Genomic DNA, 54709 nt, shown 5'->3' with positions numbered 1-54709 from the left:
ATGGTGTCGCGGATGGATTCCTCACCGGCCAGCAGCATCACCATGCGATCAAGACCAAAGGCCAGGCCGCCGTGCGGCGGGGCGCCCATGTCGAGCGCTTCCATCAGGAAGCCGAACTGCTGATTGGCTTCCTCCAGGGGGAGGCCAACGGTTTGGAGCACCTGGCGCTGCAGGGCGGAATCGTGGATGCGCAGGGAGCCGCCGCCCAGCTCCAGGCCGTTGAGCACCAGGTCGTAGGCCTGGGCGCGGGCGCCCGGCAGGGTGTCGGCCCAGGCGGATGGGTCGTTGCCCAGGTCGTCTGTGTTGGGGGCGCAGAAGGGGTGGTGCAGCGCCTCGTAGCGGTTCTCGTCGGCGTTGAACTCAAACATCGGGAAATCCACCACCCAGAGGAAGTTCCAGCTGTCGTTCTCGCTGTCGGGCTTCACCATGCCCAGCTCGCGGGCCAGGTATTGGCGCACCCGATCGAGGGCCTTGTTCACCGTGGCGGTGTCGCCGGCGCCGAACAGGATCAGGGTGCCGGGCTCGGCGCCGGTGCGCTGCAGCAGCTCGGCTTTCTTCTCCTCGGAGAGGTTGTCTTTGATGGCGCCGATCGTGTCGATCTCGCCGCCCTCGCGCACGCGGATGAAGGCCAGGCCGCCGGCACCGGCTTTCTGGGCCTCGCTGAACACATCGCCGCCGGGCTTGATCCGCACGTTGCTCACGGCGTCATTGCCGCCGGGCACGGCAATGCACTTCACCGAACCGCCGGCGGCCACGGCGCCACTGAACACCTTGAAGCCCATGTCGGCCACCAGGTCGCTCACGTTGGTGAGCTCCATGCCGTAGCGGGTGTCGGGGCGGTCGGTGCCGTAGCGCTCCATGGCGTCATGCCAGGTGAGGCGCGGGAAGGGGCGGGGCAGCTCCACGCCCTTCACGGTTTTCCAGATGGAAGCGATCAGGGATTCGTTGAGCTCGAGGATCTGCTCCTGGTCCATGAAGCTCATTTCCATGTCCAGCTGGGTGAATTCCGGCTGGCGATCGGCGCGCAGGTCTTCGTCGCGGAAGCAGCGGGCCACTTGGTAGTAGCGCTCGATGCCGCCCACCATCAGCAGCTGCTTGAACAGCTGGGGCGATTGGGGCAGGGCGAACCATTCACCGCCGCAGACACGGGAGGGCACCAGGTAGTCGCGGGCGCCCTCGGGGGTGGAGCGGGTCAGCACCGGCGTTTCCACCTCGATGAAGCCCTGGTCTTCGAGGAAACGGCGGGCGGCCTGGATGGTCTGGGCGCGCAGGCGCAGGTTGCCGTTCATGCGCTCGCGACGCAGATCCAGGTAGCGGTGGCGCAGCCGCAGCTCCTCGCGGGTGTTCTCCTCGTCGTGCACCGAGACCGGGAAGGGCAGATTCCCCTTGACGGAATTGAGCACCGAGATGGTGGCGGCCAGCACCTCCACCGCGCCCGTGGCCAGCTTCTCGTTGAGCGATTCACCGGGCCGGGCGCGCACGGTGCCCGCCACCTGGATCACGGTTTCGTTGCGCAGGTGCTCGGCCACCGCGAAGGCATCGGCTCCCAGGTCGGGGTCCACCGTGATCTGCACGGTGCCGCTGCGGTCGCGCAGGTCGATGAAGATCACGCCGCCGTGATCGCGGCGCCGGTCCACCCAGCCGCAGAGCTGCAGGTAGCGCCCCTGCGAGTGGTGTAACTCAGGAGGTCCTGTGACCCTTTCAGGAGGGTGATCAGGAGCAGTCAGGGGATGACTGCTTGGGAGCTGATTGCGCAGCTCCATCGTTCCACTATGAACCCTGATCGCTGAATGTGCAACTCAGCGATCGAGGGGATTCGTGTAGATCGAGGAAGGAGTTGGTGCGTTTCAGCTCATGGCTACTGCCGCCCGCTTGGCCGGATCACCATCGGTGGGCTTCAACATTTCCTCGAGCTCGGGGATTTTGGCCATGGTGGCCTCGGAGAAGAAGCGGCGGCGCTCCAGCTGCCATTCCTCCTGCTGCTCCAGCAGCTGACTGCCCACCAACCGCACGATCGCGGCGTCATTGGGGAAGATGCCGACCACGTTGGTGCGGCGTTTGATCTCTGAGGTGGGTGCCTTTTATTGGACAGTTCCGGCCCCTGACATCGTTAACCCAGGACGGGTGGAACATGGTTCGGCCTCAGTGTAGACCGCGTGGGGAGTTTTGCCTCCAAGGGAACTGTGAGGTCTTACATGGCAATACCGCCACAGGAAGCGGGCCAGGCTGATTTCAGCGTCCCAGCCATCGCTGTATGCCCGTAGGTAGACCTCCTCGTACTTGACAGTCCTCCACAGCCGTTCAACAAGGATGTTGTCGTAGCACCGCTTTCTGCCGGACCAGCTGATCTGGATCCGCTCCCCTTTGAGTCTGGCCACAAAGTCAGCGGACGTGAACTGACAGCCTTGATCGGAGTGGAAGATCCCCCCAGTGTCAGCAAAGAAGTCCGCTCGGTTTGACCCGTCCACCTGGGGGCCCAACCGACGACTATGCAACCGCCCTATGACGCCGCTCTGCGGCAAGCCGTCCGCCTGCGGATGAGCCCTCCGAACCTTGAGAGCGTGGCTGAGATCGCCCGCGACACCGGGATCACGGCGCAGACCATCTACAACTGGCGGAGCCAGTGGCAGAAGCAGGGCCAGCTGGTGCCTGCCACGAACCGGCCGCCGGAGCAGTGGAGCGCTGCCGACAAGCTGGCAGCCGTGATCCAGGCCGCAGGACTGAACGGAAGCGAGCTCGGGTCGTTCTGCAGGGAGCGGGGGCTGTACCCCAAGCAGGTTGCCCGTTGGCGCCAGGCCGCCGAGGATGCCAATGGCCCCAGCGCGCCGAGCATGGCTGATCAGCGGGAACTGCAACGCAAGAATCAGGAACTGGTCCGGCGGAATCGCCAGCTGGAGCGTGAATTGCAGAAGAAAGAAAAAGCACTGACAGAAGCGGCGACGTTGTTGATGCTCTCAAAAAAGTTCAACCAGATCTTTCAACCGGACGAGGATCCTTGATTCCGTCTGGCGATCGCGGTGCGATCGTCGCGCTTCTACAGGAAGGCATCAGTCGTGGCCTTTCGGCCAAGGCCATTGCTGATCTTTTCGGCCTGGCGACACGCACGCTGAGGCGATGGGGCTTGATGATTCGGACCCAGGGATTCAGCTGCGATCAACGCAAGGGAGCGTCCAGGCATGTCATGCATCGTTTCAGCGAGGAGGAGCGCCAACAGGTGTTGTCCACTGTCAACGATCCACGCTTTGCCGATCTCACGCCTGGTCAGATCGTGGCGATCCTTGCCGAGGAGGGAGTCTACGTGGGATCGGAGTCAACGATTTACCGCATCATGCGCCAGGAAGGCCTGTTAAATCATCGCGGCAGGAGCCGCCCACCGCGGGAGCCAAGAGAGCCACCCGTGCTGGAGGCAACGGGCATCCATCAAGTGCTGGCCTGGGATATCACCCTGTTGCCGGGGCCTGTGAAGGGTCAATTCTACTACCTTTATATGGTGATGGATGTGTGGAGCCGGCGCATCCTTGGCGTTGAGGTGCACGATCGTGAATGCGGCGAACTGGCCAAGCACTTCTTTGATCGTGTCTGCCGTGATGAAGGGATCAGCTCGGGGTCGACCACGATCCTGCACGCCGATAACGGAGCACCCATGCGCTCCTACACCTTGGCCGCCAAGCTGGCCGAGCTCGGCATCTCCCTGTCATTCTCGCGGCCGCGGGTGAGCAATGACAACGCCTACGTTGAGTCATGGTTCCGAACCATGAAATATCACCAGAGCTATCCAGTGCGTCGTTTCCGGGATCTTCTCTCAGTGCGTGCCTGGGTCGATGGTTTTGTTGACTGGTACAACGCTGAGCATCGTCACAGCGGCATCAAGTATGTGACGCCCAATCAACGTCACTACGGAGAAGCTGACGCGATCTGCAGAGTCCGTCAGCAGACCTATGAGCAGGCGCGTGCGCAACATCCACGCCGCTGGGCCAGGCCACCTCGCGATTGGGCTCAGCCAACAGTCGTGCGGGTCAACCATCCCAGACCGCAGGACACTGTCGCTGCTTGAAGATCAGAAACCCAGGCCCCAGGGGGTTGTGGTTGGACCGCCCGCAAGAGGCGGGCCGGCCTCAGCCTCCGACCGGGGGCCGGCCGCTCAAGCCTGCGCTCCTGATCAACGCGCGATGACGATCAACATCCGATCTCGAAGCCCATGATCCTCCATCCGGAGTAGGCTTTCTGAGGTACTCAGATCAGTACCCTGAGCGGACATCTTTGCTGATAGGCGCCGATCTCTGGCCTACGGCCGCCTCCCAAGGCCATCTCCAGGGCCTCCAGACAGAACTTCGTGTCAAGGCTGTTGGAGAGCCTCCAGCTGAGCACATGCCTGGAATGGAGATCCATGATCGCCACCAGATAGAGGAACCCTTTCTGCAGAGGGATGTAGGTGATGTCGGTCGCCCAGACCTGATCCACCGACGTGACCTGCGTGAGGTCCACCAGGCAGGGGAACCGCACGGACGGATCACCTGGAACCGTCGTCCGGGGCTTCTGGTAGATCGCCCGTAATCCCATGCGCCGCATGAGGTTTCGCACTCGATCTCGGCTGATCGGGATACCATCTTGGGCCAGATAGTCCACCATCCGGCGGCTGCCGCTGCAGGGATCCTCCAGGTAGAGAGCATCGATCCTGGCCATGATCCGCAGCGTCGATACACGGACCGGTGTCGGCCGGTAGTACAGCGTGGATCGAGGCAGCCCCAGCAGCGCACACTGCCTGCTGATGCTGAGCTCGGGGTGGTCGTGATCGACCAGCTTGCGCAGTTCACGGGCATCAGAGCAGTTGAGACTTTTTTTTGAGCCACTCCAGCTCCATCTGCAGCCGTCCGATCTGCTGGAACAGCTCCGCCTCCTTGGCCTGCCCCTCCTCCTTGTCCTTGGTCTTCTTGCCTCGGGTGAAGAGCTCGCTGGCACCGTCCAGGAGCTGCCGCTTCCACTGGCTCACCTGGATCGGGTGGATGGCGTGGTCGGCGGCGATCTCCTGGATCGTCTTGCGGCCACTGATCGCCTCCATGGCGACCCTGGCCTTGAACTCGGGGCTGTGGGCGCGGCGCTTGCTCATCGGTGGGAGCCCCTTTCAGGGGCGGTACCCCGCCTCAGAGGTTAACGATGGGGCCTGTCCAGAAAAGCCAGACCACCTCACTCCTTGTTGAGGCGCTCGAGCGGGTTGGTGCTCCAGATCTTGCGCCAGTGCTCCTGGGGGAAGTGCAGGAAGGCCAGCACGTCGTCCCGGGCGTCTTCCATCACGGGCACGGCGCCGGGGAACTGCTTGCGCAGCATCTCGGTGACCTGCTGCCAGTGGGCTCTGACCTGCTCAGGCTTCTGGATCACGAACACCGCTTTCATCGCCGCCGCCACCATGTCCTGGCCAACCTTTGGGACATGACTCAGGAGGTTGCGCAGGAAGTGCACTCGGCACCGCTGCCAGCTGCTGCCCTGGAACATGCGCTTGATCGCGGCTGTCAGCCCCAGGTGGGCATCCGAAATCACCAGCCGCGTGCCAGTCAGGCCACGCTCTTTGAGTGAGCCCAGGAACTGGCGCCAGAAGCCCTCGGCTTCGCTGTCGCCCACGGCGATTCCCAGTACCTCGCGGTAGCCGAGGGCATTGATCCCGATCGCCACCACCACCGCCCGGGAGACCACCTGCATGTTGCGGCCCAGACGGCCGTGAAGGTAGGTCGCGTCGAGGTAGACGTAGGGGAAGCTGGCATGCTCCAGTGGCCGGCCCAGAAAGGCTTTGACCTGCTCATCAAGGCCCTGGCAGATGCGACTCACTTCCGATTTGGAGATGCCGCAAAGTCGCCGCCCAGAGCCTCCACCAGGGCGTCGACTTTGCGGGTGGAGATGCCGCCGGTGTAGGCCTCCATCACCACGGCGTAGAGGGCCTTGTCGATCCGCCGTCGGGGCGCCAGCCAGTCGGGCAAGAAGCTGCCCTGCCTCAGCTTTGGGATGGCCAGGGTCAGGTCGCCCACCTGGGTGGTGAGCAGTCGCCTGCGGTAGCCGTTGCGGTGCGTAGAGCGCTGATCGGGGCAACGCTCGTGGAGTTGGGCTCCGGTGAGCGCGGAAACCTCGGCCTCCAGCAGGTCCTGAAAGCCCCGACGCACGATCTCCGGGATCAACGCGCCAGCGGTGGTGCCCTCCATGAGCTGTCTCAGCTCGGAGGCGCCACTATGGGAAAGGGTCATGGTCTGTGTTCGGTTTGGTGGTAGTGCTCCGAACAGGGTCACAGACCGGCCCACCCATTGCCATAACAGAGAACTGAGGGAGGCGAGCCGTCAGTCCCGGCTACGCCGGGACTGCTCCTCCTGAGTTACACCACTCCACGGGACGCTGCTGAGCTGCACGTCCTGGCCGGCGTGGTCGGCACGCAGGTCGCCGCACCCGTGGCTGCGCATGGTGAAGTTGCTGGGGAATCGCGGATTTTCCCATGGGGCCTGGTCTCCGCTGACCAGGGCATCAGGCCGGGACATCAGGCCGCTGCATCAGCTCGTGGCTCACCATCAGTGACGGTGGTGCTGGTTCCAGACGATCCCGGAAAACGGCTGGGATGATCGGCGCAGACACGAGCCTGTCGATGGCCAAGCGGCCGGGACCTCTCCACCCATGGCTGCCCCCGGGAGAACTGGCGCCGATCGGCGTCAGCCTGCTGGCCACGCTGGTCAGCACCTTTTCCGTGATCGGCATCTTGTTTGTGCTGCTGGATCTGCAGCCGCAGCTCGGCATCACCACAGCTCAGGTCAACCTGCTGCGTTGCACAGCGATCGCCAGCGGCCTGCTGATCGTCTTCTGTGCCAGCACGCTCTGCCGCTTGCTTGGCGCGAAACGCTGCCTGGCTGCCGGCCTTGCCCTCTGGATTGCAGGCTGCTTGCTGCTGGCAGGCCATGCGGGCCTGGTCACGCTCGCCATCGGGCTGGTTCTGATGGGCTGTGCCGACGGCTGCGTGCGGGTTTCTTCTTTCGCCATGCTCTGCGGTGGCGCCGCTGATGCGCAGCAGATTTCTGTGCTCGTCGCGGCCAACACGCTGGCCAACAGCCTGGCCTTTGTGGCCTCGCCGATCCTCAACAGCTGGATCCTGGTGCGGACCGAGAACAGTGCTGTCGTGATCGGCGGGCTGTGGGGAGGTCTGTTCCTGCTGACGCTGCTGCTGCTGCAGGTTTTCGTCCGCCCCGACAGACGCGAAGCGGCTGCCCAGCACGCCCAGGTCCAGGCCAGTGACTGGATCGTCCTGCTGGCTGCAGGAGGCTGCGCGTCCCTGATCAGCACGCTGCCGATCATCCACGCGTTCCAGCCGACCTGGGTGCCTGCCGGCATGGCTCTGATCATCGCCCTGATGATGCTCACGGCCATGTCCCTGCGGCGATCAGGCTCGATCGCCGGCGGATTCAGATTTCTGATCAACCCAAGAATTGGTCTGCTGCTTCTGGCTCTGGCGGCACTATTCTCAATTGACTACCGATACTGCGCCGATCGCTTTCTGGCGATTCGCTATCAGCTTGATCTCGCCAGTATCTCAGCCTGGATGACCCTGGCCAGCCTGGCGGGAATTGCCAGCTCCTTTGTGTTCGCTGCTGTCAGTTCCCGGATCGGCATGGCCAGGAGCGTTGGACTGGGCCTGCTGGGCTGTCTGATCTTGCCGATCACCTTCGTGATGGCTCCATCCCAGGTGCCCATCCTGGTGATTGCCTCAGCGACGGCATCCTTCTCGTTCTTTCTCACGTTCGTGAGGGTGGGGCTCGCCTCCACGATCACAGCCATGACCGATAAGCCATTGCTGGCCAATCTGGAAGCGGTGCGTCACGTTCTGGCCACCTCTGCCTGGTCGTTGGGTTCAGCTCTGGCGGTGAATGTGCTGCTCGGCACCTTCCGCAGCACGCTTGAGCAGCAGCTCAAGACCCTGCCCTTATCTGACGCGGTGATCCAAACCATCTCCCGACTTGTGGCCAGCGGCCATGGTCGTGAGGTGCTGGAGGGCCAGTACGGCATCTCCAGGCAGCTGCTGATGACAGTCATCGGCAGGAATGCCACTCCCACGATTGAGGCGATCATGAGTGTGCTGCATGGGATGGGCTGGCTGATCCTGCTGATGCTGGTTCTGGTCACGGTTCTGATCGCTTTATCACGCCGGGTCACCGTGCCGATGCTGCGCCCATGAGGTGATGCGTTCCTGCCACGGGATCCTGTCCGCGATGCAGTGGCGGTAGCGTGGCCGCGGTGTCAGCGGGGACCATGGTTTACCCCATTCCCACCGTCGGCGCCTTGGTCACAGGGCCATGCCTGCGTGTGCTGATTGTGCGCACGCTCAAGTGGCGCGGAAGCTGGGGCGTGCCCGGCGGAAAGGTGGAATGGGGTGAAACCCTCGACAGCGCACTGCGGCGTGAATTGCGGGAGGAGGTTGGCCTGGAGCTGGCGTCCGTGCAGTTCGCCCTGCTGCAGGAAGCCGTGGAAGATGCACAATTCCACCGTCCTGTGCACTTCATGTTGATCAACTACTACGCCTTCAGCGCCACAACCGCCGTCAGCCCTAATCACGAGATCGCCGAATGGGCCTGGGTATCCCCACAGCAGGCGCTCGATTATCCGCTCAACAGCTTCACGCGCCGATTAATCCAAAGCTATCTGGACGCGGACATGTCTGATCACTACGCGGTGATGGCTGAACAGGTCATGTCGGATCAGGTCACGACAGATCAGCTCGTGTCAGATCAGGTCACGTCAGATCAGATAACCGCCTGAGACCTTGATGTTGCTTCCGGTGATGTAGCCGCTGGCCGGATCGGCCAGGAACAGCACCGCCCGCGCCACCTCCTCGGTTCTGCCGTAGCGGCCGGCCGGGATTCGTTCGAGCGGCGGCTTGCGCTCCGAGTTCTCCAGGGTGCCGGGTGAAACGCCGTTGACCGTGATGCCGTACGGAGCCTCCGTGACGGCCAGTGTGCGGCTGAGCTGCAGCACGCCGGTCTTGCCGATCTTGTAGGGGGTGACCATCGGCACCGCCATCAGCGCATCGGCGTCGACATCAATCAGGTTGACGATGCGGCCGTACCCCTGGTGGCGCATCCATGGCAGGGCGGCACGGCAGGCGTGGTAAGTGATGTGGAGGGTGTCGTCGATGCTGCGATGCCAGTCGGCCACATCCATCTCCCCCAGCGGCTTCCAGACGATGCCGGCCGCGTTGTTCACCAGGATGTCGAGCCGCCCCAGCCGCTCCACCGCTGTGGCGAAGGCGGTTGCGGTGGCTTCAGCATCCGCCAGATCAGCCGCCAGGGCCAGGCCGCGCCGCCCCAGCCGCTCCACCTGCTCCACCGCCTCACGGGCCTCGGCTTCGCTGTGCCGGTAATGGACCACCACATCGGCGCCAGCGCCCGCCAGGGCCAGGGCGATCGCCCGGCCGGTGCGGCGCCCGCCACCGGTGACCAGGGCCACCCGGCCGTGCAGGGGCAGGTCGCTCATGGCGTCGCCGCCGTCAGCAGTGCCTGGATCATGTCGGGATGGTGGGTGCGGATCCAGTCGGCGCCGGCGAAGAGCACATTCGAGGCGAACAGGATGCGCGCCAGCCGCTCGGGCTTGCGGGCGGCGTAGAGCAGGATCGGGCAGCCCAGCTTGCGCAGCACATCCAGGTTCCAGAGCACGCTGTTCTGCAGCTGGATCTTGCCGACATCGTCGGTGGCGGGGTGGATGATGCCGAGGTTGGGATCGATGATCACCTCACCCACGCCGGCGGCCCGGGCCTGCTCCACCCGCGGGTCGAGGTGATCGAGCAGCCCCTGCAACCGGTAGGGCACCGGAGTGGCAGTGCGCATGCGGTAGGCGTCGCCATAGGGCATGTAGGTGAGCATCAATGAGGCGCCGGCTGCCGCCACCGCCGCCAGGGCCGAGGGCTCGATGTCTGCGCCGGTGAAATTGATGGCGGTGGCGCCGGCCTCCAGGGCGACGCGCACCGTCTGCGAACTCCAGGTGTCCACCGACACCCGATAGCCCTCCTGCAGCAGCCGGCCCAGGGCGGGCAGCAGCCGCCGCTGTTCTTCGGCGTCGTCGATCATCGCCGCCGTCGGCGTGATCGAGCGGGCACCCAGATCGAGCACGGCGCAGCCCTGGCTGTGCAACCAGGCGGCCCGTTGCAGGAGCTGCTCCGTGCCCGCCACCACCGAGTCGCTCACCATCGATTCCGGCGAGAGGTTGATCACGCCGAGCAGGGTGCGGGGATGGGGCGTGCTCATCAAGGCGAAGCTGGGGGGCTCAGGCGCCAGCATGGTCGGCCCGGTCGGCCCGGTCGGCCGCCACCGCCGCTGCCAGCCTCGACAGGACCTCGGGCCTGCGCTGGCTCACCTCATCCCAGGTGGGAGTGAGCCGGGAGAGCTGATCCTCCTGCACGAAACTCCGCCCGGCCTCCAGCAGGCAGGCGGCGAAGAAGGAGACGGCGCGGGTCTCCTCGCCGCGATCGAGCCGCAGGCCGTTGAGGGCGGCGTCGGCGGCGTGGGAATCGAGCAGATCCAGCACGATCCGCTGATAGGCGGTCGCGAGACTGCGCACGAGCGCCAGATCGAGCACCTGGCCCTGGGCCGCCAGCCCGCGGAACAGCCCCAGGGCGATGTCGCGGCCCATCCGCCCGAGGCCACTGCCGCCACCGCCGTGATCGGTCTCGTGATCGGCCTTGTGATCGGTTTCGGGCGGAAACGGCTGATGCTTGTGGTCGTAGGCCTCGGCGATGTCCACCTGGCAGAGCTGGCGGGTGGAGTGATCGCGGAACATCTCGGTGAGCACGCCGATTTCCATTCCCCAGTCGCTGGGCAGATGCAGACGCCGTGCCGCGCTCCACCGCATGGCGCACTCGCCGGCGAGCGGGTAGCGGAAGCTGTCGAGAAACTCCAGGTAGCGGCTGGGGGGCAGGCAGCGCCGCAGGGCCCGCAGCAGGGGGGTGACGAACAGGCGGCTGACCCGCCCATACATCACCCCAGCGCTGATCCGCGGGTAGTAGGCCTTGGCGAACACGAAACCGCTGTCGGGATGCAGCAGCGGATAGACGAGCCGGGCCAGCATCCGCGGCGTGAAGCTCACCACATCGCAATCGTGCAGGGCCACCACCTCGGCCCGCCCGAGGGCCTGGACCAGGCCCAGGCAGAGCCAGATGTTGTGGCCCTTGCCCCGTTCCGCCGGCGCCAGCTGCTGATGCCCCAGGTCTTTGATCAGTGCGGTGACCCGGGGGCCATCGTTCCAGATCAGGTGGTGCGGCTGGGGCAGCTGGCTGAACAGGGCGAGGGCCTCGCGGAATCCAGCGGCATCGGCCCGATCGAGGCCGATCACGATCTCGTTCAGCCAGGGAATGGTGGCCAGCTGGCGCACGAACGGCTCCAGGGCCGGACCCCGCAGCTCGGCGTGCAGACAGGGCAGCACCAGGGTGAGCGGCAGGCGCTGCGCCTGCTCCGCCACCGCAGCCGCCAGAGAGGCCTCGCTGCGTCCCCCCAGGTCGTGGAGGGTGGTGACGATGCCGTTCTGGAAGAAGTCGCTCATCAGCTCTGCAGCGCCAGCCGCTCCAGGCCGCCGTCGTCCGGCAGCTGCCGGGCCAGGGCCGCCACGTTGAGGCCCGTCAGCGGATCGATCCAGTCGGGCGCGATCTCCGCCAGCGGCACCAGAACGAAGGCTCTCTCCCGCATGCGCGGATGGGGGAGCTGCAGGCGCTCGCCATCCAGGCGCAGGTCGCTGAGCAGGATCAGGTCGAGGTCGAGGGTGCGCGGCCCCCAACGCTCGGCCCGCACCCGCCCGAATCGGGTCTCCGTTTCCAGCAGCCGATCGAGCAGCGCCTCCGGCGACAGGAGCACCTCCAGCACGGCGCAGCCGTTGAGATAGTCGGGTTGCGGCGGCCCCACCGGTGCGCTGCGGTACCAGGCGGAGCGACGCAGCAGGCGGATGCCGGGGCTGGCATCCAGCTCCACCAGGGCGCCCTCCAGGGTGGCGCGGCAGTCGCCCAGGTTGCTGCCCAGGGCGATGGCGGCCTGCCGTGGTGGATCGGCCCGCTCCGTCCAGGCCACCCTCAACCCCGCCGAAGAAACGGCCGCCGTACCACCAGCGCTGGCTCCTCGCGCCCGCGGATCTCCACCGCCAGCTCCGTGCCGAGGCGGGCGGAGCCAACCGGCACCGACGCCAGGGCGATCGCCTTGCCCAGCGTGGGCGACCAGCTGCCGCTGGTGATCTCCCCCACCGGCTCGCCGTTACACAGCACCGGGTAGCCGTGGCGGGCGATGGCACGCCCCTGCAGCTCCAGGCCCACCAGCCGCCGCCCAACGCCTTCCGCTGTCTGCCGCTCCAGGGCCTGCCGCCCGATGAAGGGCTTGGGCATCTCCAGGTGCACCAGCCAGCCGAGGCCGGCCTCCAGGGGTGTGGTGGTTGCATCCATGTCGTTGCCGTAGAGGTGCATGGCCGCCTCCAGGCGCAGGGTGTCGCGGGCCCCGAGGCCGCAGGGCTCCACCCCCTCGGCCAGCAGCTGTTGCCAGAGGGCGAGGCCGGCCTGGCGATCCAGCAGCAGTTCGAAGCCGTCTTCGCCGGTGTAGCCGGTGCGGGCCACGAACACGGGGGCGCCGGCGGCCGCTCCGGTGGCGGCGCCGGACAGCAGGATCTGCCGATGGCCGAAGCGGGGCAGGCCGGAGAGATCGGCGCCGCTGAGGGCCTCCAGCCGCGCCGGTGCCTCCGGGCCCTGGAGGGCCAGCAGCACCCCGTCGCCCTTGCGGTCGGCGAGAGTCACCCCCTGCGGCTCGAGGTGGCGGCGCAGCCAGGCGGTGTCGGCGTCGATGCAGGCGGCATTGATCACCAGCACCAGCTCGCCCCTGCTGCCGCCCTCGCCGGCCACCTGGCCGCAGTCGTAGGCAATCAGATCATCGAGGATGCCGCCCGCCTCGTTGAGCAGCACGGTGTAACAGGCTTCGCCGGGGCCGATGCGAAACAGATCGGTCGGCACCAGGGTCTGGAGCGCGTCTTTCACCCCGTCGCCCCGCAGGGTGAGCACCCCCATGTGGGAGATGTCGAACAGGCCGCAGCGCTGGCGCACGGCCGTGTGCTCCTGCACCAGTCCGCCGAACTGCACAGCCATCTCCCAGCCGGCGAAGGCCACCATCCGCCCCCCGGCGTCGCGGGCAGCTTCGAACAGGGGCGTGCGTTGCAACGGATCGGTGGCGGGGGCGGCCATGGAGGGAGTGCAGCGTTGGCCGGATCCTATGGAGAGCAGTTGCTGGAGAGCAGCCGCGGTCTTCCCCAGGGAGATGTCTGCTTCGATGCTGTACGGATCGACCTCCTGCAGGGTTGACTTGCTGAAGGAAAGTGGAGGATTCGGGCTGTTTGCCTGGCGATCCTTCCGTGACCTCTTTACCTTGGGCCCCTTGATGGGTTTCCGATGGGTCAGCGTTCCAGCTGCCGCAGCTGTCGCCACTGCACGCCTCCCCGTGGCGATGAGATGGGCTGGTGCAAGCTGCGTCGCCTGTCCATCCATCCCGATCTGTCCGGAGACCTCTGGTGCCATCACTGGACAGCCCGTCCACCCCGGTTGCCCGGCATGGGCCCTGAGGGCGCAGGTTCGTCCGGCATGGCGACACGCTTCAGCCATGTCCCCAGCCGCCAGCTCTGTCTGTCCATGGAGCCTGACGAGTCCCAGAGGCTGGAAGCCTGAAGCTGGGCAGACTGCAGCCTCCGAAAGCCCTGATCGGCCCGTTCAAGATCTTTGCTTGGTGTTCTCCGCTGCCGTTGTGGCGCCTGCGGATGTAGGAATGTAATCATCAGAACCTTTCAACCAGGAGGTGACCAGATTGGTCACGACACCCGCTGCTCCCTCTCCGATCGCCCTGATGGCAGATCAGGTCGATTGCGAGATCTTCACCTTCCCCACCGGGGCCCACATCTTTACGCGCGGTCGGATGGCCGATGCGATTTATGCCGTGCGCCGCGGCATCGTGGAGCTGGTGGACGAGCAGGGGAATCGGCTCTGCTACAGGCCTGGTGAGCTGTTCAGTTACCAGGAGATCATGTGGCGACAGATTGCCTTCCGTAACGATGCCATCGCGCGCACCCCGGTGGAAGTGCTGCGTCTGGAGCGGCTCCGCTTCCTCAACCTGCTGCATAACCACCCCACCCTGGCGGTGATGCTCCTGGGTCAGCAGCACGATCGCCTGCGGGAGCAGCGCACCAGCGGCACCTGTTGCTACTGACTCCAGCGGGCTGCGATCAGTGGCCGGCTGTCCGGCCCAGCAGCAACAGCAGGCTGCGGCACACCTTGGCGGCCAGCACGCTGCTCACCCCGCTGGGATCGAGCTGGGGGGCCAGCTCCACCACATCCGCTGCCACCAGGTTGTGGTGGCGGAGTTCGTCCACCAGGGCGGCGAAGTCGCTCCAGAGGAAGCCGCCGGGTTCGGGAGTGCCGGTACCGGCCATCACGGCGGGATCGAACCAGTCCAGATCCACGGTGAGATAGAGGGGGCGGCCGCGCAGCGGGTGCAGTGCTGCGGCCATCCGCTCGATCGCCACCAGCCGGCCGCTCTGGTGCAGCTCGCTGAATTCATCGCGGGTGCCGCTGCGGATGGCGATCTGCAGCAGCTGCTGGCTGGGCAACACTTCCAGGCAGCGGCGCATGGCACAGGCATGGCTGTGCTGGCTGCCGAGCCAGCTGTGGCGCAGATCGGCATGGGCATCGAGCTGCACCAGCACCAGATCCGGCTGGTGGGCCGCCACGGCGCCCACGGCACCGGAACTGATCGAGTGCTCGCCGCCCAGCATCAGGGGCCGCAGGCCGAGGCTCAGCAGGTGTTCCGTACCCCGCCGCACCGCGGCCACCACCGGTTCCGGGGCCCCGAAGGGGATCTCCAGGGCCCCGAAGTCGGCGAAGGCCAGATCATCCAGATCCAGGTCCAACTGGGGGCAGTAGGTCTCGAGGCCGCTGCTCACCTCGCGGATCGCCGCAGGCCCGAAACGGGTGCCGGGGCGGAAGGAGGTGGTGCCGTCGTAGGGCACGCCGAACAACCCCACGCGGCAGCCGGCGGGATCGCGGCGGCTGGCCATGTAGATGGCGCCATCGGTGTCAAACAAATCCGTGACAAAGAGGCTTTTCATGCGTTCAGGGCGCGCTCGATGCCTGCGGGGATGGCGTCGAAGGCCCCACGTTGCCAGCGGGGCGACCAGATCTCACAGCCCTCGCCGATGGCCGCGGCGCGCGCCGGATCCGACTCCAGATAGCGGCGGCCATCGAGGGCGGCGAAGGTCCAGCTCCACCAGCCGCTCGGATACATCGGCACCCAGCCGTACATCGGATCGGCGTGGCCGAACACCTCGCGAAGCAGGCCCACGGTGTCGAGGTGCACCTGCCGGAAGGCCTCGGGGGATTCGCTCTGGGTGGCGAACACGCCGCCGGGTTTGAGGATGCGGCGGCAGTGCTCGAAGAAGGCCCGATTGAACAGGCCCTCGGCCGGGCCGGCGGGATCGGAGCCATCCACGATCACCACGTCGTAGCTGGCCGGCGGCGCGTTGGCGGCCCAGGCGATGCCATCGCCCACGGTGAGGTGGAAGCGGGGGTCGCTCCAGCAGCCGCCTCCGATCGAGGGCAGGTACTGCTGGCTCCACTCCACCACCAGCCCGTCGATTTCCACCATGTCGAGGTGCTGCACGCCGGTGTGGCGGAGGCACTCGCGGGCGGTGCCGCCATCGCCGCCGCCGATCACCAGCACCCGCTCGATCGACGCGGCGCCGCACAGGGCCGGATGCACGATCGCCTCGTGGTAGTGCCGCTCCTGCCGCTCGGCGGTCATCCAGCAGCCATCCAGCAGCAGGCCCTTGCCATAGCGCTCGCTCTCGATGATCGTCACCAGCTGGTAGGGCGACTGCTCTTCTGCGAGTACACGGCCGGCCAGGCCGTAGCGCACGCCATCAAAGATCTCGTCGATCCAGGTTTTGGGGTTCGCCATGGGGTGGGGCCGCCCGGAGTGAATCTCCGTACGGTTACACAGCATCCATGTTTCACCTCGCTGTCTCTGGCAGGTGTCCTGTCATCCTGAACACATGCCAGGCCAACAGCCCAGTGGTGATCTGCGCGTCACGGCGGCGGTGCTGATCCCGGCGGCGGACCTGAGCTGGCGCTTCTCCCGCTCCTCCGGGCCCGGTGGTCAGAACGTGAATACCACCGATTCACGCGTGGAGCTGGTGTTCCCCCTGGCCACGTCCGCTGCCGTGCCGCCTCTGCAGAAGGCCCGCGCCCTGCGTCGTCTGGAGGGGCGCCTGGTGGAGGGGGCGGTGGTGATCACGGCCTCTGAGCACCGTTCCCAGTGGCAGAACCGGGTGGCGGCGCGGCAGCGTCTGGTGGAGCTGCTGCAGCAGGCCATGGCGCCGCCGCCGCCGCCGCGGCGTGCCACGCGGCCCAGCCGCGGCTCGGTGGAGCGGCGCCTGGCCGCCAAGAAGCAGCGCGGTGCCCTCAAGGGCCAACGCCGGCAGCGCTTGCCGGAGGAGTGAACTGCAGTCCGGAGCTGAGGCCGCAGCGCACCCCTCAGCCTTGGCGGCCGGCATCGGAGTCTGAAGCGGAGTTGGCCGTGAGGTCTGCCGCGGCTTCAGCTCGGATCTCGGCCTTGGCCTGCCGCCATAGGCCCTCCAGCTCCTGCAGGCTCCGCCCCCGCAGATCACCGCCCAGGGCTGCCTCCACCCGGGAGAAGCGATCGAGGAAGCGGTGGTTGGTGCCGGCCAGGCCTTCCTCCGGGTCGATGCCGCACCAGCGGGCCACATTCACCAGGGTGAACAGCACGTCTCCCAGTTCTTCCTGGGCATGGGTCCGATCGCCGCTGTTGCGGGCCTCCTCCACCGCCTCCTTGAGCTCGTCAAGCTCTTCGTGCACTTTGGTCCAGACGCCGTGCAGGTCGTCCCATTCGAAGCCGGCCACGGCGGCCTTCTTCGAAATCGTCATGGCGCCGGCCAGGGCGGGGAGGCCACGCACCTTGGCGGCCAGGCGATCACTCAGGGGGCTGGCCGAGGTGGTGGCCGCTTCCTGGGCCTTGATCGCCTCCCAGGTGCGCGTCACGGCGGCGCTGTCGCCGCCTGATCCCCGGTTGCCGGCGGCAGGGTCGGCCGGTGGTTCGAACACGTGGGGGTGGCGGCGCACCAGCTTGGCGCTGATGCCCCGGGCGATCCCCGCCAGATCAAAGCGCTCCGCTTCGCTGGCGATGCGGGCGTGCAGCACCACCTGCAGCAGCAGATCCCCCAGTTCCTCCTCCAGATGCCGGTCGTCGCCGTGGCGGATGGCATCCGCCACCTCATGGGCCTCCTCGAGCACGTAGGGCACCAGGGAGGCGTGGGTCTGCTCCAGATCCCAGGGGCAGCCGTGCTCCGGATCCCGCAGCTGATCCACCACCGCGATCAGCTCCGCCAGGGCGGCCAGGCTGTCGCTCGGGTCAGGGGCGGCGCCGGAGCCCGGCGGGCACGACAGGGGATCGGGGCGCATCACGAGGGGGCGGGGAGGTCCGCCCAAACCCTCTCATCTCCTGCGGCGCAGGATCCGTGGCAGGCGCGGGATCGGGTCGCCGTCCTGCAGAAGATGCAGCCAGCTGCTCGCCTCCAGGCCGATCAGGGCGGTGAGCAGCAGGGGCCGTTGGTCGTGCCAGAGCCGCGCAGAGGCCTGCAGCAGGCTGGCCGGCGCTGGACTGCCGAGCGGCTGCAGCAGCAGGCTCAGCAGCAGGATCCAGGCCGCCAGGTAGAGCAGCCGCCCGCCGGTGCCGATCAGGGGGCTGTGGGAGATCAGGGAACGGTGCGACAGACCCCGCCGGTAGGGCCACCACAACCAGCGCAGCAGGCCCCAGCGGCGGGTGGCATTGGAGCGGGTGTCCAGATCCGGCGACAGCCACAGCCCGCCCACCAGGAACGCCAGGCTGGCCGTTGCCACACCCATGATTCCCAGCAGCGGCCACCACAGCAACCCGAAGGGCAGGCTCAGCAGGCAGGTGGTGCGGTCGTGGTCGGTGCCGCTGGCCATGAACCGGTCGTGTTCCCGTCGGTGTGCCGGTTGCTCAGTGTGCAGGCTGTTCAGGCCTGGGACAGTTCTTCCGGGGCGCGGCCCCGCGGCAGCACGTTGAACCGCTGGCGCACCTGCTCGAGAGGGGCGGCGAAGTGGTCCCAGGGATCGATGCCGGCCAACAGGTCCACGCTCACGTGGGAGCCGTGCTCGAGGCCCGCGAAGATCCGATCCACATCGAGCTGGCCGCGCCCGGCCGGCACAAAGGGCGAGGCGCCGATGCCGAGCTCGAATTCCGCCAGGGCGAACATCAGCAGATAGAAGGGGTCCACCTTCTCGAAGCCCGCCTGGAAGCCGAGCACCGCGCCCTCCTCGGCGGGGGTGGTGCCATAGCCCCCCAGCACGTGGCAGCAGTCGTGGTGCATCACCGGCGGTGGTGGCCCGCCGTGCTCACCGGGGAACTGGAAGCCGTTGCGGTCGATGAAGTTGGCGTAGGCCAGCCCGAAACTGCCTTCCGGGTAGCTCCGCAGCTGCCGGTAGCGCTCGGCCATGGCCCGATCCTCCTGGCCGAGCAGCACCCGGGCGCTGGCCAGGGCGGCGGATAGCCCCTCCTGGCGCCACATGGCCTTGAAGGCCTGGGGGATGAAGCCGCGCCGGGCCACATCGAGGCGCACCAGCCAGGCCTGGTGCTCCATCACCTGCTGGAAGGTGCGTACCGGGCCCGGATCCACGTTCAGACACTGGGCGGAGCGCTCCAGCAGGTCCAGCTGCTGCTGTGTGGGCGTGCCATCGAACAGGGCCACCAGGGTCATGCCCCGCAGGATGCGCTCGCGCCACTGGGGATCCGGATTCACGCCATTCACCCGGGCGGCCAGGGCTTCTGGATCGATGTCCGGCAGGGTCTCCAGTGCCAGATCGAGGTGCAGGAGGTGATCGCGAACGCCCCGGATCGCGGCCATGGCCTTGGCCGATGGTGTGCCGCGCAGGCGGGCCATGGTCATCAGGGCGGCCAGCCCGGCCTTCCCGATCGCCTGACGCTGGTCGTCCGGCAGGGTGGCCTGAACGTCGATCACCATGGCGGAGTCTTCATGGGGGCCAGCCTGAGTTCACGGATCGAGGGCTCAGTGGACAAGCGCTCAATAGCAGAGATCAATATTGCCGGAGCTGTGCTGCTGCTGCTGCACGCAGGTGTCGACGCTCTCCCGATCGATCTGGTCCTCGCCGCTCGGTCCGCTGGTGAGCCAGGAGCCGACCAGGAAGAGGAGCAACAGCAGGCCGGCGAACCCGATCACCACACTGGCCCGCCGGAAGGTGAACCAGGCCTGCTCGAGACGGACTTTCCTCTCCAGCGCACGGATGCGGGTCTTGCGCTTGGCGTCCTCTCCCTTCACATCCTCTGCCCGGCTGGCCAGAGGCCCATCCTCTCACCGGCGGCAGGCGAACCGGCAGCAGGCACAATGGAGAGACGCGCGATTAGCTCAGCGGTAGAGCGCCTGCCTTACAAGCAGGATGTCGCTGGTTCGAACCCGGCATCGCGCATCTCAATTCTTCAGTCCTGAACAGGGATTAGCCGGAATGGCCCGATCCGCTTAATGGGGCTTGATACTGCTTGAAACAGCTTCTGTGCGCACGGCTGTGCGCACATGCGCAAGGCGCAGAAGGCAGGCACTCATGGCGAGCAGCCAGGAGCCCTTCGCTCCGAAAGAGATGTTCAGGTTTCGAGGGGCAGAGCCATGGCTCGTGTCCAATGGTCCATAACGGTCCCCCTGTGGCCTTACAGGCCAGAAAGTGGCGTTTGCTTGCCAAGTTTCGCGATGCTGGACGCCTCTTTGTGCGTCACAAGACTCGAGCGGCGTCCGACCAGAGCGCTGAGCCGCCGCCGGCCTGCCGATGCTGGGCTGGGCGGCCCGCTCGGCGGGCTAGTGCGCCGACCTGATGACTGCTGCTGGTGAGAGCGATCTCCGCCGTGCAGAGGCCATTCGCCTGCTTACGCAAGAGCAGAAGCAGGCGGAGCGACTGAAGGGTCTGTAGGAAGGGGGACGCCACCCGGGGATCTGACCGGGGCAGCGAGGCCATCGAGGTAGAGCCTCCAGAACCTCTGCCGATGGGCTTCGCTGTCTCCACCAGGAAGCCAGGACGGGGGAAGCGTTCTACCCAGTCCTCAGGATCTGGAGCGGTGAGCGAGACACCCAGCAGCTCGGCCAGCTCGGAGCTGGTGAGCCAGGCGCTTAACCACCAGAAGCGGATCAGGCGATGCAGGGGGAGCCTGGGGCCTCGATGGTTCGGTCAGTTGCGACAGCTCTTGGAGCTGGAGCTCAACCTGGGCAAGATCGAGTCCAGAGACGCCAAGGACCGGGCGGCATTCGGATCCCTTCAGACAGCTAAGCGGGACTGCGTTGAGACAGATGAGGCGAGATTGAGGTTGAACCTATGCACCTACCGCATAGAGGCACTCGGTAGATCCTGCAGTCCTTCTCAGACCTCTGCACGCCTCTCCCGTCTGCGTCATGCTTTCTAGGCCTGCTCATGTTTCGGCAGCACATCGGCATGGCCCCGCCAACCATCTATGACCTCTGTTGCCCCCGCGCCGAGTTCCTCGCGCTACACAGGCTTCGATCCTGTGAAGACCGCGGCTCCTGCCGCGTCAGACTTCGAAGCCCTGGAGAACCTGCGCCGCCTGGCACTGGCTGAGCAGGTGCCAGCGCCCAAGCAGCTGGAACTGGTGCTTGCTGAGCTGGCCGAAGCACCCTGAACTGTGGAGGAACAGCCATGACCACAGCCCCCACCTACGCCATCAGCGAAACCCAGCTGCAGCAGATGGCTGCCGAGATCCGCCAGGAGATCCCGGGGGCAGAGGTGCGGCTGTTCGGCTCCCGCGCCCGGGGTGATGCAGGTTCCGACTCCGATGTGGACCTGTTGATCACCGCCAGCGACAGCTGGCTGGCTCAGCACAACCGCTTCGACACCCTGGGCAGGCTGTGGCGCAAGCTCAGTCACCACCGCATTCCCGTGGACCTGTTGCTGTATTCCCAGAGCCAGGTGGAAGAGCGGCGTCAATGGCTCAGCCATGTGATCGCTCGCGCTTATCGCGAGGGAAGGCTGCTGCATGGCCAACCCTGACGCCGAGGCCATGCTGCGGATCGCCCGCCGCGATCTGAAGGCGGCTGAGGTCCTTCAGGACACCTCCATTGCCGAAGCGAACTGGGGCTTCCAGATCCAACAGGCCGTGGAGAAAGCGCTCAAGGCATGGCTTCTCAGCCTTGGAGATGACCCGCCCTTCATCCACAACCTCACCTCCCTGTTCGGTCGGCTTGCCGATGCAGGTGAGTCTGTAGAGGGATTCCTGCCGCTGGAGGCCTTCACGGCCTTCGCTGTGCAGTTCCGCTACGACGCCGAACCCGAGTCCATGGAACTCGATCGCCAGCTCTGGCACCAACAAGCCGTGGCGCTTGTGGACCATGTGGCTGAGGTCGTTCGCTCCACGCCATGACCGGCCTGAAGGATCACGGCTGGCAGGACAGCTTCACGAGCTCCCAGGACAACCTCCTGGAGGGGTTCTACCGCCCGGTGCTGCAGGAGGCCGTGCGCTACTGGCGAATCACCGGCTACTTCTCCAGCCGCTCCCTGCTGCAGGTCCTTGATGGAGTGGAACAACTCGTGCTGGCCTCCCCCGATGGCCGCGGCCGTGGCCAGATGCGCCTGATCACAGGCTTCTTCATGAGCTCGGCCGATCTTCAGGCCCTGGCCACAGGCCTGAGCCCTTCCCACCTGCTGGAGCAACAGCTCACCAAGCAGTTCCCATTCAAGGGCGTGACCCCAGGCGACGGCAGCGTTACCGATCTGGCCGCTGAGCTGCTCGCCTGGCTGGTGCAGAAGGGGCATCTGGAGATTCGCGTTGGCCTGCCCTCGCAGGAAGGTCAGATCAGCAGTGATGGGGCGATCTTCCACGCCAAGGAAGGGGTCGTGGAAGATCGCCATGGGGATCGGCTGGCCTTCACCGGCAGCATCAATGAGACCCCGAATGGCTGGAGCACCAACTACGAAACCTTTGATGTGTTCTGCAGCTGGAGCGGTGACCAGCGCCGCGTGGATGCCAAGGAGCGCCACTTCCTGCGGCTCTGGCAGAACAAGGATCACGACGCCACCCTTTCTTACCTGGCCAGCCTCTGCCGGAGCAGTGTTGAGGCCTTCCCCGAGTTGGCCAACAGACCCTTGTTCCCCCGTGCCATGGCCGAGGCCGCCTGTCTTGGGGAAGAAGGAACGGATCTGAGCCGCCAAGGGTTTGAGCGGGCACTGGCTGGATAGGGTGGTTGCCGCCGATGGCGGCACCGATCGAGCCAGCGCTCTGGTGACCAGCGCCAAATTCAGCGAGACCGCCCAGCGCCACAACTTCGAGGCTGGCTGGCTCGTGAGGGATCCGTGGAGGGCCAGCACGGTCAGCGACCACTTCAGACGCCTGGTGGCCAATCGGTTGTTCGTAGCGCTCTAGCTGAGACCATCCCCCGATGCCCAGAGGAAATCTGCAACGGCGCCATCCGGTGTGCTGCATCCACCAGACCTTCAGAACGGACAGGCCGCACCGCCCCAGGGACTCGGTTACATCGTGATCGTCCGAGCGCTCCCACCGGTACGTTGCTACCAACCCGGCGGCCGCATCCCCAGTTCCTGCGATTCGTGATCGCCCTTCTCCCTACCACTGCCGCACCAGAAGCCGCGGGGAGCCGCGCCAAGCTCTGGGGGCTGGCTCTGGTGATGGTCGGGATCTTTCTGCTGGATCTGCTGCTGCCGAGCAGCGTTCCGCTGCTTACGTTCTATTTCTTCGTGGTGGTGCTCTCGGCGAGCATCGCAGCGCCTCGCCAGATGCTCCCGTTGATCGTCGGGGCCTATGTCCTGGCGATCGCCTCCGCCCACACGAGGGGAGAGCCCTTCTCCATCGATTTCGCCTCCCGGCTGCTGGGGCTCAGCGCCGTCACCGCCGCGGCGGTGTGGCTCTCCGACCAGCGCACCCGCGAGCTGGAGCAGCGCCACCGCGAGGAGCAGATCCTCAGGCTCACCTTTGATGCCGCCCCCGCTGGGGTGGCCCTTTCGGACGCCGATGGTCGGCTGATCCGCCTGAACAGAGCCCTCTGCGAGATGCTCGGCCTCGATCCAGAGCGCCCGCTCGCCATCCACTGGCGTGATGTCACCCACTCCGATGACATCGCCAGGGAGGAGCAGCTGCTGCAGGAGATCCAGGCCAACCGGCGCGACAGCTATCGGATCCGCAAGCGCTACCTGCGCAGCGATGTCAGCATCCGCTGGATGGACGTCAGCGTGTCCTGCGTGCGCCGGCCCGATGGACGGGTGGACTTCTTCATCGGCCAGGCCATCGACATCACCGATCAGATCCATGCCCAGCAGGACCTGGTGCGATCCGAGGAACGGTTCCGTCTCCTTTCGGAGAACGCCGCCGACGTGGTGATCCAGATCGCCCCCAATGGCACCCTGCGCTGGGTGTCGCCCTCACTCACCGCCGTGCTGGGCTGGCGGCCCGAGGAGTGGATCGGGCATCGCGGCACCGACTTCCTCGAACACCGCGGGTCAGCGAAGCAGTACCAGGCGAATCTTGAGCGTCTGCGGGCCGGAAAAACGGTCGTGGCCCGCGATCGTGTGCGTGCCAAGGATGGGCACTGGCACTGGGCCGAGACCCACGCCAGTGCCTTCCGAGACGCCAAGGGTCGGATGGATGGCTTTATTGCCTCCTTCCGCCTCATCGACACGGAGGTCGCCAAGGAACAGGAGTTGCTGCGCCGCGCCGGCACCGACAGCCTCACCGCTCTGTTCAACCGGGAGGAGATGTTCCGGCAGATTGAGCGCCTCATGGCTCGCCACCAGCGCCGGGGCGAGAAGCTGGCAGTGCTCTTCTGCGACCTGGACCGGTTCAAGAACGTGAACGACATCCATGGCCACCAGGCCGGCGATGCCGTGCTGCAGGAGATCGGGATCCGGGTGCGCTCCTGTCTGCGATCCACCGATCTTGCCGCCCGCATCGGCGGCGATGAGCTGATGGTGGTGCTCACTGACCTCCATGGCCCCGAGGATGCCAAGGCCATTGCCGAGAAGCTGCGGCTTGCAGCCCATGTGCCCGTACCGACGCAGGCGGGCGACCTGCAGGTGAGCATCAGCGTGGGTGTGGCCGTGGCGCAGCCGGATGAGTCGCTCGATGCCTTGATCGCCCGCGCTGACGCCGCCATGTATGCGGCCAAGGAGCAGGGCCGTGATCGGGTGGTGATGATTGCAGCCTCACCGCAGCAGAGACGAGAGTCCTGAGGAGCCTGAGCCAAGGTGAGCGCGCAGCCCTTCGCTTGATCAGGCCATGCCAGCGAGAACGGCAGCAGACCTCGGTCTGCTCTCCGGCTCTGAACCCGACGCGGAGATCAGCCGGTGGGCCTCCGCTGAATGCGCCTGGGGCCCAGCCTCAGTACCGCGGAGCCGAGCCACGGAGACGGGACGCAGGTGCCCGTGCGCACGGGAGGACACCCGCTGCACAGGCTGTACGCACAGATCTACGCACAGATGCCCAGAAATGGCCTCAGATCCCTTGCCGCAACTAGAGAAAGCGCCTGCCTTAAAAGCAGGATGTCGCTGGTTCGAACCCGGCATCGCGCATCTCAGTCACCGCTTGAAAAATCTTCCAAAGCCCTTCCTGCAAACGGTTTCCGCGTTGGGCTTGCTTGCGCACCGATTTCCTCCCTCGCACAGCGGGTAGTCCCGCCGAGCATCGGATCATCGGCCTCTTCTCAGGTGATTGACAGCGACCGCATCCTGGAACCGGGGTTATCCCGATGTCTGACTGGCTGCGACCCTGGCGCGTGGAGATTCGTGAGACAGGGCGTTGCGGTGCCATTGCCTATCACGAGCCGACAGGGAGTCTGACGTTTTACTCTGAGCTGGGCAGCAGCGACAGCGTCGCTCTGATTTGGGGGGAGTCTGCTGACCACTGGCACGCATGCCACCCCTGGGCTGCCGATCGCCGCCGTGACATCCTGAAGCGTGTCGCGGAGGAAGTCGTGCGCCAGAAGGCACCGAACTGCCCCGCGGACATTCAGGAGCCTCAGGAATTGATCCATATCCGGGAGCTGGATTAGGTAGCAGGAACTGCGCTCTTGATCAGGTTTTTCGGACGCGCGCTGCACCCGCAGTTGATTTGTGCTCAGGCGTACCCTTGTTGAAATGAATAACCCTGAGGTAAGTGGCGTGGTTGGTGGGGCATTGGATCAAGCTTCTTTCGCTTCAAGTTCTCTCTACTGGCCGGTTTGCCATCCGCCCTTTTCCAGAGAGGCCTCGGCGCCTATCAGCAAAGATGTCCGCTCAGGGTACTGATCTGAGTACCTCAGAAAGCCTACTCCGGATGGAGGATCATGGGCTTCGAGATCGGATGTTGATCGTCATCGCGCGTTGATCAGGAGCGCAGGCTTGAGCGGCCGGCCCCCGGTCGGAGGCTGAGGCCGGCCCGCCTCTTGCGGGCGGTCCAACCACAACCCCCTGGGGCCTGGGTTTCTGATCTTCAAGCAGCGACAGTGTCCTGCGGTCTGGGATGGTTGACCCGCACGACTGTTGGCTGAGCCCAATCGCGAGGTGGCCTGGCCCAGCGGCGTGGATGTTGCGCACGCGCCTGCTCATAGGTCTGCTGACGGACTCTGCAGATCGCGTCAGCTTCTCCGTAGTGACGTTGATTGGGCGTCACATACTTGATGCCGCTGTGACGATGCTCAGCGTTGTACCAGTCAACAAAACCATCGACCCAGGCACGCACTGAGAGAAGATCCCGGAAACGACGCACTGGATAGCTCTGGTGATATTTCATGGTTCGGAACCATGACTCAACGTAGGCGTTGTCATTGCTCACCCGCGGCCGCGAGAATGACAGGGAGATGCCGAGCTCGGCCAGCTTGGCGGCCAAGGTGTAGGAGCGCATGGGTGCTCCGTTATCGGCGTGCAGGATCGTGGTCGACCCCGAGCTGATCCCTTCATCACGGCAGACACGATCAAAGAAGTGCTTGGCCAGTTCGCCGCATTCACGATCGTGCACCTCAACACCAAGGATGCGCCGGCTCCACACATCCATCACCATATAAAGGTAGTAGAACTGACCCTTCACAGGCCCCGGCAACAGGGTGATATCCCAGGCCAGCACTTGATGGATGCCCGTTGCCTCCAGCACGGGTGGCTCTCTTGGCTCCCGCGGTGGGCGGCTCCTGCCGCGATGATTTAACAGGCCTTCCTGGCGCATGATGCGGTAAATCGTTGACTCCGATCCCACGTAGACTCCCTCCTCGGCAAGGATCGCCACGATCTGACCAGGCGTGAGATCGGCAAAGCGTGGATCGTTGACAGTGGACAACACCTGTTGGCGCTCCTCCTCGCTGAAACGATGCATGACATGCCTGGACGCTCCCTTGCGTTGATCGCAGCTGAATCCCTGGGTCCGAATCATCAAGCCCCATCGCCTCAGCGTGCGTGTCGCCAGGCCGAAAAGATCAGCAATGGCCTTGGCCGAAAGGCCACGACTGATGCCTTCCTGTAGAAGCGCGACGATCGCACCGCGATCGCCAGACGGAATCAAGGATCCTCGTCCGGTTGAAAGATCTGGTTGAACTTTTTTGAGAGCATCAACAACGTCGCCGCTTCTGTCAGTGCTTTTTCTTTCTTCTGCAATTCACGCTCCAGCTGGCGATTCCGCCGGACCAGTTCCTGATTCTTGCGTTGCAGTTCCCGCTGATCAGCCATGCTCGGCGCGCTGGGGCCATTGGCATCCTCGGCGGCCTGGCGCCAACGGGCAACCTGCTTGGGGTACAGCCCCCGCTCCCTGCAGAACGACCCGAGCTCGCTTCCGTTCAGTCCTGCGGCCTGGATCACGGCTGCCAGCTTGTCGGCAGCGCTCCACTGCTCCGGCGGCCGGTTCGTGGCAGGCACCAGCTGGCCCTGCTTCTGCCACTGGCTCCGCCAGTTGTAGATGGTCTGCGCCGTGATCCCGGTGTCGCGGGCGATCTCAGCCACGCTCTCAAGGTTCGGAGGGCTCATCCGCAGGCGGACGGCTTCCCGCAGAGCGGCGTCATAGGGCGGTTGCATAGTCGTCGGTTGGGCCCCCAGGTGGACGGGTCAAACCGAGCGGACTTCTTCCTAAGAAACACCAACGGCCAACAGGGATCTCGGCTGACTGACCACACCTCAAGCAGAGGCAACAAGTTGAAAACCAAGGGCAATGGCGCGTCGCTGGAGACCACGAATCTGACGATCCCTTGATTCCTCCTGATATGCGGCAGCACCGGGATCCTGATATACCAAACCATCACGGAGCGTCTTGTAGTAAAGAATGGCAAGCTTTCGGGCAGTAGCAATTAATGCTTTACTCTTTCCGGCACGTGCTGCCAGACGACGTTGAAAAGCACCCAGTGCAGTATTCGTTCTTCCCAGCGGTACGGCAGCCATCCAAAAGGCACTACCTGCTCGCGTAGTGCCCTGTCGTGTTCGTGAAGAAAGTACCTTTCCCCCTGAGATCCTGTTCTGAGGACTGAGTCCCAGCCATGACACAAAATGCTGGGCACTGGGCCAGCGCTTCATGTCCAACCCACACTCACTAATGAGCGTGAGAACTGTTGTTGGTCCTAATCCCGGAAGCCTTAGAAGATTGTGGCCTGACAAGGCTTGAATTAGGTGGGTTGGGTTAAATGCAAAGCCATGTCCGCATATCTTCCAATCCCCAGGTTGACTGCCTGGATCTTGATAGTCCGAGCCGGCAAGCTCTGTCATCAATGATTGTGCCGCAAGCTCGCAGGCCCTGATCTTCTCTGAATAGGTGTCAAAGAGCTCAACTGCGATCTTCAAAGAGAACAAGTGATCGTCTTGGTAGTTCCCCTCAAGAGCAGCCGCAATTGTTGCCGCGCTCTCCTTGCAGCGTCTGTCTCGGAGAGAAGCGAGTCTTTCGGGGTCCCTCTCACCTGAAAGTATGGCATCGATGATTCGCCTACCGGTTAGTCCGCTGATATCTCTGACAACATGATGAAGCTGAAGATTCATAAGCATCAGCGCCTTCTGGATGTGTTGCTGATGAGACGAGCGGTATCGAACAAGTTGATCACGCTGCCGCAGATATGAGCGTAGTTCTGTGATTTTTTGGTCTGGACGAAAGCTTGCTCTCACCAGGCCGTAGCTGTGGAGCTGCTGAAGCCATTGTGCATCGTTGATATCCGTCTTGCGGCCCGGAACATTCTTGGCGTGCCTGGCATTAACAAGAAAGACGTCAATGCCTTTGCCAGAGAGAATCTCGTAAAGCGGAACCCAGTAGATTCCAGTGGACTCCATGGCAATGGTGCTAATTCCAACTGCCAGCAGCCATTCGGCGAGTGCGATTAGATCCTTTGTGAAGCTTGAAAACTTGCGGACGGGATTCGGATCAAGCTCGACAGGAACAGCAACAACGTGGAATCTACTGCCGACATCAATTCCAGCGGAACGAGGGTTAATGACTTTCAGACGAGCTCGGCGCTTGCCTGCTGAAATTGGTTCTCCCATGGCTTAAGGACTCACTAGGTGATCGGGAGGGCATCAGGCAGGATTCGCGCACTAAAATCAGCAAATTCCTAATCGGGATCGGCCGACTAACTCATTGGTCAGTCGAGCCGTCGCCAGGGCAGGGAGCGCAATTCGAATCCCAGGCCACGTTTGCTTTCGGGGTCAGGCCTCCAAAGATGTCATCGGCCATGGCCCGATGTCCTCATGACCAGAGTGGCAAGGGCGCTCTGGCTTGGCCGTGGGTGTTTCGGGCGCGAGGGCGTACGCGCGTACTGGTTCGTTTGCTGACACTGGGGGCCCAATGCCATTCGAAATGGCTTGGCAGGTGCCCCAAAGCCTTTGCAGAACTGCGACGCGTAGTCGTCCTCCAGCTTATCCCAGGGAATGAGCTCAGCAAGCTTGATCCAGCGATTGTCACCAGAGAGTTTGCCGCCAAACGGCAAGAAGAAATCCTCAAACGAGAGCTGATGACGATGCTCGCGCCGATACATGCGGAAAACTCTGGACTGCTTTTCGGCGATATCGAGCCGAATTGGGCACATTCTACAGTTGAAATCTGCTCGGATCCACTGCGGCGCAGCCGCTTTGCCCCTTCTCAGGAGGCCCGAAATAGGGCCTCCTGAGAAAGTAAGAACCAGCCCTAGGTCAGCAAAGTGGGGAGGCCCCGCCCTAACACTGAGTGTTGCTCAGGCTGCAGCCGGTTGATTGCTCAGGAGCCGCTCCTCGCCTCTTCGGATGGATTCAGTGCCGATCAGTAGCTGAAACAAGAAGGCAAAAAGGACCAAAAGAAGCCCCAGCAGCTTCTCGAGGTTCATCACCAGTACAGCCAATGCAATGGCTGATCCTTGGGTGGCAGCGAGCTTCTCACGAATCAAACCCAATCCAAATCGCCGCTTCCCCTGTCCGATTTTGCCTTCTACCGCGTTACGTTGCCGTTGATCATCAAGAAACTGTCTCTTCTCTTCTGCCACAAGCTCAGGATCGCTCTTGGGCCGACCAAGGCGAGGTCCACTCAGGCGAATCCCATGACGCTGACAGAAAGCGCGGTTCGCTCGAGTCCGATAGATCTGATCGGCACAGATCACTTCTGGATAATGACCATGACGACGGCGATAGGCTCTTGCTTGAGCCTTTAGATCTTGTATCCGTTCAGGGGCCGTGACGCAGCCGCGCAGCATTCACCGCCCTTGATCGCTGATCACCAAGCGACCACAGACACCACGATCGATGACGGCCGGCTCAGGGATTCGGCAACAGCGATGGCATCTCACCGCCGCGATGATGGGCGATCAAGGCCTGCTCCAGGAACTGCCAGATATCACGGCCCTGTTGCCGCAGGCTGGTGGTGACCGTGAGCAACCTGCTGCGGCAGATTGCACCCTGGCGGGATTGGACGCCATGGCTGATCTTGCGCTGAATCACCGAATGGCGCAGGGCACGCTCGGCTGCGTTGTTGGTGGGCTCGATCCCTTCAATCTCCAGGAAGGTCCAGAGGCCATCGCTCACTTGCAGCAACTGATGGCAGGTACGCACCGTCTTGGCCCACGGCGTTCGCTCGCCGCGCTGGCAGCCCAGCTCCACAACCCGCTGCAGCGTGCCCACAAACGCCTGGCGGATCGGCCGACAGCCCTGCTGCAACGTGGACCAGTCGATCGTTCCGTCTTTGTAGCGGTGCCACTGGGCAAACAGCTGCTGCTGCAGGCCCAGCAGCTCCGCTCCAATCTCACCGCTGGCGCCCTGACGGTCAGCGATGGCAGTGAGATCGCGGATCACGTGCGCCCAGCACAGCTGGCGCTGCTCCAGCGGGAGATGGTTGTAGGCGGAGAAGCGGTCGCTCACCACAATTCCGCCAAAGGCATTCCCGAGCAGGTCGATCGCGGCGGCAGCCGAGCGGCTCAGGCTCTGCAAGAACACTGTCACCCCCATGGCGGTCACCATGACCCACTCCCAGCCGCGCCGGCCATCGGGGTTGCCCCCATCGGCATTACCGGTGGGGGCACCGGTTTCATCGACATAGACCACCGACTGCTGACGGGCAAACGCAAGGGCCTCCTGCATGGGCTGCTCCAGTGCTGCACTCAAGCGCTGGCGGATAGTGGCCATCGCTCCCCGGCTGATCTGTACCCCCAGCAGCTGATCCAGCAGCGCCTGGGTCTTGCTGAAACTCAACGGGAAGGCACTACCCAGCAGACCCACCAGAGCACTGAGCCGGGGACCGTAATGGCTTACTTCCACCTCCGCCGGTAACGAGGCACAGGTGCTGGTGGTACAGCAGGGGCAGACCAGGCGGTGCAGCCGGTGCTCGATCACCAGAGGCGTGATCGGTGGAATCTCGATCACCTGGTGCCTCAAGGGCTCGGGATCCTGACCCTGTAGCAACGTGCCGCAGCGGCGGCAGGCCTGGGGGTGGTGCTCGACCACCTCATCCACCCGCTCGATCGGCAGCAGCTCCGGCCCAGATCCGGGATGGCCCGGCTGGCCGCCGCGCTTGCGGCCACTGCCCTTGCGTCGTTCGGGCGGCTTAAACCCCTGGCCATCACTGGAGGGAGGCTTGGAAGAATTGCGGGAGCTGCGGCCGATCCGCTCGCGCAGATGGGCCAGTTCGGTCGCCAGGGCGGTGAGCTGGATGCGGAGCTGCTCGATCTCCTGTTGCTGCCTCTGGCACTGACTGACCAGCTCAAGAAATCCAGCCTTCACTCCCACCGGGGTGGCGGCCCAATCGGCTTCTGAAATCCCGGCCGGTGGGGTGGTCATCGCAAGGAGTCTCTTACTGAGATGCAACCAGGAATCAAGCCACCGTCAAGGGTTCAGCAAGCCCGATGTTCGTTGCGAGCTGTCCCGACTCCTGAACGGGTACTAGATCTTCTCCTTCGTTGTAGGGGTCGTAGCTCAAGCGGTCTAGGTAGGTGAATCCATCACCCGTAACTAAAATTGAGATCTTGGCTCCGAATTCGACATTACATCTGGCTTTGCCACGAACTATGGGCCTGATGTGAGCTTGGAAGAGGCTCACGATCCAATTGGGGATGCTTCTGCTGTCTGAGTGGTAGAGAATCTTCTGCTGGCGAATCAGCTCGCTGACCACCAAGAGTTTGTGATACCAGTGTCTTCCTGCGGCCAAAAGGCAGGCTGAGGTGGTCTGGCTTTTCTGGACAGGCCCCATCGTTAACCTCTGAGGCGGGGTACCGCCCCTGAAAGGGGCTCCCACCGATGAGCAAGCGCCGCACCCACAGCCCCGAGTTCAAGGCCAGGGTCGCCATGGAGGCGATCAGTGGCCGCAAGACGATCCAGGAGATCGCCGCCGACCACGCCATCCACCCGATCCAGGTGAGCCAGTGGAAGCGGCAGCTCCTGGACGGTGCCAGCGAGCTCTTCACCCGAGGCAAGAAGACCAAGGACAAGGAGGAGGGGCAGGCCAAGGAGGCGGAGCTGTTCCAGCAGATCGGACGGCTGCAGATGGAGCTGGAGTGGCTCAAAAAAAAGTCTCAACTGCTCTGATGCCCGTGAACTGCGCAAGCTGGTCGATCACGACCACCCCGAGCTCAGCATCAGCAGGCAGTGTGCGCTGCTGGGGCTGCCTCGATCCACGCTGTACTACCGGCCGACACCGGTCCGTGTATCGACGCTGCGGATCATGGCCAGGATCGATGCTCTCTACCTGGAGGATCCCTGCAGCGGCAGCCGCCGGATGGTGGACTATCTGGCCCAAGATGGTATCCCGATCAGCCGAGATCGAGTGCGAAACCTCATGCGGCGCATGGGATTACGGGCGATCTACCAGAAGCCCCGGACGACGGTTCCAGGTGATCCGTCCGTGCGGTTCCCCTGCCTGGTGGACCTCACGCAGGTCACGTCGGTGGATCAGGTCTGGGCGACCGACATCACCTACATCCCTCTGCAGAAAGGGTTCCTCTATCTGGTGGCGATCATGGATCTCCATTCCAGGCATGTGCTCAGCTGGAGGCTCTCCAACAGCCTTGACACGAAGTTCTGTCTGGAGGCCCTGGAGATGGCCTTGGGAGGCGGCCGTAGGCCAGAGATCTTCCACTCCGATCAAGGCTGTCAGTTCACGTCCGCTGACTTTGTGGCCAGACTCAAAGGGGAGCGGATCCAGATCAGCTGGTCCGGCAGAAAGCGGTGCTACGACAACATCCTTGTTGAACGGCTGTGGAGGACTGTCAAGTACGAGGAGGTCTACCTACGGGCATACAGCGATGGCTGGGACGCTGAAATCAGCCTGGCCCGCTTCCTGTGGCGGTATTGCCATGTAAGACCTCACAGTTCCCTTGGAGGCAAAACTCCCCACGCGGTCTACACTGAGGCCGAACCATGTTCCACCCGTCCTGGGTTAACGATGTCAGGGGCCGGAACTGTCCAATAAAAGGCACCCACCTCAGGCACCGCAAGCGATCAGGGCATCAATACTGCCAAGATTCCGTTGAAGATGGCCGAGCTGCTGCTTAATCGCTCTTCGAATCTTGCTGATGCGAGGGCGCTTCTTCTTTGCCACTGCCAAAAACTGCTGACGGGCTTTCTTTCGATGCGTACGTGGCTTCTGGCCAAACGCCTCTCTGATCGGCGGATGCATCGCATCAATCAGTTTTTCTGTAACTTCTCTGGCTTCATTGAGCAGAGATAAATCAGTCGGATAGCGGATGTCAACCGGTGCGCATGTGGCGTCAATCAAGAGTGTGCCTTGGTTGGCCGATGGCATAGACGTGTGATCATTGCTGCCATGCCCCGTGGAAGAACCGCCACCTTTGTCTGCACCTTGATCATCGTCGGCATCTGCGGCCTGGATCACATTCAGCCCATGGCGCACGATCCGTTCGTTGCAGTCGTTGATCACTGACTCCGGCAGGCGCTTCCGGAAATAGACCATCATCGATGGATCGAACGGTGCTGAGAACTGGAACGCTTCTAATCCAATGAAGAATTGCAGGTACGGATTTTCCTTGAGTTGCTCAACCAGCTCCTCGTCTGTGATCGCCATGCGAGCTTTGATGATCAGGGCACCCAATGCCATTCGAAATGGCTTGGCAGGTGCCCCAAAGCCTTTGCAGAACTGCGACGCGTCCCCCAGTGTCAGCAAAGAAGTCCGCTCGGTTTGACCCGTCCACCTGGGGGCCCAACCGACGACTATGCAACCGCCCTATGACGCCGCTCTGCGGGAAGCCGTCCGCCTGCGGATGAGCCCTCCGAACCTTGAGAGCGTGGCTGAGATCGCCCGCGACACCGGGATCACGGCGCAGACCATCTACAACTGGCGGAGCCAGTGGCAGAAGCAGGGCCAGCTGGTGCCTGCCACGAACCGGCCGCCGGAGCAGTGGAGCGCTGCCGACAAGCTGGCAGCCGTGATCCAGGCCGCAGGACTGAACGGAAGCGAGCTCGGGTCGTTCTGCAGGGAGCGGGGGCTGTACCCCAAGCAGGTTGCCCGTTGGCGCCAGGCCGCCGAGGATGCCAATGGCCCCAGCGCGCCGAGCATGGCTGATCAGCGGGAACTGCAACGCAAGAATCAGGAACTGGTCCGGCGGAATCGCCAGCTGGAGCGTGAATTGCAGAAGAAAGAAAAAGCACTGACAGAAGCGGCGACGTTGTTGATGCTCTCAAAAAAGTTCAACCAGATCTTTCAACCGGACGAGGATCCTTGATTCCGTCTGGCGATCGCGGTGCGATCGTCGCGCTTCTACAGGAAGGCATCAGTCGTGGCCTTTCGGCCAAGGCCATTGCTGATCTTTTCGGCCTGGCGACACGCACGCTGAGGCGATGGGGCTTGATGATTCGGACCCAGGGATTCAGCTGCGATCAACGCAAGGGAGCGTCCAGGCATGTCATGCATCGTTTCAGCGAGGAGGAGCGCCAACAGGTGTTGTCCACTGTCAACGATCCACGCTTTGCCGATCTCACGCCTGGTCAGATCGTGGCGATCCTTGCCGAGGAGGGAGTCTACGTGGGATCGGAGTCAACGATTTACCGCATCATGCGCCAGGAAGGCCTGTTAAATCATCGCGGCAGGAGCCGCCCACCGCGGGAGCCAAGAGAGCCACCCGTGCTGGAGGCAACGGGCATCCATCAAGTGCTGGCCTGGGATATCACCCTGTTGCCGGGGCCTGTGAAGGGTCAGTTCTACTACCTTTATATGGTGATGGATGTGTGGAGCCGGCGCATCCTTGGTGTTGAGGTGCACGATCGTGAATGCGGCGAACTGGCCAAGCACTTCTTTGATCGTGTCTGCCGTGATGAAGGGATCAGCTCGGGGTCGACCACGATCCTGCACGCCGATAACGGAGCACCCATGCGCTCCTACACCTTGGCCGCCAAGCTGGCCGAGCTCGGCATCTCCCTGTCATTCTCGCGGCCGCGGGTGAGCAATGACAACGCCTACGTTGAGTCATGGTTCCGAACCATGAAATATCACCAGAGCTATCCAGTGCGTCGTTTCCGGGATCTTCTCTCAGTGCGTGCCTGGGTCGATGGTTTTGTTGACTGGTACAACGCTGAGCATCGTCACAGCGGCATCAAGTATGTGACGCCCAATCAACGTCACTACGGAGAAGCTGACGCGATCTGCAGAGTCCGTCAGCAGACCTATGAGCAGGCGCGTGCGCAACATCCACGCCGCTGGGCCAGGCCACCTCGCGATTGGGCTCAGCCAACAGTCGTGCGGGTCAACCATCCCAGACCGCAGGACACTGTCGCTGCTTGAAGATCAGAAACCCAGGCCCCAGGGGGTTGTGGTTGGACCGCCCGCAAGAGGCGGGCCGGCCTCAGCCTCCGACCGGGGGCCGGCCGCTCAAGCCTGCGCTCCTGATCAACGCGCGATGACGATCAACATCCGATCTCGAAGCCCATGATCCTCCATCCGGAGTAGGCTTTCTGAGGTACTCAGATCAGTACCCTGAGCGGACATCTTTGCTGATAGGCGCCGATGTAGGTGATGTCGGTCGCCCAGACCTGATCCACCGACGTGACCTGCGTGAGGTCCACCAGGCAGGGGAACCGCACGGACGGATCACCTGGAACCGTCGTCCGGGGCTTCTGGTAGATCGCCCGTAATCCCATGCGCCGCATGAGGTTTCGCACTCGATCTCGGCTGATCGGGATACCATCTTGGGCCAGATAGTCCACCATCCGGCGGCTGCCGCTGCAGGGATCCTCCAGGTAGAGAGCATCGATCCTGGCCATGATCCGCAGCGTCGATACACGGACCGGTGTCGGCCGGTAGTACAGCGTGGATCGAGGCAGCCCCAGCAGCGCACACTGCCTGCTGATGCTGAGCTCGGGGTGGTCGTGATCGACCAGCTTGCGCAGTTCACGGGCATCAGAGCAGTTGAGACTTTTTTTTGAGCCACTCCAGCTCCATCTGCAGCCGTCCGATCTGCTGGAACAGCTCCGCCTCCTTGGCCTGCCCCTCCTCCTTGTCCTTGGTCTTCTTGCCTCGGGTGAAGAGCTCGCTGGCACCGTCCAGGAGCTGCCGCTTCCACTGGCTCACCTGGATCGGGTGGATGGCGTGGTCGGCGGCGATCTCCTGGATCGTCTTGCGGCCACTGATCGCCTCCATGGCGACCCTGGCCTTGAACTCGGGGCTGTGGGTGCGGCGCTTGCTCATCGGTGGGAGCCCCTTTCAGGGGCGGTACCCCGCCTCAGAGGTTAACGATGGGGCCTGTCCAGAAAAGCCAGACCACCTCACATCCGATCTCGAAGCCCATGATCCTCCATCCGGAGTAGGCTTTCTGAGGTACTCAGATCAGTACCCTGAGCGGACATCTTTGCTGATAGGCGCCGCGTAGTCGTCCTCCAGCTCATCCCAGGGAATGAGCTCAGCAAGCTTGATCCAGCGATTGTCACCAGAGAGTTTGCCGCCAAACGGCAAGAAGAAATCCTCAAACGAGAGCTGATGACGATGCTCGCGCCGATACATGTGGAAAACTCTGGACTGCTTTTCGGCGATATCGAGCCGAATTGAGCACATTCTACAGTTGAAATCTGCTCGGATCCACTGCGGCGCAGCCGCTTTGCTCTTTCTCAGGAAGCCCTAATTATTCTAGACACATTTAGTCCAGGCCCCCTGCGTCAGGAAAGAAGTCCGCTCGGTCTGACCCATCCACTAGGGGGCCAAACCGAGGACCATGAAACCGATTTATGACCAGGCCGTGCGGGCTGAGATCCGCAATCGCATGAGCCCGCCCAACCGAGAGAGCGTGGCCGAGATCGCTCGCTCCACCGGCATCACTACCCAGACCCTCTACAACTGGCGCAGTCAGTGGCAGAAAGAGGGCCAGCTGGTGCCGGCCACCAGCAAGCCGCCGGAGCAGTGGGGCGCATCCGACAAACTGGCCGCCGTGATCCAGGCCGCAGGCCTCAGCGGCCCCGATCTCGGCGCTTACTGCCGTGAGCGGGGCCTCTACCCCAAACAGCTTGCCCGCTGGCGCCAGGCCGCTGAGGATGCCAATGGCCCCAGCGCGCCGACCATGACCGACCACAGGGATCTACAGCGCAAAAACCAGGAGCAGGCACGCCAGATCCGGCGCCTTGAACGTGAGTTGCAGAAGAAGGAAAAAGCTCTTTCGGAGGCGGCAACATTGCTGATGCTGTCAAAAAAGCTCGATCAGCTTTGGCTGCAAGAAGAGGAGTCCTGATTCCGTCAGAGCAGAGAAATAAAGCCATGGACTTTCTCCATGAAGGCCTCAATGCAGGAGCTTCCATCAAGGCTGTTGCTGATCTGATCGGCATCTGTTCACGCACTCTGCGGCGCTGGGGGCTTGATATCAGCGGCCAGGGATTCAGTGTGGACCGCCGCAAGGGTGCCCCACGTGAAGTGGCTCACAGATTCACGGCAAAAGAGCGGCAGCGGGTGATTGACTCCGTCAATGATCCGCGCTTTGCCGATCTTGCGCCTGCTCAGATCGTGGCCATTCTTGCTGAGGAGAGAATGTATGTGGGTTCAGAGTCGACGATCTATCGCATCATGCGGCAGGAAGGCCTGCTGAATCATCGTGGCAGGGCCCGCTCTCCCCGCGAGCCAAGACCAGTCCCGGTGCTGGAGGCAACAGGAGTTTACCAAGTGCTGGCCTGGGATATCACCCTGTTGCCCGGCCATGTCAAGGGTCAATTCTACTACCTCTACATGGTGATGGATGTGTGGAGCCGCCGCATCCTTGGAGTGGAAGTGCATGAGCGCGAATGCAGCGTGCTCGCCAGCGCATTCTTTGATCGCGTCTGCCGCGATGAAGGAATCAACAAGGAGACTGCTGCGGTCCTGCACTCGGACAATGGCGCCCCCATGCGCTCATTCGCCTTGGCGGCCAAGATGGCGGAGCTGGGTGTTTCGCTCTCGTTCTCCAGGCCGCGCGTCAGCAACGACAACGCCTACGCTGAATCATGGTTCCGTACCATGAAGTACCACCAGAGTTATCCGCTACGGCGCTTCCGGGAACTGCTCTCGGTAAAAGCCTGGGTGGATGGCTTTGTCGAGTGGTACAACGCTGAGCACCGGCACAGCGGCATCAAGTACGTGACGCCCAATCAGCGGCACTACGGCCAGGTCGATGGGATCTGTGCCATCCGGCAGAAGACCTACGAAGAAGCTCGGCAGAAGAATCCGCAGCGCTGGAGTCGTCACATCCGTGACTGGAGCCAGCCACAGGTTGTGAGCATCAACCATCCCCGTCCGCAGCAACCTATCGCTACTTGACCCTCAACAATCCAGGCCCCCGTGGCTGTCCGATGGCGCCCCTCGGTGGGCGCCATCGGACACAGCCGCGAACAGGGGCCGGACGCCCCAACCCCGACCAAAGACAGCCATCGATGACAACGACACCCCGGCCACGGCGACCCTGAACCTCAACCCGCAGTACACTCAAGTTCGGTGCTCAGCTCAGCACCCCGAGCGGACAACTTCCCTGATAGGTCCCGGAAGCTCGCTGCCACCCAAGGATCAGCCATTGCATTGGCTGTACTGGTAATGAACCTCGAGAAGCTGCTGGGGCTTCTTTTGGTTCTTTTTGCCTTCTTGTTTCAGCTACTGAGGGACTCCTGAAAAATCCAGATCCATTGCGCCGCAGCTGGTCTCAAGCATGAGAAACCGCTAAAGTGGCCGTGAATCAGGCAATCCGTGATTGCCTTTACTCCTGATCGTTCCATATGTACCGGAGGCACAATAACGGTCAGATCTCAATCAAGGAGTTCCACCTGCCATTTGGCGGCACACTTGATCCCGAGAATCGCTGGGTTCAACTGGAGGGGCTGATCCCATGGGATGAGCTGGAAGAAACCTATGCCCCTCAATTCAGCGCCACAATTGGCGCTCCAGCCAAATCAGTGAGAATGGCCTTTGGTGCTCTCTACATCAAACAGAAGTTAGGGCTCACCGACGAAGAGACAGTCCATCAGATCAGAGAGAACGCCTATATTCAGTTCTTTCTCGGCTTTGCGGGCTACACAGCTAAGGCACCGTTTGATGCCTCGATGATGGTGCACTTTCGCAAGCGTTTTTCTGACGAGGATCTGCGCCGTATCAACGAGCTGGTGGTGCAGCGCGGCAAAGAGATCCTTCTGGAAGCACTTGCTCAGGCAGCAGACGATGACGACCATGATGATCGTGATTCCAGTGGAGGAGGCGCTCAGCTAGAACTTGATGCGTTGATCAAGCCTGCTGACTGGCCAGAAGGAAAGAATTGGGGCACTCTCACGATTGATGCCAGTTGCACTCCAGCCGACATCACCTATCCCAGAGACCTCAAGCTCCTCAACGAGGCTCGCACAACGACCGAGCGAGTCATTGATGATCTGTGCAGTCAGTCATCGGGATTCAGGAGACATCGACCTCGCTACGACCGTGGCCTTGCTCGTGCTCATTTCCTGAGAGTGGCGAAGCAAAAACGACCACGTCGCCGCAAAGTGAAGGCTGCCATTAAACATCAGCTTGGCTATGTGCGGCAGAATCTCAAGGCCATTGATGCTCTGATCGGCTGCGGGGCAAGGCTTTCCGAGCTTAAGAGGCATTGGTGGCAGAAGTTGTTGGCCTGCAGCGAGTTGGAGCGGCAACAGGGCCTTCTGCTCGCCTCTCAGACCAACAGCATTCCAGACCGCCTGGTGAATCTTGTGCAGACCCATATCCGCCCAATGGTGCGAGGCAAAGCACGTGCTGCGGTGGAGTTTGGAGCCAAAATCAGTGTTTCGGTTCAAAACGGCTTTCCGTTCTTGCACCGCATAAGCTGGAACCCCTACAACGAAGGAGAAGACCTTATCGCTCAGGCGGAAAAATACAAGCTGGATACAGGATCTTACCCAGAGCGAATCTGCGCCGACCGGATTTATATCACGGCCAAGAATAGGCATTTCTGCACGAGGAACGGTATTCGCCTCTCCGGCAAGCGATTGGGTCGCCCGCCCAAGGATCCTGATGTCACCACTGCACACAAGCACCAGCTCCGATCTGATCAAGCTCGACGCAATGAAGTGGAAGGCGTCTTTGGCTCTGGAAAGCGCAAGTATTCCCTGGATCTGATCATGGCTCGTCTACCAGCTGGTGCCGAATCCTCCATCTCGATGGCCTTTGTCGTGATGTGCGCGGAAAAGGTCTTGAGGCTGCTGCGCCTCTTTTTTGTCCTTCTTTTTGGGTGGATCTACAGCTTTTTTATGGCCTGGTCAGCGATCAGAGCGCCTGAGGGCATCTGCAAGCCATGCTTTTGAGATCTGGCCGACTTGATGTCACCGCGCTTGCCAGCCTGATTAACGCGAAGCAAACGGACGAATCCGGCGCCGATGGGCCGAGAATCTTTTTCAGGAGTCCCTACTGATCGGCACTGAATCCATGCGAAGAGGCGAGGAGCGGCTCCTGAGCAATCAACCGGCTGCAGCCTGAGCAACACTCAGTGTTAGGGCGGGGCCTCCCCACTTTGCTGACCTGGGGCTGGTTCTTACTTTCTTAGGAGGCCCTACTTCCTCAGGAGACTCTCAGTAAAATACCAGCGACAAATTATACGATGATTTTCTAATGATCCCTTTGTGAAGTCCTGCTGCAGATAATTCCGTGATCCACGTGTCCTCGGCAATCGCAAGGATGCTTCCTGTGGATCTTAAGGTCTGCAGATTGTTGCGAATGAATAAATCGGCGGTCCTGAATCCAAATGGATTAAACATGTAGACGAATGACGGCTGCGCGATCAGCTTATGACTGCGCGCGTCGTCGACGAAAAATGTGATCGGAATCTGCTCCTGGCGCAGGGTCGAAAACTGCAGCAAATTCTTTCTTGAGGTGCTGATGAGTTCCTCCGAGAAATCAAAGCCGCTATAGGTTTTGAACCTGTAGTTTTCTGCGAAGTAGATTGTCGATATTCCGCTGCCGCAGCCAACGTCAAGAAGGCGGAAGTAAAAGGGATTGAATTTAGGTGGTGTCATGTCTATCAGCCTGTCGATATTTCTTAACCATCCGATCTGAAAATGCTGCGAATCGCTGACATCCATTCCCTCGATGTTCAGTCTTGCCAAGTCTCTTTCGTCTCGATGAAGATTGTATCGATTGATCCATTGATCATTGTAGTATTGATTGGCTTCTTTTCTCCACTGGAATTCAGGATCATTCCACCTTGGTGTAAACTTAAGGCCAGGATGGCAGCTGGGCTCCATGGCGGTCACGGAAGCAACTTGTTGAGATTCTATCTCTTGGCTGATTCCGATTTCACAGGAATCATGCAGGGGAGGCAAGGCCTTGAGGCTTTGCATGGTCGAAACTTGTGATTGATTGGACCGGAGACAGGAGGCCATACTTATGGGTTTTTACCCTTGCTCTTTTCGTGGCGCCCGTGTCTCCAGGCGTACTGATTGGACAACTCATCCTGACGCTTCAAACTCGGATGAATCAACTCGGCCACTACGGCTCTGAATCGTTGTCAGTACTCGCTCAAGGGTTTGAGGAATCAAAGGAGGCGCAACCCCCTCGCGCCTTGCTTGAAACGAAGAACCCCGTGGCAGGAAGCGAGGCTGACAGGGCGTTGGGTTGTTGACGGCAGCTCTCCAGCTGATTCAGCGACCCTCCATGTCTTGAAGGTGAAGGGTGGAGACGTTCTCCCTGTGATGTTGATGTGCGTTTTGATGTCTGGTGGCAAAGTCTGTGTCAGAGATAGTTTTCAGTGGTTGAAGTTCGCACATCCTTCAATGATTGCGTTCGCTCAGAATATCCACCTTCCATCTGCTTCGTCAGAGGCTTCTCTGCATTGTCGATGCGCTGGCTTGGATCAGGCAGGCGCCAGCCGGCCTGAGCGAACGACTCTGAAGCAGACCTGGTGATTTTGACGTATGGGCACTGATAACAGTATCCTGTATTGATCAGGATCTCTGGCCAAAGCAAATGAGTAAGCTCAAGTATTTTGGTCACCTGGGAGATGATATTGATGACCCGCTGGAATATTTTCAGGAGCAAAATTATATTATCTGCAGAGGAGCCACTGATCTGGATAAAATTGATCAAGTGTTTAGCATCTATAATGACACTGTGGTTGATTCGGATAGTAATTACCTGCGGCAATCGGGCCTTTGGGAGCGGCATGCCAAGACTGGAGTTGGGGGAGTTGCTAATTGTCTGTTGAATTGCCACAGTTATGAAGAGGGTGATAATGGCATGCTTTCTAGTGCAATTCTTTCTCTTCTGGGCTCTTCGAGCGTTCAGAAATCATTGTCTCAAATTAGTGGCAAGAACAATATCTTCAAGCTTTTTCAGACTATGCTTTTTGATCACGCTACCACTCCCCCTCATCAAGACTGGATTTATCTTGATTCCCGGCCTAACGGTCACCTGATAGCTGCTTGGGTTGCGCTTGAGGATACGCACCTTGAAGGAATCAGATTTTATGTCTACCCGGGTACTCATCTTATGGCTCCTCGGAGTGGCTATCTTGATCGGCAACATCATGCCATGTACGATGGCTTTCTGGCTGAAATTCGCACTTACCTAGAGTCGCGGGATCCACAGATTTATGCCCCTCCTCTTAAGAAAGGAGATATTTTCTTTTGGGGTTCGCGAATTATTCATGGATCAACGCCGGGGCCAGACCGCAGCCTTAGAAGGCGTTCAATAGCAGCACACTTTGTTCCGGATGGCTTCGGCTTTGGCAATCTGCGGGAAGACTTTTCGTTGAGATTCAAGGAAAGGCATGGTTTGGTTTATGCTGACTATGCGTTGGATGGCGAATTTCGGCAAAACAATCCTGCAGTGCTGGCCTCGGGAGTCGCCAAGGGAAAGGCCGCCTTTGATTTGAGGTCCTTCCTGAAGCTTCCATGGTAGTTGATCTTCCGGTTTCGGGCTTTGCATTCATAGCTCTGGAGTGCACAGCGTCAGGTTCAAGCGGGCCGGGCACGTGACTTGTGCCTCCCCTGGGTTGAAGCATCCAATCCTGAACTGCTGGTCATGATGCATGCGGTATTTTTTTGAGCGGCTGCTTGCCGTGGCTGACCGATTCTGGAGATCTGAGCCTGTGAGCCTCCTGGAGGCTTCAGTTATCAAGGCAGGGCACGCGATCGCAGCCTGCTTGTTCTGCGTCTTTTCCTGGAATCGGGGACGCTGAGGTGATTAAGCTGCAGGATGATGATCCCTTGCTCTCTCGCCATGGAAGCCCGTTGGAATGATGCCGTCATCGCCAGTAGTGACGACATCGTCAAGTTGGAGGGCAATGCCTACTTCCCGGCTGAGTCGCTGAATGCTGTCCATTTCCGTCCCTCGTCGCACCGCAGCATCTGTGGGTGGAAGGGAGAAGCGCATTACTACGACGTGGTGGTCGGCGACCAGGTGAATGCGAACGCCGCCTGGTTTTATCCCGACCCCAAGAGTGCCGCCGCTGAAATCCGTGGCCGGGTTGCGTTCTGGAAGGGCGTATCGGTGAGCTGAGGAGCTCGGCGCCACCAGATCCCTTCACGTGGGAAGCACCGCATCGCGAGGCAGGCGAGTTGGTGCTTGGTCACAACAGCCAGCCTGGTCTCAGCAGCAACACCAGGGCCAGGGCCACCATCACAACTCCGCTGATCAGCTTGAGCAGCCGGCCGGTTCGTTCGGTGAGTTTGTTGCTGCTCAGGGCCACGACGGCCAGCCCCACCATGAGGCTGTCGTCGGCGATGTAGCCCAGGATGTAGAGCCCCAGATAACCGTAGTGGGCTGCGGCGGGAAGGTTCTGCTGGGCGAGCACGGCGGTGTAGAGCGCCGGAAGCCCGGCGGTGCAGAGCAGTTCCACCAGATTCACGACCACCGCCAGAGCCGCGACCGCCGCCAGGGCCGGCAGCAGGGACTGGTTCTGAATCACCCCGCGCATGCGGGCGTAGAGCCCCGGTTTGGCGGAGGCCGGAATCGAGAGGGTGAACTCCGGACCCTCACGCCGGATTTCCAGCAGGTTCACCATCCCCACCACCAAGGCCAGCCCCGCCAGCGTCAGCCGCAGCCAGGTACTCCAGCCCACCAGCAGGAACACATTCAGCCAGGCGGCCATGAAGGCGAAATACACCGCGCCGCTCACCAGCACGAAGGTGCCGGCCACCAGGGCCATGCGGCGCCGGTCGTGCCAGTGCACAAGCAGGGAGAGCAGGAACAGCAGCACCCACATGGCGCAGGGGTTGAAGCCATCCAGCAGGCCCATGGCGAGGGTGAACAGCGGCAGCCCCAGCCGGCCCACATCCAGCTCCCCGAAGGGGCCCAGCCGCAGGGGGTCCAGCCTGGGCTGGTCGCGGCTCACCAGGGCCAGCAGCTCCTGGCCACGGCCTTGCGGGCTGTCGAACCCCACCAGCACCTGGCCGTCGATCACAAAGGTGGGAACCCCCGGCGTCTGGACCCCCGCCTGCTGGGAGTACCGGGTCAGATCGGCGAGCGCCGCCGGATCGGTGTCGATCGATCGGATCCGCACCACCAGCTCCGGGCGCTGCCGCTGCAGGGCCGGCAGAAAGGCCTTGGCCTGGGCGCAGTGGGGGCAGCCGGGCCGAACGAAGACCTGCAGTTCCGGGCTCCCATTGCTGGAAGGTGCCGAGCTCCTGTCCAGGGACAACGCAGGGCCCGTGAGGCTGCCCATGGCCAGCAGCAGGCCGAGCAGCCCCAGCAGCCAGAGCTGCAGTTGCCGTTTCGTACCCGTTCAGGAGTCGGGACAGCTCGCAACGAACATCGGGCTTGCTGAACCCTTGACGGTGGCTTGATTCCTGGTTGCATCTCAGTAAGAGACTCCTTGCGATGACCACCCCACCGGCCGGGATTTCAGAAGCCGATTGGGCCGCCACCCCGGTGGGAGTGAAGGCTGGATTTCTTGAGCTGGTCAGTCAGTGCCAGAGGCAGCAACAGGAGATCGAGCAGCTCCGCATCCAGCTCACCGCCCTGGCGACCGAACTGGCCCATCTGCGCGAGCGGATCGGCCGCAGCTCCCGAAATTCTTCCAAGCCTCCCTCCAGTGATGGCCAGGGGTTTAAGCCGCCCGAACGACGCAAGGGCAGTGGCCGCAAGCGCGGCGGCCAGCCGGGCCATCCCGGATCTGGGCCGGAGCTGCTGCCGATCGAGCGGGTGGATGAGGTGGTCGAGCACCACCCCCAGGCCTGCCGCCGCTGCGGCACGTTGCTACAGGGTCAGGATCCCGAGCCCTTGAGGCACCAGGTGATCGAGATTCCACCGATCACGCCTCTGGTGATCGAGCACCGGCTGCACCGCCTGGTCTGCCCCTGCTGTACCACCAGCACCTGTGCCTCGTTACCGGCGGAGGTGGAAGTAAGCCATTACGGTCCCCGGCTCAGTGCTCTGGTGGGTCTGCTGGGTAGTGCCTTCCCGTTGAGTTTCAGCAAGACCCAGGCGCTGCTGGATCAGCTGCTGGGGGTACAGATCAGCCGGGGAGCGATGGCCACTATCCGCCAGCGCTTGAGTGCAGCACTGGAGCAGCCCATGCAGGAGGCCCTTGCGTTTGCCCGTCAGCAGTCGGTGGTCTATGTCGATGAAACCGGTGCCCCCACCGGTAATGCCGATGGGGGCAACCCCGATGGCCGGCGCGGCTGGGAGTGGGTCATGGTGACCGCCATGGGGGTGACAGTGTTCTTGCAGAGCCTGAGCCGCTCGGCTGCCGCCGCGATCGACCTGCTCGGGAATGCCTTTGGCGGAATTGTGGTGAGCGACCGCTTCTCCGCCTACAACCATCTCCCGCTGGAGCAGCGCCAGCTGTGCTGGGCGCACGTGATCCGCGATCTCACTGCCATCGCTGACCGTCAGGGCGCCAGCGGTGAGATTGGAGCGGAGCTGCTGGGCCTGCAGCAGCAGCTGTTTGCCCAGTGGCACCGCTACAAAGACGGAACGATCGACTGGTCCACGTTGCAGCAGGGCTGTCGGCCGATCCGCCAGGCGTTTGTGGGCACGCTGCAGCGGGTTGTGGAGCTGGGCTGCCAGCGCGGCGAGCGAACGCCGTGGGCCAAGACGGTGCGTACCTGCCATCAGTTGCTGCAAGTGAGCGATGGCCTCTGGACCTTCCTGGAGATTGAAGGGATCGAGCCCACCAACAACGCAGCCGAGCGTGCCCTGCGCCATTCGGTGATTCAGCGCAAGATCAGCCATGGCGTCCAATCCCGCCAGGGTGCGATCTGCCGCAGCAGGCTGCTCACGGTCACCACCAGCCTGCGGCAACAGGGCCGTGATATCTGGCAGTTCCTGGAGCAGGCCTTGATCGCCCATCATCGCGGCGGTGAGATGCCATCGCTGTTGCCGAATCCCTGAGCCGGCCGTCATCGATCGTGGTGTCTGTGGTTGCTCGTTGATCAACGATCAGGGGTGGAATGCTGCGCTGCTGCGTCACGGCCCCTGAACGGATACGCCGTTTCAGACGCAGGGCCATGGTTCAGACGAAAGGCCATGGTCTGGTGATAGGCCATGCTCAGCCGAAAGGCCATCGCAGGGCTCTTCGCTCAGAAGCCGAACAGTGGCGTGGCCCGGAAGATCACGGGGTCTTCGCTGTTCGGAGCGACCGGACCGATCGGGTAGGGCGGTGCGGAGAAAAATTCCAGGGTGATGGGCGGCTCCAGGAAGCCGGCGAAGAACACGTTCGCGAACGTGCCATCACGCAGAGAAAATTGAAATCCGGCACTGGTGAGTTGCGCCCTCTCCCTGTCGTCATCGTTCTGCCGGATCCGGTTGTCGCCGTTGTAGGGCTCGCCGGTGATCGGATCGATGTTGCCGGGAATGGCCTTCCCCGCCGGCCACAGTCCATCAATCCGGACGCGGTTGCGACTGCCCTGGATCCGCTGGATGGCGTAGAAGTCTTGGGAGTCGGGATCAATGTCGCTCAGGAACTGGCCGCTCGCCCGGATCGTCCGGCCCGTGTCGCTGTCGATGCCCACATAATTCCAGCTCCAGAGGATGGAGTTGAACAGGTTGCTGGTGAGGGCATCGGGAGCGGACATGGCTGGATCACACGCAGGATTGGCTGGAGGGCCCAGGCCACAGATCAGGGGTTAGGAGTTTGCTGAAAAACCCGGCCATCTCTGCGAGAATGGGCCAGCTGTCCAGCCCAGATGCGAGGTCAACGGGAGCGCAGCGGCTCCCTGTTCTCCTACGTGTCGATTGAGGATCGGATCCCGGCCGGCCATCCGCTGCGGCGGATCCGCAAGCTGGCCGATCAGGCCCTCGATCGCCTCAATCCCACCTTCTGTGATCTGTACGCCGCAGAAGGCCGGCCATCAGTGCCGCCGGAGCAACTGCTGCTGGCCTCGTTGCTGCAGGCGTTCTACGGCATCCGCTCGGAGCGGTTGCTGCTCGAGCAGCTCCACTACAACCTGCTGTTCCGCTGGTTTGTGGGGCTGAGCCCAGATGATCCGATCTGGCATCCCACCACATTCACAAAAAACCGGGAGCGGCTGCTGAACGAGCAGGTGATGGGGAAGTTCCTGGAGAAGCTGATGGGTGCTCCGGAGGTCAAGCCGCTGCTCAGTGACGAGCACTTCTCCGTCGATGGCACCTTGCTGCAGGCCTGGGCCTCCCATGCCTCACTGGAGCGGATCGATGGGCAGGACGATCCGCCGCCACCGCCGTCAGGCCCTGGCGAGGGTTTTGGCGCTCCAAAGCCCGGCAAGAAGCGAGCGAAAGGGGATTTCCGAGGCATCAAGCTCAGCAACAAGACCCACCGCTCCGGCAGTGATCCCGACGCCTTGCTGGCCCGGAAATCCAACGCCCACCCGGCTCAACCGAGCTACCGGGGTCATGTGCTCATGGACAACCGCCATGCCCTGATCGTCGATTGCAAGGTCACGCAAGCCACGGGCACCGGGGAGCGGGATGCCGCCAAAGCCATGGCCGCGGATCGTCCCGGTGCCCACCAGAAAACCATCGGTGCCGACAAGCACTACGACACCAGGGGCTTTGTCGCCGAGATGCGCCGCATCGGCGTGACGCCGCACGTGGTGCAGAACACCGCCCGATCTGGTGGTTCCGCCATCGATGGCCGCACCACCCGCCACGTGGGCTACGCCAAGTCGATCCATGCCCGCCGCGGCATCGAGAAGGTGTTTGGCTGGATCAAACAGTGGGGAGGTCTGCGCCAGTTCAAGCTGCGCGGCACCGAGAAGGTGAGTGCGGTGTTCGGCCTGAATGTGATCGCCTACAACCTGATCCGCCTGGGCAACCTGCTCAAACCGGCGATGGCGGCGGCGTGAACAGGTGGTTGCCCAGAAGTGTGCCCAGACGGCAGTGATCAGGGAGCCCCAAAGGGGCAAAACACACCAAAAGGGGAGCTCTGAGCCGCTGAAACTCTGAAAACCAGACCGAAATGAGCTGCACCAGCTCTCAGGAGGGAAAAACGCTGCTTCTCAGGCGGTTTTTCCGCAAACTCTTAGGGATCAAGGGCAATGGATCGCCACCGACAGTGCCACCCTTGATGAACGCTACGGCGGGATCAGGGCACAGTGGCGGCAGCGGTGCTGAGCTTCCGGCATTGGCATGGTTGAAACCCGTGAGGCCTGCCACTGCGTTCGCGATGCCCCATTCCCGCAGGACGCGACAGAACTGGCCGCTCGCAGGCCGCCTGGGGCGGAGCCGGGTTTCCCTGATCCGGCTTGGCGCGAGCCTGGTTGGGGTGCTGCTGCTGGCGACGCTGTGGTCAACGCCGATCACCGGCCGCGACCTGAGCTTTCCCCTGCAGGCCGGCCAGTCCTACCCCGGCGCCGCCCAGCGGCTGGCGGCGGCGGGTTGGCGGCGGGTGCCGGCTCCGGCGGCGGCCGAGGGCTGCCTGCCGGACGACCGGCGCTGCCGCGACCATCCCGAGGCCTGGGGTTGTTCCAGCACGGGGCAGGGCTTCTGCCGCTTTCTCTGGGTGAATGCCGCCGGGCACTACCTGGCCGTGATCACCGCCGGCGGGGATGCCAGCAGCGGTGATCCGGGCCTGGTGCAGCAGTGGTTCCTCACCGACCCGCCCTGACTTCACACCGTCAGGAGCCTGGCCCCCTCACACCGTGGCCATGTGGCGCATCAGGTCGAGGCACTTGCAGGAATAGCCCCACTCGTTGTCGTACCAGCTCACCAGCTTCACGAAGGTATCGGTGAGGGGGATGCCGGCCTTGGCATCGAAGATCGACGTGCACGACTGCCCCAGGAAATCCGTGGACACCACCTCATCCTCCGTGTAGCCGAGGATGCCGGCCAGCTCCCCTTCCGAGGCGGCCTTCACGGCCGCTTTGATGCTGTCGTAGCTGGCGGGTCGCTCCAGGTTCACGGTGAGGTCCACCACCGACACGTTCGGGGTGGGCACCCGGAAGGCCATGCCGGTGAGCTTGCCGTTCAAGGCCGGGATCACCCGGCCCACCGCCTTGGCGGCACCGGTGGAGGAGGGAATGATGTTCTGGCCGGCGCCGCGGCCGCCCCGCCAGTCCTTCACCGAGGGGCCATCTACCGTTTTCTGGGTGGCGGTGGTGGCGTGCACCGTGGTCATCAACCCGGCGGCGATGCCGAAGTTGTCGTGGATCACCTTGGCCAGGGGCGCCAGGCAGTTGGTGGTGCAGGAGGCGTTCGACACGATCTCCTGGCCCGCGTAGGTGGTGTGGTTCACCCCCATCACGAACATCGGCGTGTCGTCTTTCGACGGGGCAGACAGCACCACCCGCCTGGCGCCGGCGCGTAGGTGGGCGCGGGCGGCCTCATCGGTGAGGAAGAAGCCGGTGGATTCGAGCACGTAGTCGGCACCCACCTCGCTCCAGCGCAGGTTGGCGGGATCGCGCTCGGCGGTGATGCGGATCGCCTTGCCATCCACCACCAGCTGGCCGTTCTGTACCTCCACCGATCCGCCGAAGCGGCCGTGGGTGGAGTCGTAACGAAGCATGTAGGCGATGTAGTTCACATCGATCAGGTCGTTGATCGCCACCACCTCCACGTCATCGAGCTGGCAGGCGCGGCGAAACACCAGACGCCCGATCCTGCCGAAGCCGTTGATGCCGATCCTGATGGCCATGAGCGTTCGTCCCTTCCCTGGGATGCATGCCGTTTCACCCTATGCAGCGGCCGGGAGGTTGTCTTGCTCCTCCGTTGCCTGCTTGGATCGACCGTGTCTTTCGATCCACCGCTCTGGTTCGATCGCCGCCAGGCGGGGCTGGCGTTGGCGGAGCGTTTTGGCCTGGCATCGCCCTGCCAGCCAGCCAGCCTGCTGCTGGCATTGCCTCGCGGCGGTGTCCCCGTGGCGGCGGCGATGGCGGACCGGCTCCAGTTGCCTCTCCGCACCTGGTCGGTGCGCAAGGTGGCGGATCCGGCCGATCCGGAGGTGGCGATCGGCGCCGTCGCGGCCGGCCCTGTGGCTGCGTCTGGGATGGCGGGCCGTGGGATGACAGGCCGTGGGATGACAGGCGGTGGGATGGCAGCCGCTGGGGTGGTGGTGTGGCGCGATGGCGTCGAGGCCAGCGGCCAGGCTGCCGCCGCCCGCCAGCTGGGTTGGCTGCAGGAGCAGGAGCGGGAGCTGGCCCGGCGCCAGCGGCTGTTCGGCGATCCGGAGCCCGGAGCGTTGCGGGGCCGCCACCTGATCGTGGTGGACGACGGCATCGCCACCGGCATGACCGTGCAGGCGGCCCTGCGTTCGTTGCGCCAGCTGCAGCCGGCTTCCCTCACCCTGGCGGTTCCAGTGGTGGACCGGGCCGTGGCGATCGATCTGAAGCGTCAGCTCGATCGTTTTGAAGCCCTGGCGGTGGTGGACGACCTGCTGGCGGTGGGTCTGTGGTTCGAGCGGTTCGAGCAGCTCACGGACCCGCAGGTGCTGGAGCTGCTGCAACCGTTCCAGCGGCTCCCTGGCCTGGAGGGTGAGCGTTGACCAAGCTGGAGAGTGAGGCTGGGGAGAAGGGGGTGCGAATGACAGGGAGCCGTCGCGGTGTCCCCTTGGCTCAGTTGTTCAGCACACCGGTCACCCTCTGGGTGCTGCTGCTGGGGATCGGTCTCCTGGACCTGGCCACGCCGCCCCACATCCCGCTGGCCAGTTTTTACCTGGTGCCGGTCCTGCTGGCCGCTGGGCTGCTTTCTCTCCGGCACACCCTGGCCATGGCAGGAGTGGCCCTGCTGATGGCTCTGGCCGTTGGTGCCCTCCAGGGCCTCCACACCACTCCCATGTACTGGGTGCGGATACTGGCCATGGCCATGGTCGTGATGCTGGCCCTGGCCCTGACCCGCGAACGGCTGCAGCTGGAACGTTCCTATCGCCTGATGGCCGAGTACGCCTCCGATGTGGTGTTCTCGGCCTCGCCGCAGGGGGTGACCGAGTGGGTGTCGAGTTCCGTGCATGCCCTCACCGGCTGGCGGCCCCGGGATCTGATCGGCAGGCCCTTCGGGCAGTTCGTTCACCCCGATGACATCGACAGGCTGCGCGAAGCCGATGCCTTCTTTCGGCGCGGCGAAGCCCACCACTTCGACCTGCGTGTCCGCTGCCGCCAGGGCGATTACCGCAGTGTGGCTGTGACAGGTCGGGGCTTGCGTTCCGGGTCTGGTCGGGTGACGAGCATCGTGGGCAGCTGGCGCGACAACCTCCCGGAGCAGTTGGCGCGCCAGGCCCTGGCCAGCTCTGAGAAGGCCCTTCGCAGCATCATCTCTGCAGCTCCGATCGGTATGTGCCTCTGCGCGCCGGGCGTGGGCAGGTTCCTGCAGGTGAATCCCGCGTTGTGTCGCTTCTTCGGACGCACGGAGAGGGAGCTCCTCGGGCTCACATGGCAGTCCCTCACCCACCCCGAGGATCTCGCCAAGGATCAGGCCCTGGCGGCGGCGCTGCTGGATGGAACCCGCAGCTCCTACCGGCTGCGGAAGCGCTTCCTCCATCACGACGGCAGCGTGCTCTGGGGTGATCTCTCGGTCTCCTGCCGCCGAAACAACGACGGCACCGTGATGGAGGTGATCGGCCAGATCCTCGATGTGACCGAACAGGTGGAAGCCGAGGCCAGCCTCCTGCAGGAGTCCCGGCACGATCTGCTCACCGGATTGCTCAACCGCCGCGGCCTGGAGGAGCGGTTGTCAGCCATGGACGGCCGGCGCCGCTCCGATCTGCCGCTGGCCGCGCTGTTCTGCGACATCGACCACTTCAAGGCGATCAACGACGGGCAGGGCCATGCCGCCGGTGACGCGGTGCTGCGGGTGGTGGCCCATCGCCTGCGCAGCTCCATCCGCCACTCCGATCTGGCTGCGCGCTTCGGTGGGGATGAGCTGGTGGTGCTGCTGGAGGGTGTGGGGACGGAGACGGGGGAGGCACCCGAGTCGGGGGTGCTCGCCCTGGCCGAAAAGATTCGCCGGCACGTGGCCGAGCCGATTCCGTTCGAGCAGGGCGACCTCTGCATTTCCCTGAGCATCGGCGTGGCGCTGATCCAGCCGGAGGAATCGCTCCAGGAGTTTCTGGCGCGGGCCGATGCCGCGCTCTACAGCGCCAAGCAGGCCGGGCGGAACCGGGTGGTGTGCTCCTCCGCTGCTGGCCCCTCTCTCGCGTCTGGCACCTCCCCATGAGCGCCTCCAGGGCCCGCTTCCTCGGGGGGATCAGTCCCATGGCCGCCACCGGTCTGTTCGCCTTTCTCGCCTATGTGGCTACCGGGCTGCTCGGTCAGAACCTGGTGTTTCAGGGCACCACGATCTCGCCCCTCTGGCTGGCGGCGGGGGTCGCCCTCGGTCTGGGGCTGCGCTGCGGCACCAGGCTCGGCGCCGTGGCTGTGGGGGTGTTCTTCGGCCAGTTCCTGGTGTTCGCCGAGGGCCCCCAGCTCAAGGCCTGGCTGCTGGGGGGCCAGGTGCTCGGCAGCGAGGTGCCGCTGGCGCTGGCCCTGCTGCCGGCCGCCGGCTCCCTGGTGGGTCTGCTGCTGGCGCTGGCCTATCTGCACCGTTGGGGGATCGGCAGCCGCATCGATCGTCCCCTCGACTATCTGAACCTGGCGGCAGCGGCGGCGATCCAGGCTGCGGTGGCGGCCCTGGCGGGGGCCACGGCCCTGGCCCTGGCAGGGGCAATCCCCTGGGAGATCTGGCCGGATGTGGCCACCACCTGGGCCCGGGGCGACTGGCTCGGCGGGATTCTGGTCGCACCGTTGTTCCTGGCCCGCCCCGATCCGCGCCTGCGGGGCGCCCGCTTCAAGGCCGGCTCCTGGGAAAAGGCGATGGTGCTGCTGAGCACCGTGGTGGTGGCCCTGGTCATCTTCGGCGGGGTGTCGCAGTCGGCGGCGCGGCAGCTGAGTGGCACCTACTTCTGCTTTCTTCCCCTGCTCTGGGGGGCCCTGCGCTGCTCCTCCCGGGTGGTGGCGCTGCAGGTGGTGCTGTTGGCCCTGGCGGCCACCCTGCCCACCCTGGGCGGCCTCGGCCCCTTCGCCGGTTTCGCCACCCTCAATGACCGGATGCTTTCGCTGCAGGCCTTCCTGGGGGTGGAATCGCTCACGGCGATGCTGCTCGGGGCGATCGAGCAGCAGAAGCTGCGGGTGGAGGTGGAGCGCGACCGGCAGGCCGGCCAACTGCTTGAGGCGAAGGAACGGGCCGAGGCGGGCTCCCGTGCCAAGACCGAGTTTCTGGCCAATATGAGTCACGAGATCCGCACCCCGCTCAACGGGGTGCTCGGTGCAGCCCAGCTGCTCGCCTCCTCGCCGCTCTCGGCTGATCAGCGGGAGCTGCTGGAGGCGATCCAGGCCAGTGGCGATGGGCTGCTGGTGCTGCTCAACGATCTGCTCGACTTCTCCCGCATCGAGGCGGGCCAGCTGGCGTTGCAGGCGGCTCCCTTCGAGCCGCGGCGCCTGGCCGCCCAGGTGGTGGATCTGTATCGGCCCAGCCTGGCGGCGGGGGTGGAGCTGCGGCTGGAGAACGGCCCCGAACTGCCGGCCTGGCTGCTGGGTGATGCGTCCCGCCTGCGGCAGGTGCTCTCCAACCTTATCGGCAACGCCGTCAAGTTCACCCCTGCCCCTGGGGAGATCCGGGTGCGGCAGCAGGGCGCAGCTGGGGCCTACCGGCTCGAGGTGATCGACACCGGCATCGGCATCCCGGCCGAGCACCAGGCGCGCCTGTTCCAGCCGTTTCAGCAGGGTGATGCGTCCACCGGGCGCCGCTTTGGTGGCACGGGCCTGGGGCTGGTGATCAGCCGGCGCCTGGTGGAGCTGCTGGGCGGCACGATCACGCTCGAGAGCGTCGCGGGGCAGGGGCAGCACCACCCTGCGGGTGCTGCTGCCCCTGCCCGCCGCCGAACCGCCGGCTGAGCGGTCGGTGGCCGGGGTGTCAACGTCTGCGGTGCCGGCGAAGGCGGTTTCGCGCCCCGTTCGGGTGCTGATGGCGGAAGACAACCAGCTCAATCAGCGCATCCTCGAGCGCATGCTGGCCTCTGCCGCCACCCCTGGATTGGCCCCATTCCCGACGGTGCTGGGCAAGGCGACCAACGGGCGCGAGGCCGTTGCGCTCTGGGAGGAAGGGGCCTGGGATCTGATCCTGATGGACTGCCAGATGCCCGAGATGGATGGTTTCGCCGCCACCCGGGAGATCCGCCGCCGTGAGCTGGCCGGCGGGCTGGTGCCGGTGCCGATCATTGCCGTGACCGCCAATGCCGCCGCCTCCGACCGCCACGATTGCCTCGGCGCCGGCATGAACGACGTCCTCACCAAGCCCGTGCAGCTCGAGGCGCTGCTGGAGATGGTGCGGCGCTGGACGCCACCCCTGTGAATCAGGGCAACGGGCATGAATCCACGCTG

The 54709-nt window shown here is 63.4% G+C and carries 57 protein-coding genes, 1 tRNA gene and 7 pseudogenes (2 of these 65 cut by a window edge); 30 read left to right on the top strand and 35 right to left on the bottom strand.

Features of this window, described 5'->3' with window-relative positions; genetic code table 11:
* The 3 genes and pseudogenes from aspS to H8F24_RS03970 all read right to left on the bottom strand — a co-directional run.
* Window positions 1-1727 carry the 5' portion of an aspartate--tRNA ligase gene (gene aspS, locus H8F24_RS03980; RefSeq protein WP_370594811.1) on the bottom strand. The gene continues 124 nt to the left of window position 1, outside the view, so the window shows 1727 of its 1851 coding nt (coding positions 1-1727); the start codon lies at window positions 1725-1727; the stop codon falls past the left edge of the window.
* 120 nt (window positions 1728-1847) lie between these two features.
* Window positions 1848-2066, bottom strand: a pseudogene (locus tag H8F24_RS03975) (transposase); the annotation flags it as partial.
* Window positions 2067-2081: 15 nt separating this feature from the next.
* Entirely contained in the window at window positions 2082-2468 is a 387-nt protein-coding gene (locus tag H8F24_RS03970) for a transposase (protein ID WP_370594794.1), read from the bottom strand.
* A gap of 21 nt (window positions 2469-2489) precedes the next feature.
* Between H8F24_RS03970 and H8F24_RS19145 the strand changes: the two genes are divergently transcribed.
* Both H8F24_RS19145 and H8F24_RS03965 read left to right on the top strand, forming a co-directional pair.
* Window positions 2490-2999 (top strand): transposase, encoded by a 510-nt coding sequence (locus H8F24_RS19145; RefSeq protein WP_197169601.1) that lies wholly within the window; start codon window positions 2490-2492, stop codon window positions 2997-2999.
* Window positions 2996-4054, top strand: coding sequence for an IS3 family transposase (locus H8F24_RS03965; protein ID WP_231597781.1), 1059 nt, complete (start codon window positions 2996-2998; stop codon window positions 4052-4054). The genes H8F24_RS19145 and H8F24_RS03965 overlap by 4 nt, the downstream gene beginning before the upstream one ends.
* Window positions 4055-4233: 179 nt before the next feature.
* On the opposite strand, the gene H8F24_RS19140 is transcribed toward H8F24_RS03965, so the two are convergent.
* The 4 genes from H8F24_RS19140 to H8F24_RS20085 all read right to left on the bottom strand — a co-directional run bounded on the left by H8F24_RS19140 (window position 4234) and on the right by H8F24_RS20085 (window position 6230).
* Window positions 4234-4683: an IS3 family transposase gene (locus H8F24_RS19140; protein WP_231598084.1), complete on the bottom strand. Its 450-nt coding sequence runs from the start codon at window positions 4681-4683 to the stop codon at window positions 4234-4236.
* A gap of 136 nt (window positions 4684-4819) precedes the next feature.
* Complete coding sequence (locus H8F24_RS19135) at window positions 4820-5107, bottom strand: transposase (protein WP_231598083.1); 288 nt, start codon at window positions 5105-5107, stop codon at window positions 4820-4822.
* Between the two features lie 77 nt (window positions 5108-5184).
* On the bottom strand, window positions 5185-5820 hold the full coding sequence (locus tag H8F24_RS20090) for an IS256 family transposase (protein WP_197171034.1): 636 nt from the start codon (window positions 5818-5820) through the stop codon (window positions 5185-5187).
* Window positions 5817-6230 (bottom strand): transposase, encoded by a 414-nt coding sequence (locus H8F24_RS20085; protein WP_197171032.1) that lies wholly within the window; start codon window positions 6228-6230, stop codon window positions 5817-5819. The genes H8F24_RS20090 and H8F24_RS20085 overlap by 4 nt, the downstream gene beginning before the upstream one ends.
* A gap of 389 nt (window positions 6231-6619) precedes the next feature.
* On the opposite strand from H8F24_RS20085, the gene H8F24_RS03945 reads away from it, so the two are divergent.
* Both H8F24_RS03945 and H8F24_RS03940 read left to right on the top strand, forming a co-directional pair.
* On the top strand, window positions 6620-8197 hold the full coding sequence (locus H8F24_RS03945; protein WP_197158247.1) for an MFS transporter: 1578 nt from the start codon (window positions 6620-6622) through the stop codon (window positions 8195-8197).
* Between the two features lie 74 nt (window positions 8198-8271).
* Window positions 8272-8778: an NUDIX domain-containing protein gene (locus H8F24_RS03940; protein ID WP_197158249.1), complete on the top strand. Its 507-nt coding sequence runs from the start codon at window positions 8272-8274 to the stop codon at window positions 8776-8778.
* Here the strand turns inward: H8F24_RS03940 and H8F24_RS03935 are convergent.
* Genes H8F24_RS03935 through gcvT form a run of 5 tightly spaced genes read right to left on the bottom strand, consistent with a single transcriptional unit; the run spans window position 8758 to window position 13219 of the window.
* Window positions 8758-9492, bottom strand: a complete 735-nt coding sequence (locus tag H8F24_RS03935; protein ID WP_197171030.1) for an SDR family oxidoreductase — start codon at window positions 9490-9492, stop codon at window positions 8758-8760. The two genes, H8F24_RS03940 and H8F24_RS03935, sit on opposite strands and share 21 nt — an antisense overlap.
* Window positions 9489-10259, bottom strand: a complete 771-nt coding sequence (locus H8F24_RS03930) for a dihydropteroate synthase (RefSeq protein WP_197171028.1) — start codon at window positions 10257-10259, stop codon at window positions 9489-9491. The genes H8F24_RS03935 and H8F24_RS03930 overlap by 4 nt, the downstream gene beginning before the upstream one ends.
* A 19-nt stretch (window positions 10260-10278) precedes the next feature.
* Window positions 10279-11550 (bottom strand): glycosyl transferase, encoded by a 1272-nt coding sequence (locus tag H8F24_RS03925; protein WP_197171027.1) that lies wholly within the window; start codon window positions 11548-11550, stop codon window positions 10279-10281.
* Window positions 11550-12068: a 2-amino-4-hydroxy-6-hydroxymethyldihydropteridine diphosphokinase gene (gene folK, locus H8F24_RS03920; RefSeq protein WP_197171025.1), complete on the bottom strand. Its 519-nt coding sequence runs from the start codon at window positions 12066-12068 to the stop codon at window positions 11550-11552. Before folK ends, H8F24_RS03925 begins: the two co-directional genes overlap by 1 nt.
* A gap of 2 nt (window positions 12069-12070) precedes the next feature.
* Window positions 12071-13219, bottom strand: coding sequence for a glycine cleavage system aminomethyltransferase GcvT (gcvT, locus tag H8F24_RS03915; RefSeq protein ID WP_197171024.1), 1149 nt, complete (start codon window positions 13217-13219; stop codon window positions 12071-12073).
* A 204-nt stretch (window positions 13220-13423) separates the two neighbouring features.
* Between gcvT and H8F24_RS03910 the strand changes: the two genes are divergently transcribed.
* The gene (locus H8F24_RS03910; RefSeq protein ID WP_197159385.1) at window positions 13424-13696 is read left to right on the top strand and encodes a hypothetical protein; all 273 of its coding nucleotides are present in this window, start codon (window positions 13424-13426) and stop codon (window positions 13694-13696) included.
* 127 nt (window positions 13697-13823) lie between these two features.
* Window positions 13824-14231 (top strand): Crp/Fnr family transcriptional regulator, encoded by a 408-nt coding sequence (locus tag H8F24_RS03905; RefSeq protein WP_231598082.1) that lies wholly within the window; start codon window positions 13824-13826, stop codon window positions 14229-14231.
* A 16-nt stretch (window positions 14232-14247) separates the two neighbouring features.
* Here the strand turns inward: H8F24_RS03905 and speB are convergent, their stop codons facing one another.
* Both speB and speE read right to left on the bottom strand, forming a co-directional pair.
* Window positions 14248-15129 carry an agmatinase gene (gene speB / locus H8F24_RS03900; RefSeq protein WP_197158260.1) on the bottom strand — a complete coding sequence of 294 codons (882 nt, stop codon included), beginning with the start codon at window positions 15127-15129 and terminating at the stop codon, window positions 14248-14250.
* Complete coding sequence (gene speE, locus H8F24_RS03895) at window positions 15126-15977, bottom strand: polyamine aminopropyltransferase (protein WP_197158262.1); 852 nt, start codon at window positions 15975-15977, stop codon at window positions 15126-15128. The genes speB and speE overlap by 4 nt, the downstream gene beginning before the upstream one ends.
* Window positions 15978-16071: 94 nt before the next feature.
* Here speE and arfB point away from each other — a divergent pair, with 94 nt between their 5' ends.
* Entirely contained in the window at window positions 16072-16518 is a 447-nt protein-coding gene (gene arfB, locus H8F24_RS03890) for an alternative ribosome rescue aminoacyl-tRNA hydrolase ArfB (RefSeq protein WP_197158264.1), read from the top strand.
* 34 nt (window positions 16519-16552) lie between these two features.
* Here arfB and mazG read toward each other — a convergent pair whose 3' ends face one another.
* The 4 genes from mazG to H8F24_RS03870 are packed head-to-tail and all read right to left on the bottom strand — an operon-like array spanning window position 16553 to window position 19395.
* On the bottom strand, window positions 16553-17497 hold the full coding sequence (gene mazG, locus H8F24_RS03885) for a nucleoside triphosphate pyrophosphohydrolase (protein ID WP_197159023.1): 945 nt from the start codon (window positions 17495-17497) through the stop codon (window positions 16553-16555).
* Between the two features lie 33 nt (window positions 17498-17530).
* The gene (locus H8F24_RS03880; RefSeq protein ID WP_197158266.1) at window positions 17531-18025 is read right to left on the bottom strand and encodes a metal-binding protein; all 495 of its coding nucleotides are present in this window, start codon (window positions 18023-18025) and stop codon (window positions 17531-17533) included.
* 50 nt (window positions 18026-18075) lie between these two features.
* A complete protein-coding gene (locus tag H8F24_RS03875; RefSeq protein ID WP_197158268.1) occupies window positions 18076-19080 on the bottom strand; it encodes a TerB family tellurite resistance protein in 1005 nt (334 codons plus the stop codon).
* A 60-nt stretch (window positions 19081-19140) separates the two neighbouring features.
* Window positions 19141-19395, bottom strand: coding sequence for a hypothetical protein (locus H8F24_RS03870; RefSeq protein ID WP_197171023.1), 255 nt, complete (start codon window positions 19393-19395; stop codon window positions 19141-19143).
* 76 nt (window positions 19396-19471) lie between these two features.
* Between H8F24_RS03870 and H8F24_RS03865 the strand changes: the two genes are divergently transcribed.
* The 7 genes from H8F24_RS03865 (at window position 19472) to H8F24_RS03835 (ending at window position 24313) form a co-directional block, all read left to right on the top strand.
* A tRNA-Val gene (locus H8F24_RS03865) sits at window positions 19472-19543 on the top strand.
* 1027 nt (window positions 19544-20570) lie between these two features.
* Window positions 20571-20756 carry a hypothetical protein gene (locus H8F24_RS03860; RefSeq protein ID WP_197158271.1) on the top strand — a complete coding sequence of 62 codons (186 nt, stop codon included), beginning with the start codon at window positions 20571-20573 and terminating at the stop codon, window positions 20754-20756.
* 17 nt (window positions 20757-20773) lie between these two features.
* Window positions 20774-21124 carry a nucleotidyltransferase domain-containing protein gene (locus H8F24_RS03855; protein ID WP_197158272.1) on the top strand — a complete coding sequence of 117 codons (351 nt, stop codon included), beginning with the start codon at window positions 20774-20776 and terminating at the stop codon, window positions 21122-21124.
* A complete protein-coding gene (locus H8F24_RS03850; RefSeq protein ID WP_197158274.1) occupies window positions 21111-21494 on the top strand; it encodes a HEPN domain-containing protein in 384 nt (127 codons plus the stop codon). Before H8F24_RS03855 ends, H8F24_RS03850 begins: the two co-directional genes overlap by 14 nt.
* The gene (locus tag H8F24_RS03845) at window positions 21491-22309 is read left to right on the top strand and encodes a phospholipase D-like domain-containing protein (RefSeq protein ID WP_197158275.1); all 819 of its coding nucleotides are present in this window, start codon (window positions 21491-21493) and stop codon (window positions 22307-22309) included. Before H8F24_RS03850 ends, H8F24_RS03845 begins: the two co-directional genes overlap by 4 nt.
* 1 nt (window position 22310) lies before the next feature.
* The gene (locus H8F24_RS03840; RefSeq protein WP_231598081.1) at window positions 22311-22493 is read left to right on the top strand and encodes a hypothetical protein; all 183 of its coding nucleotides are present in this window, start codon (window positions 22311-22313) and stop codon (window positions 22491-22493) included.
* Window positions 22494-22678: 185 nt separating this feature from the next.
* Window positions 22679-24313: a sensor domain-containing diguanylate cyclase gene (locus H8F24_RS03835; protein ID WP_197171022.1), complete on the top strand. Its 1635-nt coding sequence runs from the start codon at window positions 22679-22681 to the stop codon at window positions 24311-24313.
* 1237 nt (window positions 24314-25550) lie between these two features.
* Here the strand turns inward: H8F24_RS03835 and H8F24_RS03830 are convergent.
* From H8F24_RS03830 to H8F24_RS03805, 7 genes and pseudogenes are all read right to left on the bottom strand, one after another.
* The gene (locus tag H8F24_RS03830) at window positions 25551-26609 is read right to left on the bottom strand and encodes an IS3 family transposase (protein ID WP_231597781.1); all 1059 of its coding nucleotides are present in this window, start codon (window positions 26607-26609) and stop codon (window positions 25551-25553) included.
* Entirely contained in the window at window positions 26606-27115 is a 510-nt protein-coding gene (locus H8F24_RS19125; RefSeq protein WP_197157219.1) for a transposase, read from the bottom strand. Before H8F24_RS19125 ends, H8F24_RS03830 begins: the two co-directional genes overlap by 4 nt.
* Before the next feature lie 99 nt (window positions 27116-27214).
* Window positions 27215-28558 (bottom strand): IS110 family transposase, encoded by a 1344-nt coding sequence (locus tag H8F24_RS03825; RefSeq protein ID WP_231597702.1) that lies wholly within the window; start codon window positions 28556-28558, stop codon window positions 27215-27217.
* 296 nt (window positions 28559-28854) lie between these two features.
* Window positions 28855-29049 (bottom strand): annotated as a pseudogene (locus H8F24_RS03820) (IS5/IS1182 family transposase); the annotation flags it as partial.
* Window positions 29050-29327: 278 nt separating this feature from the next.
* A pseudogene (locus tag H8F24_RS03815) lies at window positions 29328-29700 on the bottom strand (transposase); the annotation flags it as partial.
* 97 nt (window positions 29701-29797) lie between these two features.
* The gene (locus H8F24_RS03810) at window positions 29798-31312 is read right to left on the bottom strand and encodes an IS66 family transposase (protein WP_197170082.1); all 1515 of its coding nucleotides are present in this window, start codon (window positions 31310-31312) and stop codon (window positions 29798-29800) included.
* 103 nt (window positions 31313-31415) lie between these two features.
* A pseudogene (locus H8F24_RS03805) lies at window positions 31416-31688 on the bottom strand (IS5/IS1182 family transposase); the annotation flags it as partial.
* A gap of 80 nt (window positions 31689-31768) precedes the next feature.
* Here H8F24_RS03805 and H8F24_RS19120 point away from each other — a divergent pair.
* Both H8F24_RS19120 and H8F24_RS03800 read left to right on the top strand, forming a co-directional pair.
* Entirely contained in the window at window positions 31769-32056 is a 288-nt protein-coding gene (locus H8F24_RS19120) for a transposase (protein WP_231597691.1), read from the top strand.
* Between the two features lie 10 nt (window positions 32057-32066).
* The gene (locus H8F24_RS03800; RefSeq protein ID WP_231598222.1) at window positions 32067-32939 is read left to right on the top strand and encodes an IS3 family transposase; all 873 of its coding nucleotides are present in this window, start codon (window positions 32067-32069) and stop codon (window positions 32937-32939) included.
* Between the two features lie 15 nt (window positions 32940-32954).
* Here the strand turns inward: H8F24_RS03800 and H8F24_RS20080 are convergent.
* Window positions 32955-33263: pseudogene (locus H8F24_RS20080) on the bottom strand (IS5/IS1182 family transposase); the annotation flags it as partial.
* 98 nt (window positions 33264-33361) lie between these two features.
* Window positions 33362-33632, bottom strand: a pseudogene (locus tag H8F24_RS20075) (transposase); the annotation flags it as partial.
* A 67-nt stretch (window positions 33633-33699) separates the two neighbouring features.
* Here H8F24_RS20075 and H8F24_RS19115 point away from each other — a divergent pair.
* Window positions 33700-34209, top strand: a complete 510-nt coding sequence (locus H8F24_RS19115; RefSeq protein ID WP_197157219.1) for a transposase — start codon at window positions 33700-33702, stop codon at window positions 34207-34209.
* A complete protein-coding gene (locus H8F24_RS03790) occupies window positions 34206-35264 on the top strand; it encodes an IS3 family transposase (protein WP_231597781.1) in 1059 nt (352 codons plus the stop codon). Before H8F24_RS19115 ends, H8F24_RS03790 begins: the two co-directional genes overlap by 4 nt.
* A gap of 179 nt (window positions 35265-35443) precedes the next feature.
* Here H8F24_RS03790 and H8F24_RS19110 read toward each other — a convergent pair whose 3' ends face one another.
* The 3 genes and pseudogenes from H8F24_RS19110 to H8F24_RS03780 all read right to left on the bottom strand — a co-directional run.
* Window positions 35444-35743, bottom strand: coding sequence for an IS3 family transposase (locus H8F24_RS19110; protein WP_231598021.1), 300 nt, complete (start codon window positions 35741-35743; stop codon window positions 35444-35446).
* 136 nt (window positions 35744-35879) lie between these two features.
* Window positions 35880-36167, bottom strand: a complete 288-nt coding sequence (locus H8F24_RS19105) for a transposase (RefSeq protein WP_231597691.1) — start codon at window positions 36165-36167, stop codon at window positions 35880-35882.
* A 159-nt stretch (window positions 36168-36326) separates the two neighbouring features.
* Window positions 36327-36479 (bottom strand): annotated as a pseudogene (locus tag H8F24_RS03780) (IS5/IS1182 family transposase); the annotation flags it as partial.
* A 208-nt stretch (window positions 36480-36687) separates the two neighbouring features.
* Here H8F24_RS03780 and H8F24_RS03775 point away from each other — a divergent pair.
* The 3 genes from H8F24_RS03775 (at window position 36688) to H8F24_RS03765 (ending at window position 40252) form a co-directional block, all read left to right on the top strand.
* The gene (locus H8F24_RS03775; RefSeq protein ID WP_197170293.1) at window positions 36688-37197 is read left to right on the top strand and encodes a transposase; all 510 of its coding nucleotides are present in this window, start codon (window positions 36688-36690) and stop codon (window positions 37195-37197) included.
* Window positions 37173-38252, top strand: a complete 1080-nt coding sequence (locus tag H8F24_RS03770; protein WP_197171021.1) for an IS3 family transposase — start codon at window positions 37173-37175, stop codon at window positions 38250-38252. The genes H8F24_RS03775 and H8F24_RS03770 overlap by 25 nt, the downstream gene beginning before the upstream one ends.
* Window positions 38253-38701: 449 nt before the next feature.
* On the top strand, window positions 38702-40252 hold the full coding sequence (locus H8F24_RS03765) for an IS5 family transposase (protein WP_197155761.1): 1551 nt from the start codon (window positions 38702-38704) through the stop codon (window positions 40250-40252).
* 264 nt (window positions 40253-40516) lie between these two features.
* On the opposite strand, the gene H8F24_RS03760 is transcribed toward H8F24_RS03765, so the two are convergent.
* Window positions 40517-41284, bottom strand: a complete 768-nt coding sequence (locus tag H8F24_RS03760) for a class I SAM-dependent methyltransferase (protein WP_197158285.1) — start codon at window positions 41282-41284, stop codon at window positions 40517-40519.
* Window positions 41285-41909: 625 nt separating this feature from the next.
* Between H8F24_RS03760 and H8F24_RS03755 the strand changes: the two genes are divergently transcribed.
* Together H8F24_RS03755 and H8F24_RS03750 are read left to right on the top strand one after the other, a co-directional pair.
* Window positions 41910-42842: a phytanoyl-CoA dioxygenase family protein gene (locus tag H8F24_RS03755; protein WP_197158286.1), complete on the top strand. Its 933-nt coding sequence runs from the start codon at window positions 41910-41912 to the stop codon at window positions 42840-42842.
* Window positions 42843-43163: 321 nt separating this feature from the next.
* The gene (locus H8F24_RS03750; RefSeq protein WP_197158292.1) at window positions 43164-43442 is read left to right on the top strand and encodes a DUF427 domain-containing protein; all 279 of its coding nucleotides are present in this window, start codon (window positions 43164-43166) and stop codon (window positions 43440-43442) included.
* Between the two features lie 70 nt (window positions 43443-43512).
* Here H8F24_RS03750 and H8F24_RS03745 read toward each other — a convergent pair whose 3' ends face one another.
* A complete protein-coding gene (locus H8F24_RS03745; protein WP_197171020.1) occupies window positions 43513-44607 on the bottom strand; it encodes a glutaredoxin family protein in 1095 nt (364 codons plus the stop codon).
* A gap of 155 nt (window positions 44608-44762) precedes the next feature.
* Here H8F24_RS03745 and H8F24_RS03740 point away from each other — a divergent pair, with 155 nt between their 5' ends.
* Complete coding sequence (locus H8F24_RS03740; protein WP_197170082.1) at window positions 44763-46277, top strand: IS66 family transposase; 1515 nt, start codon at window positions 44763-44765, stop codon at window positions 46275-46277.
* 188 nt (window positions 46278-46465) lie between these two features.
* Here the strand turns inward: H8F24_RS03740 and H8F24_RS03735 are convergent, their stop codons facing one another.
* Window positions 46466-46960 (bottom strand): hypothetical protein, encoded by a 495-nt coding sequence (locus H8F24_RS03735; protein ID WP_197158296.1) that lies wholly within the window; start codon window positions 46958-46960, stop codon window positions 46466-46468.
* Window positions 46961-47071: 111 nt separating this feature from the next.
* Between H8F24_RS03735 and H8F24_RS03730 the strand changes: the two genes are divergently transcribed.
* On the top strand, window positions 47072-48208 hold the full coding sequence (locus H8F24_RS03730; protein WP_197169629.1) for an IS5 family transposase: 1137 nt from the start codon (window positions 47072-47074) through the stop codon (window positions 48206-48208).
* 320 nt (window positions 48209-48528) lie between these two features.
* Window positions 48529-48969, top strand: coding sequence for a hypothetical protein (locus H8F24_RS03725; protein ID WP_197158298.1), 441 nt, complete (start codon window positions 48529-48531; stop codon window positions 48967-48969).
* A 27-nt stretch (window positions 48970-48996) separates the two neighbouring features.
* On the opposite strand, the gene gap is transcribed toward H8F24_RS03725, so the two are convergent.
* Window positions 48997-49995 (bottom strand): type I glyceraldehyde-3-phosphate dehydrogenase, encoded by a 999-nt coding sequence (gene gap, locus H8F24_RS03720; RefSeq protein WP_197158300.1) that lies wholly within the window; start codon window positions 49993-49995, stop codon window positions 48997-48999.
* A 93-nt stretch (window positions 49996-50088) separates the two neighbouring features.
* Between gap and H8F24_RS03715 the strand changes: the two genes are divergently transcribed.
* The 4 genes from H8F24_RS03715 to H8F24_RS03700 are packed head-to-tail and all read left to right on the top strand — an operon-like array spanning window position 50089 to window position 54680.
* Window positions 50089-50841: a phosphoribosyltransferase gene (locus H8F24_RS03715; RefSeq protein WP_197158302.1), complete on the top strand. Its 753-nt coding sequence runs from the start codon at window positions 50089-50091 to the stop codon at window positions 50839-50841.
* Window positions 50842-50879: 38 nt separating this feature from the next.
* Window positions 50880-52508, top strand: a complete 1629-nt coding sequence (locus H8F24_RS03710) for a GGDEF domain-containing protein (RefSeq protein WP_197158304.1) — start codon at window positions 50880-50882, stop codon at window positions 52506-52508.
* Window positions 52505-54223, top strand: coding sequence for an ATP-binding protein (locus tag H8F24_RS03705; protein ID WP_197171018.1), 1719 nt, complete (start codon window positions 52505-52507; stop codon window positions 54221-54223). The genes H8F24_RS03710 and H8F24_RS03705 overlap by 4 nt, the downstream gene beginning before the upstream one ends.
* Before the next feature lie 16 nt (window positions 54224-54239).
* The gene (locus tag H8F24_RS03700; protein WP_197171016.1) at window positions 54240-54680 is read left to right on the top strand and encodes a response regulator; all 441 of its coding nucleotides are present in this window, start codon (window positions 54240-54242) and stop codon (window positions 54678-54680) included.
* 1 nt (window position 54681) lies between these two features.
* Here H8F24_RS03700 and H8F24_RS03695 read toward each other — a convergent pair whose 3' ends face one another.
* Window positions 54682-54709: the final stretch of a response regulator gene (locus H8F24_RS03695; RefSeq protein ID WP_197171014.1), read on the bottom strand. It continues 2732 nt past the right edge of the window; 28 of the gene's 2760 nt are visible here — the last part of the coding sequence; its start codon lies off the right edge, out of view — the gene reads right to left on this strand; its stop codon occupies window positions 54682-54684.

This window comes from Synechococcus sp. CBW1002 (assembly GCF_015840915.1).
Taxonomy (GTDB): Bacteria; Cyanobacteriota; Cyanobacteriia; order PCC-6307; family Cyanobiaceae; genus CBW1002.
This window is presented reverse-complemented; position numbering and strand designations above follow the sequence as displayed.

Excerpts from the sequence above, each read along its gene's own strand:
- H8F24_RS19145 (WP_197169601.1), top strand. The coding sequence starts at position 2,490 with ATGCAACCGCCCTATGACGCCGCTCTGCGGCAAGCCGTCCGCCTGCGG.
- H8F24_RS19140 (WP_231598084.1), bottom strand. The coding sequence starts at position 4,683 with ATGGCCAGGATCGATGCTCTCTACCTGGAGGATCCCTGCAGCGGCAGC.
- H8F24_RS19135 (WP_231598083.1), bottom strand. The coding sequence starts at position 5,107 with ATGAGCAAGCGCCGCGCCCACAGCCCCGAGTTCAAGGCCAGGGTCGCC.
- H8F24_RS20085 (WP_197171032.1), bottom strand. The coding sequence starts at position 6,230 with ATGACCCTTTCCCATAGTGGCGCCTCCGAGCTGAGACAGCTCATGGAG.
- H8F24_RS03945 (WP_197158247.1), top strand. The coding sequence starts at position 6,620 with ATGGCCAAGCGGCCGGGACCTCTCCACCCATGGCTGCCCCCGGGAGAA.
- H8F24_RS03940 (WP_197158249.1), top strand. The coding sequence starts at position 8,272 with ATGGTTTACCCCATTCCCACCGTCGGCGCCTTGGTCACAGGGCCATGC.
- H8F24_RS03935 (WP_197171030.1), bottom strand. The coding sequence starts at position 9,492 with ATGAGCGACCTGCCCCTGCACGGCCGGGTGGCCCTGGTCACCGGTGGC.
- H8F24_RS03930 (WP_197171028.1), bottom strand. The coding sequence starts at position 10,259 with ATGAGCACGCCCCATCCCCGCACCCTGCTCGGCGTGATCAACCTCTCG.
- H8F24_RS03925 (WP_197171027.1), bottom strand. The coding sequence starts at position 11,550 with ATGAGCGACTTCTTCCAGAACGGCATCGTCACCACCCTCCACGACCTG.
- gcvT (WP_197171024.1), bottom strand. The coding sequence starts at position 13,219 with ATGGCCGCCCCCGCCACCGATCCGTTGCAACGCACGCCCCTGTTCGAA.
- H8F24_RS03910 (WP_197159385.1), top strand. The coding sequence starts at position 13,424 with ATGGGTCAGCGTTCCAGCTGCCGCAGCTGTCGCCACTGCACGCCTCCC.
- speB (WP_197158260.1), bottom strand. The coding sequence starts at position 15,129 with ATGAAAAGCCTCTTTGTCACGGATTTGTTTGACACCGATGGCGCCATC.
- speE (WP_197158262.1), bottom strand. The coding sequence starts at position 15,977 with ATGGCGAACCCCAAAACCTGGATCGACGAGATCTTTGATGGCGTGCGC.
- arfB (WP_197158264.1), top strand. The coding sequence starts at position 16,072 with ATGCCAGGCCAACAGCCCAGTGGTGATCTGCGCGTCACGGCGGCGGTG.
- mazG (WP_197159023.1), bottom strand. The coding sequence starts at position 17,497 with ATGCGCCCCGATCCCCTGTCGTGCCCGCCGGGCTCCGGCGCCGCCCCT.
- H8F24_RS03880 (WP_197158266.1), bottom strand. The coding sequence starts at position 18,025 with ATGGCCAGCGGCACCGACCACGACCGCACCACCTGCCTGCTGAGCCTG.
- H8F24_RS03875 (WP_197158268.1), bottom strand. The coding sequence starts at position 19,080 with ATGGTGATCGACGTTCAGGCCACCCTGCCGGACGACCAGCGTCAGGCG.
- H8F24_RS03860 (WP_197158271.1), top strand. The coding sequence starts at position 20,571 with ATGACCTCTGTTGCCCCCGCGCCGAGTTCCTCGCGCTACACAGGCTTC.
- H8F24_RS03855 (WP_197158272.1), top strand. The coding sequence starts at position 20,774 with ATGACCACAGCCCCCACCTACGCCATCAGCGAAACCCAGCTGCAGCAG.
- H8F24_RS03850 (WP_197158274.1), top strand. The coding sequence starts at position 21,111 with ATGGCCAACCCTGACGCCGAGGCCATGCTGCGGATCGCCCGCCGCGAT.
- H8F24_RS03845 (WP_197158275.1), top strand. The coding sequence starts at position 21,491 with ATGACCGGCCTGAAGGATCACGGCTGGCAGGACAGCTTCACGAGCTCC.
- H8F24_RS19125 (WP_197157219.1), bottom strand. The coding sequence starts at position 27,115 with ATGCAACCGCCCTATGACGCCGCTCTGCGGGAAGCCGTCCGCCTGCGG.
- H8F24_RS03825 (WP_231597702.1), bottom strand. The coding sequence starts at position 28,558 with ATGGGAGAACCAATTTCAGCAGGCAAGCGCCGAGCTCGTCTGAAAGTC.
- H8F24_RS03810 (WP_197170082.1), bottom strand. The coding sequence starts at position 31,312 with ATGACCACCCCACCGGCCGGGATTTCAGAAGCCGATTGGGCCGCCACC.
- H8F24_RS19120 (WP_231597691.1), top strand. The coding sequence starts at position 31,769 with ATGAGCAAGCGCCGCACCCACAGCCCCGAGTTCAAGGCCAGGGTCGCC.
- H8F24_RS19115 (WP_197157219.1), top strand. The coding sequence starts at position 33,700 with ATGCAACCGCCCTATGACGCCGCTCTGCGGGAAGCCGTCCGCCTGCGG.
- H8F24_RS19110 (WP_231598021.1), bottom strand. The coding sequence starts at position 35,743 with ATGGCCAGGATCGATGCTCTCTACCTGGAGGATCCCTGCAGCGGCAGC.
- H8F24_RS19105 (WP_231597691.1), bottom strand. The coding sequence starts at position 36,167 with ATGAGCAAGCGCCGCACCCACAGCCCCGAGTTCAAGGCCAGGGTCGCC.
- H8F24_RS03775 (WP_197170293.1), top strand. The coding sequence starts at position 36,688 with ATGAAACCGATTTATGACCAGGCCGTGCGGGCTGAGATCCGCAATCGC.
- H8F24_RS03765 (WP_197155761.1), top strand. The coding sequence starts at position 38,702 with ATGTACCGGAGGCACAATAACGGTCAGATCTCAATCAAGGAGTTCCAC.
- H8F24_RS03760 (WP_197158285.1), bottom strand. The coding sequence starts at position 41,284 with ATGCAAAGCCTCAAGGCCTTGCCTCCCCTGCATGATTCCTGTGAAATC.
- H8F24_RS03755 (WP_197158286.1), top strand. The coding sequence starts at position 41,910 with ATGAGTAAGCTCAAGTATTTTGGTCACCTGGGAGATGATATTGATGAC.
- H8F24_RS03750 (WP_197158292.1), top strand. The coding sequence starts at position 43,164 with ATGGAAGCCCGTTGGAATGATGCCGTCATCGCCAGTAGTGACGACATC.
- H8F24_RS03745 (WP_197171020.1), bottom strand. The coding sequence starts at position 44,607 with ATGGGCAGCCTCACGGGCCCTGCGTTGTCCCTGGACAGGAGCTCGGCA.
- H8F24_RS03740 (WP_197170082.1), top strand. The coding sequence starts at position 44,763 with ATGACCACCCCACCGGCCGGGATTTCAGAAGCCGATTGGGCCGCCACC.
- H8F24_RS03735 (WP_197158296.1), bottom strand. The coding sequence starts at position 46,960 with ATGTCCGCTCCCGATGCCCTCACCAGCAACCTGTTCAACTCCATCCTC.
- H8F24_RS03730 (WP_197169629.1), top strand. The coding sequence starts at position 47,072 with ATGCGAGGTCAACGGGAGCGCAGCGGCTCCCTGTTCTCCTACGTGTCG.
- H8F24_RS03725 (WP_197158298.1), top strand. The coding sequence starts at position 48,529 with ATGCCCCATTCCCGCAGGACGCGACAGAACTGGCCGCTCGCAGGCCGC.
- gap (WP_197158300.1), bottom strand. The coding sequence starts at position 49,995 with ATGGCCATCAGGATCGGCATCAACGGCTTCGGCAGGATCGGGCGTCTG.
- H8F24_RS03710 (WP_197158304.1), top strand. The coding sequence starts at position 50,880 with ATGACAGGGAGCCGTCGCGGTGTCCCCTTGGCTCAGTTGTTCAGCACA.
- H8F24_RS03705 (WP_197171018.1), top strand. The coding sequence starts at position 52,505 with ATGAGCGCCTCCAGGGCCCGCTTCCTCGGGGGGATCAGTCCCATGGCC.